General features: G+C 36.9%; 51 protein-coding genes (1 of these 51 running past the window's edge). 24 read left to right on the forward strand and 27 right to left on the reverse strand.

The annotated features are described in order from the left end of the window. Positions 1-373 precede the first annotated feature (373 nt). Entirely contained in the window at positions 374-1348 is a 975-nt protein-coding gene (locus I3217_RS07540) for a YpdA family putative bacillithiol disulfide reductase (RefSeq protein ID WP_435049303.1), read from the forward strand. Here the strand turns inward: I3217_RS07540 and I3217_RS07545 are convergent. The 3 genes from I3217_RS07545 to I3217_RS07555 all read right to left on the reverse strand — a co-directional run bounded on the left by I3217_RS07545 (position 1345) and on the right by I3217_RS07555 (position 5742). Then, a complete protein-coding gene (locus I3217_RS07545) occupies positions 1345-2133 on the reverse strand; it encodes a carbonic anhydrase (RefSeq protein WP_435049148.1) in 789 nt (262 codons plus the stop codon). The two genes, I3217_RS07540 and I3217_RS07545, sit on opposite strands and share 4 nt — an antisense overlap. A 191-nt stretch (positions 2134-2324) precedes the next feature. Next, positions 2325-3491: a linear amide C-N hydrolase gene (locus I3217_RS07550; protein WP_435049149.1), complete on the reverse strand. Its 1167-nt coding sequence runs from the start codon at positions 3489-3491 to the stop codon at positions 2325-2327. A 283-nt stretch (positions 3492-3774) separates the two neighbouring features. Continuing rightward, positions 3775-5742, reverse strand: coding sequence for a putative porin (locus tag I3217_RS07555; protein ID WP_435049150.1), 1968 nt, complete (start codon positions 5740-5742; stop codon positions 3775-3777). A gap of 70 nt (positions 5743-5812) precedes the next feature. Between I3217_RS07555 and I3217_RS07560 the strand changes: the two genes are divergently transcribed. From I3217_RS07560 to I3217_RS07570, 3 genes are all read left to right on the forward strand, one after another. After that, positions 5813-6412: a ribonuclease HII gene (locus I3217_RS07560; RefSeq protein ID WP_435049151.1), complete on the forward strand. Its 600-nt coding sequence runs from the start codon at positions 5813-5815 to the stop codon at positions 6410-6412. Positions 6413-6440: 28 nt separating this feature from the next. After that, positions 6441-8873, forward strand: coding sequence for a ribonuclease HII (locus I3217_RS07565; RefSeq protein WP_435049152.1), 2433 nt, complete (start codon positions 6441-6443; stop codon positions 8871-8873). Positions 8874-8947: 74 nt separating this feature from the next. Then, entirely contained in the window at positions 8948-10000 is a 1053-nt protein-coding gene (locus tag I3217_RS07570) for a nucleoid-associated protein (RefSeq protein ID WP_435049153.1), read from the forward strand. Between the two features lies 1 nt (position 10001). Here the strand turns inward: I3217_RS07570 and lipB are convergent, their stop codons facing one another. From lipB to I3217_RS07585, 3 genes are all read right to left on the reverse strand, one after another. Next, positions 10002-10715: a lipoyl(octanoyl) transferase LipB gene (lipB, locus tag I3217_RS07575; RefSeq protein WP_435049154.1), complete on the reverse strand. Its 714-nt coding sequence runs from the start codon at positions 10713-10715 to the stop codon at positions 10002-10004. A 2-nt stretch (positions 10716-10717) separates the two neighbouring features. Continuing rightward, positions 10718-11419, reverse strand: coding sequence for a hypothetical protein (locus I3217_RS07580; protein WP_435049155.1), 702 nt, complete (start codon positions 11417-11419; stop codon positions 10718-10720). 167 nt (positions 11420-11586) lie between these two features. Further along, a complete protein-coding gene (locus I3217_RS07585) occupies positions 11587-11745 on the reverse strand; it encodes a YqaE/Pmp3 family membrane protein (RefSeq protein ID WP_435049156.1) in 159 nt (52 codons plus the stop codon). A gap of 163 nt (positions 11746-11908) precedes the next feature. On the opposite strand from I3217_RS07585, the gene lysS reads away from it, so the two are divergent. From lysS to I3217_RS07600, 3 genes are all read left to right on the forward strand, one after another. Then, positions 11909-13606 (forward strand): lysine--tRNA ligase, encoded by a 1698-nt coding sequence (gene lysS / locus I3217_RS07590; RefSeq protein WP_435049157.1) that lies wholly within the window; start codon positions 11909-11911, stop codon positions 13604-13606. Between the two features lie 4 nt (positions 13607-13610). Beyond that, positions 13611-14528, forward strand: coding sequence for an endonuclease/exonuclease/phosphatase family protein (locus I3217_RS07595; protein WP_435049158.1), 918 nt, complete (start codon positions 13611-13613; stop codon positions 14526-14528). A gap of 153 nt (positions 14529-14681) precedes the next feature. Next, positions 14682-15173 (forward strand): hypothetical protein, encoded by a 492-nt coding sequence (locus tag I3217_RS07600; RefSeq protein ID WP_435049159.1) that lies wholly within the window; start codon positions 14682-14684, stop codon positions 15171-15173. A gap of 59 nt (positions 15174-15232) precedes the next feature. On the opposite strand, the gene I3217_RS07605 is transcribed toward I3217_RS07600, so the two are convergent. Continuing rightward, the gene (locus I3217_RS07605) at positions 15233-15907 is read right to left on the reverse strand and encodes a response regulator (protein ID WP_435049160.1); all 675 of its coding nucleotides are present in this window, start codon (positions 15905-15907) and stop codon (positions 15233-15235) included. A gap of 552 nt (positions 15908-16459) precedes the next feature. Here I3217_RS07605 and I3217_RS07610 point away from each other — a divergent pair. Continuing rightward, positions 16460-17038, forward strand: coding sequence for a hypothetical protein (locus I3217_RS07610; RefSeq protein WP_435049161.1), 579 nt, complete (start codon positions 16460-16462; stop codon positions 17036-17038). A gap of 72 nt (positions 17039-17110) precedes the next feature. Continuing rightward, complete coding sequence (locus I3217_RS07615; RefSeq protein WP_435049162.1) at positions 17111-17644, forward strand: hypothetical protein; 534 nt, start codon at positions 17111-17113, stop codon at positions 17642-17644. Between the two features lie 85 nt (positions 17645-17729). Here the strand turns inward: I3217_RS07615 and hemL are convergent, their stop codons facing one another. The 4 genes from hemL to I3217_RS07635 form a co-directional block, all read right to left on the reverse strand. After that, positions 17730-19019 carry a glutamate-1-semialdehyde 2,1-aminomutase gene (gene hemL, locus I3217_RS07620; RefSeq protein ID WP_435049163.1) on the reverse strand — a complete coding sequence of 430 codons (1290 nt, stop codon included), beginning with the start codon at positions 19017-19019 and terminating at the stop codon, positions 17730-17732. Positions 19020-19031: 12 nt separating this feature from the next. Then, positions 19032-19844: a glucosaminidase domain-containing protein gene (locus tag I3217_RS07625; RefSeq protein WP_435049164.1), complete on the reverse strand. Its 813-nt coding sequence runs from the start codon at positions 19842-19844 to the stop codon at positions 19032-19034. A 4-nt stretch (positions 19845-19848) separates the two neighbouring features. After that, entirely contained in the window at positions 19849-20766 is a 918-nt protein-coding gene (locus I3217_RS07630) for a 1-aminocyclopropane-1-carboxylate deaminase/D-cysteine desulfhydrase (protein ID WP_435049165.1), read from the reverse strand. Between the two features lie 106 nt (positions 20767-20872). Beyond that, a complete protein-coding gene (locus tag I3217_RS07635) occupies positions 20873-21196 on the reverse strand; it encodes a hypothetical protein (protein ID WP_435049166.1) in 324 nt (107 codons plus the stop codon). A gap of 49 nt (positions 21197-21245) precedes the next feature. Between I3217_RS07635 and I3217_RS07640 the strand changes: the two genes are divergently transcribed. The 5 genes from I3217_RS07640 to I3217_RS07660 all read left to right on the forward strand — a co-directional run bounded on the left by I3217_RS07640 (position 21246) and on the right by I3217_RS07660 (position 25737). Beyond that, positions 21246-21410, forward strand: a complete 165-nt coding sequence (locus tag I3217_RS07640; protein ID WP_435049167.1) for a DUF5522 domain-containing protein — start codon at positions 21246-21248, stop codon at positions 21408-21410. Between the two features lie 162 nt (positions 21411-21572). Next, on the forward strand, positions 21573-23558 hold the full coding sequence (locus I3217_RS07645) for a urocanate hydratase (RefSeq protein ID WP_435049168.1): 1986 nt from the start codon (positions 21573-21575) through the stop codon (positions 23556-23558). A 35-nt stretch (positions 23559-23593) separates the two neighbouring features. Beyond that, the gene (locus tag I3217_RS07650; protein WP_435049169.1) at positions 23594-24139 is read left to right on the forward strand and encodes a DUF4136 domain-containing protein; all 546 of its coding nucleotides are present in this window, start codon (positions 23594-23596) and stop codon (positions 24137-24139) included. Between the two features lie 38 nt (positions 24140-24177). Then, complete coding sequence (locus I3217_RS07655) at positions 24178-25014, forward strand: J domain-containing protein (RefSeq protein WP_435049170.1); 837 nt, start codon at positions 24178-24180, stop codon at positions 25012-25014. Between the two features lie 69 nt (positions 25015-25083). Then, entirely contained in the window at positions 25084-25737 is a 654-nt protein-coding gene (locus I3217_RS07660) for a hypothetical protein (RefSeq protein ID WP_435049171.1), read from the forward strand. Between the two features lie 118 nt (positions 25738-25855). Here the strand turns inward: I3217_RS07660 and I3217_RS07665 are convergent, their stop codons facing one another. The 3 genes from I3217_RS07665 to I3217_RS07675 all read right to left on the reverse strand — a co-directional run bounded on the left by I3217_RS07665 (position 25856) and on the right by I3217_RS07675 (position 33073). Further along, positions 25856-27670, reverse strand: coding sequence for a cytochrome-c peroxidase (locus tag I3217_RS07665; protein WP_435049172.1), 1815 nt, complete (start codon positions 27668-27670; stop codon positions 25856-25858). Between the two features lie 16 nt (positions 27671-27686). Next, positions 27687-29234 carry a phosphatase gene (locus tag I3217_RS07670; RefSeq protein ID WP_435049173.1) on the reverse strand — a complete coding sequence of 516 codons (1548 nt, stop codon included), beginning with the start codon at positions 29232-29234 and terminating at the stop codon, positions 27687-27689. A gap of 413 nt (positions 29235-29647) precedes the next feature. Next, positions 29648-33073: a methylmalonyl-CoA mutase family protein gene (locus I3217_RS07675; protein ID WP_435049174.1), complete on the reverse strand. Its 3426-nt coding sequence runs from the start codon at positions 33071-33073 to the stop codon at positions 29648-29650. Between the two features lie 147 nt (positions 33074-33220). Between I3217_RS07675 and purU the strand changes: the two genes are divergently transcribed. Next, positions 33221-34075, forward strand: coding sequence for a formyltetrahydrofolate deformylase (gene purU, locus I3217_RS07680; RefSeq protein WP_435049175.1), 855 nt, complete (start codon positions 33221-33223; stop codon positions 34073-34075). On the opposite strand, the gene I3217_RS07685 is transcribed toward purU, so the two are convergent. Continuing rightward, complete coding sequence (locus I3217_RS07685) at positions 34076-34666, reverse strand: hypothetical protein (RefSeq protein ID WP_435049176.1); 591 nt, start codon at positions 34664-34666, stop codon at positions 34076-34078. It lies immediately after the preceding gene. Between the two features lie 419 nt (positions 34667-35085). Here I3217_RS07685 and I3217_RS07690 point away from each other — a divergent pair, with 419 nt between their 5' ends. The 3 genes from I3217_RS07690 (at position 35086) to I3217_RS07700 (ending at position 36439) form a co-directional block, all read left to right on the forward strand. Next, on the forward strand, positions 35086-35802 hold the full coding sequence (locus I3217_RS07690) for a DUF4197 domain-containing protein (protein WP_435049177.1): 717 nt from the start codon (positions 35086-35088) through the stop codon (positions 35800-35802). 136 nt (positions 35803-35938) lie between these two features. Then, positions 35939-36139, forward strand: a complete 201-nt coding sequence (locus I3217_RS07695) for a Lacal_2735 family protein (protein WP_435049178.1) — start codon at positions 35939-35941, stop codon at positions 36137-36139. 84 nt (positions 36140-36223) lie between these two features. Beyond that, on the forward strand, positions 36224-36439 hold the full coding sequence (locus I3217_RS07700) for a Lacal_2735 family protein (protein WP_435049179.1): 216 nt from the start codon (positions 36224-36226) through the stop codon (positions 36437-36439). Here the strand turns inward: I3217_RS07700 and I3217_RS07705 are convergent. From I3217_RS07705 to I3217_RS07745, 9 genes are all read right to left on the reverse strand, one after another. Continuing rightward, the gene (locus I3217_RS07705) at positions 36405-37205 is read right to left on the reverse strand and encodes an ABC transporter substrate-binding protein (protein WP_435049180.1); all 801 of its coding nucleotides are present in this window, start codon (positions 37203-37205) and stop codon (positions 36405-36407) included. The two genes, I3217_RS07700 and I3217_RS07705, sit on opposite strands and share 35 nt — an antisense overlap. Positions 37206-37214: 9 nt before the next feature. Beyond that, positions 37215-38033, reverse strand: a complete 819-nt coding sequence (gene pyrF, locus I3217_RS07710) for an orotidine-5'-phosphate decarboxylase (protein WP_435049181.1) — start codon at positions 38031-38033, stop codon at positions 37215-37217. Between the two features lie 68 nt (positions 38034-38101). Beyond that, a complete protein-coding gene (gene prfA, locus I3217_RS07715) occupies positions 38102-39178 on the reverse strand; it encodes a peptide chain release factor 1 (protein ID WP_435049182.1) in 1077 nt (358 codons plus the stop codon). A 99-nt stretch (positions 39179-39277) separates the two neighbouring features. Next, a complete protein-coding gene (locus I3217_RS07720) occupies positions 39278-39979 on the reverse strand; it encodes a hypothetical protein (protein ID WP_435049183.1) in 702 nt (233 codons plus the stop codon). A 126-nt stretch (positions 39980-40105) separates the two neighbouring features. Beyond that, entirely contained in the window at positions 40106-42658 is a 2553-nt protein-coding gene (locus I3217_RS07725; protein WP_435049184.1) for an adenosylcobalamin-dependent ribonucleoside-diphosphate reductase, read from the reverse strand. A 192-nt stretch (positions 42659-42850) separates the two neighbouring features. Next, entirely contained in the window at positions 42851-43819 is a 969-nt protein-coding gene (locus I3217_RS07730) for a DUF3078 domain-containing protein (protein ID WP_435049185.1), read from the reverse strand. 5 nt (positions 43820-43824) lie between these two features. Then, a complete protein-coding gene (locus tag I3217_RS07735) occupies positions 43825-45006 on the reverse strand; it encodes an AIR synthase related protein (RefSeq protein WP_435049186.1) in 1182 nt (393 codons plus the stop codon). 184 nt (positions 45007-45190) lie between these two features. After that, positions 45191-45331 carry a hypothetical protein gene (locus tag I3217_RS07740; protein ID WP_435049187.1) on the reverse strand — a complete coding sequence of 47 codons (141 nt, stop codon included), beginning with the start codon at positions 45329-45331 and terminating at the stop codon, positions 45191-45193. 302 nt (positions 45332-45633) lie between these two features. Continuing rightward, positions 45634-47820: a glutamine synthetase III gene (locus I3217_RS07745; RefSeq protein WP_435049188.1), complete on the reverse strand. Its 2187-nt coding sequence runs from the start codon at positions 47818-47820 to the stop codon at positions 45634-45636. Positions 47821-48027: 207 nt separating this feature from the next. On the opposite strand from I3217_RS07745, the gene I3217_RS07750 reads away from it, so the two are divergent. Further along, entirely contained in the window at positions 48028-49044 is a 1017-nt protein-coding gene (locus I3217_RS07750; RefSeq protein WP_435049189.1) for a glutamine synthetase beta-grasp domain-containing protein, read from the forward strand. Between the two features lie 117 nt (positions 49045-49161). Here the strand turns inward: I3217_RS07750 and I3217_RS07755 are convergent, their stop codons facing one another. Continuing rightward, complete coding sequence (locus I3217_RS07755; protein ID WP_435049190.1) at positions 49162-50106, reverse strand: calcium/sodium antiporter; 945 nt, start codon at positions 50104-50106, stop codon at positions 49162-49164. A gap of 170 nt (positions 50107-50276) precedes the next feature. Between I3217_RS07755 and I3217_RS07760 the strand changes: the two genes are divergently transcribed. Continuing rightward, positions 50277-50636 carry a BlaI/MecI/CopY family transcriptional regulator gene (locus tag I3217_RS07760; protein WP_435049191.1) on the forward strand — a complete coding sequence of 120 codons (360 nt, stop codon included), beginning with the start codon at positions 50277-50279 and terminating at the stop codon, positions 50634-50636. A gap of 1 nt (position 50637) precedes the next feature. After that, positions 50638-52242 (forward strand): M56 family metallopeptidase, encoded by a 1605-nt coding sequence (locus I3217_RS07765; RefSeq protein ID WP_435049192.1) that lies wholly within the window; start codon positions 50638-50640, stop codon positions 52240-52242. A gap of 79 nt (positions 52243-52321) precedes the next feature. Here the strand turns inward: I3217_RS07765 and I3217_RS07770 are convergent, their stop codons facing one another. Further along, positions 52322-52837, reverse strand: a complete 516-nt coding sequence (locus I3217_RS07770) for an adenine phosphoribosyltransferase (protein WP_435049193.1) — start codon at positions 52835-52837, stop codon at positions 52322-52324. A 103-nt stretch (positions 52838-52940) separates the two neighbouring features. On the opposite strand from I3217_RS07770, the gene I3217_RS07775 reads away from it, so the two are divergent. Continuing rightward, positions 52941-53621 carry a YiiX/YebB-like N1pC/P60 family cysteine hydrolase gene (locus I3217_RS07775; RefSeq protein ID WP_435049194.1) on the forward strand — a complete coding sequence of 227 codons (681 nt, stop codon included), beginning with the start codon at positions 52941-52943 and terminating at the stop codon, positions 53619-53621. A gap of 50 nt (positions 53622-53671) precedes the next feature. After that, entirely contained in the window at positions 53672-54514 is an 843-nt protein-coding gene (locus tag I3217_RS07780; RefSeq protein WP_435049195.1) for a VOC family protein, read from the forward strand. Between the two features lie 41 nt (positions 54515-54555). Here the strand turns inward: I3217_RS07780 and I3217_RS07785 are convergent, their stop codons facing one another. Next, positions 54556-56979, reverse strand: a complete 2424-nt coding sequence (locus tag I3217_RS07785) for a glycoside hydrolase family 2 TIM barrel-domain containing protein (RefSeq protein ID WP_435049196.1) — start codon at positions 56977-56979, stop codon at positions 54556-54558. A 164-nt stretch (positions 56980-57143) separates the two neighbouring features. Here I3217_RS07785 and I3217_RS07790 point away from each other — a divergent pair, with 164 nt between their 5' ends. Next, on the forward strand, positions 57144-57671 hold the 5' portion of the coding sequence (locus tag I3217_RS07790; protein WP_435049197.1) for an SDR family oxidoreductase. Its footprint extends 234 nt past the window's final position; only the first 528 of its 762 coding nucleotides appear in the window; it begins with the start codon at positions 57144-57146; its stop codon lies beyond the right edge, outside the window.

Consider the following 57671-nt stretch of genomic DNA (forward strand, 5'->3'; position numbering starts at 1 on the left):
ATGAACGTCCGCTTACTCTTTCTCTACATCCCTCCTGCCGTAAGCGGGTGCAAATATACCACCCTTTTTCCTTAACTAACAAACTTTTTAACGCCTTTTTTATAAAATATTTTTAGCACAGCTTATAATCAAGTCTTTAGAATAAAAAAATCCACTGCTCATTCCTCAATCTAAAAGCACAGTTATTATACAAACACTTCTTATGTGATTAAAATCAATTAAAACAGTCGTACAATATAGGTACACCTTACTTAAGTTAAAATGACATTTATCATTTTAAGGAAGTATTCTATGGCAATATTATCTGCTATTAGTATTTTTAAGGTCAGAAAAAAGATTGCAGCTTTAAACTTTCTAAACACATATTACTTTGATAGAAGAAAAAGACATTATTATAATAGGTGCCGGTCCTATAGGCATTGCCTGTGCTCTGGCCTGTAAAGCAAAAAATTACAACTATACTATAATAGAAAAAGGTGCACTAACCAATTCCTTGTTTAACTATCCTTTAAACATGACCTTTTTTTCCACTTCAGAAAAACTGGAAATTAACAACATTCCTTTTATAAGTAATAATCCAAAACCAAACCGCAATGAGGCTTTAGAATATTACAGACGGGTAACTACCTCGAATGCTTTACATATAAAACTGTACGAAACCGTTAACACTATTAATAAACATGGTTCTCATTTTACTGTTACTACATCTAAACAACACTACCGTTCTAAAAACGTAATTATTGCCACTGGCTTTTACGACATCCCTAAACTGCTTAATGTTCCGGGCGAAGATCTTCCTAAAGTGACCCATTATTATAAAGAAGCTCACTCTTATAGTTTGCAACATACAATAATAGTAGGCGCCAGCAACTCGGCAGTTGATGCCGCTTTGGAGATTTACAGAAAAGGCGGGCATGTTACTATGGTAGTTCGAGGAAACGATATTGGTAGTCGTGTAAAATATTGGGTAAGGCCCGACATTGTTAACAGAATAGATGAAGGCTCCATTACTGCTTACTTTAATTCTGAAATTACAGCAATACAGGAAGACCGCGTTAGCATTAAAACCCCCAGCGGTATAAAATCTTTAAAAAATGATTATGTTGTTGCCTTAACAGGTTACCAGCCCAATTTTGATTTACTGGAACATGCCGGAGTTTCCTTTTCTAAAGACTCCAACCATATCCCGGACTACAATCCGGACACCATGGAAACGAATATTAAGGGCCTATACCTGGCGGGAGTAATTTGTGGCGGTATGGAAACTCATAAATGGTTTATTGAAAACTCAAGAATCCATGCCGATAAAATCATTAAACACATCAATATACTAAATCAATCTAATTAGTAATTATATTTAACAACACGACCATTTAAAGCCTGTTCGTTTCGGTAGTTGTTTATTGGCATATTATTTTTCAACTTTAATACCTCATCAACAGATAGGACTATTGGCTCTTTAAATACAACCCAGTTTACATTTTCGGTACAAGGCGGCGTTGTTAAAGACCCGCCATAAGAAAAATAATTATCCTTGTCTAAAAACAAGCCGGACAAATCTATACTTTTATGAATCTCTTTTGACGCACCTGTTTTTAGTGGCAGAAAACTTTCCAGCATTTCAAACAACTGGCTCTCCTCGCCTTCCTGACCCAAAATCGCTAAAACAGTAATTTGTCCGGACTCATTAGTATGAACAAGGTGCACTTCGATTGGATAGGTAATTCCGTTTATTTTATGCTCTGAAGGTTCGTGAAAGTGAATTTGCTTTAACGCATACAGCTCCTTGTTATAACGAATATAATCGCCTAGCTCAAAATCAAACTGAATGGAATGTCCGTTATTTTCAACTTTGCCAATTTCGGTAAGGGGTGAATATTCTATATTAAGCTTATTTTCTTCATGTACCGAAACAGCATCTTTTGTAATAATATTAATAGGAGACTGCTTTTTACCATCGCAATTCGAACGTTTTTCTATTTCCTTCCAATGCTCAGGAGATGTTTCGCCAGAATAACTCCAGTGCAACACATCGCTCTCTACTAAACCAGCATGAACTGTATCAGTATTATTTTCGCAGGACCATGCAAATAAACCTGTAACTACTAAGAATCCGTAAAGCTTAAGTTTCATAATTAATATACTTTTAACTGAAACAAAATTAAATCCCGAACCTTTTAAAAAACATAACATTTGTCACTTTTCAAGGATTTATTTACGATATCGTTTTAGTTAAAACCAAACAAAAAACTACTGCTATACTTAGTCCGTAAATTTAGGTTTAAACTCAAAAAAAACTGCAAGCTAAATATCTAAATACAAAATTAGCCTTTACTATTTTCTATTTCTCCCAATTTAGCTTGCACTTCCTTATTTCCTTTATTCAAAATTAAAGACTGATTATAATATTCTTCTGCTAATTTTAATTGTCCATTTTCATAATACACATCTCCTATATAAGAATATCCTAAATAATTTTCCGGGAATAACTCAGTACTCAAATCTAAAATTGCAACTACACCATTATAGTCTTTAAATGATTCTTCCCAAACATTAGCCTGAAGTTTTATTAAATCAATAATGGCTGGCTCATAACCCTTAAGTGCTTTCCCATCAAATCCTTCTGTGTTCTTTTTTATGGTTTCTTTTAAAGAAACTTTCAGTAATTCCGGATCTTTAAAAATCTCATAATATCTATATCCTGGACTATTTTTACTAAACAAATCTGGAATAAACATAGTGTGCTTTCCTTTTTTCAATTCCTCCTCTAAATTTATTTCTATATAATCCTTAAAATTCTGATAATGATATAACCGAATAATACCAGATTCCAAATCATACACTGTAGTATAAACCGTAATATCTTGCTTAAAATGATTCATTACTTCTCCACAATAATCAAAATCTGCTCTTGCTTCTGTTTCATTTATATAAGCCAAACCATTTTGATAAAATGAAATCGGCACTTCCATTCTGTTAGAGCATTCGGATGGATAAAAATTTGAAAAGGATTGCTCTGAATCGTCTCCTAAAATTAACTCATCTCCTTCTACAATTAAATACTCGCCAGATTTATCTATAAACACAACCATTGCGTCACTTAAAAAACTTAAGTCTATTTCCAATAAACAATCACGAACCTCTTTAACTGTAGAGCAATTATGCATTATTGGAGCTATAAATTCGTCAATAGAGACTTTCTTCTTTCCTTCTGTATTTTTCACCTCTTTATGCGGTGTAGTAAATCCGTCAAACATTAAGCCTGCTTCATTTATACTACCTTGAATAAAGTTATTATCAAATCCTACATTCATCACCCCATATCTATGTTTCCCTTTTGGTTCAAACCAAATTTGACAATTAGCACTAAACCAGTCTTCATTATTACCTACAATCGTTTTTCCATTTATAGTTATCTTGTACATACTGCAGGCATAACCAAAATTCACACAAAAAATTACGGAAAGAATTAAAATTAATAATCGTTTCATAATAACTATTTTTAAATTACACAATGATTTTCCAAGAGTTTATATACCAAACACAGCCATAAAAACCCTAGAATCCTAAGGTACCAAATACCCCATTTAAAAGAAATACGCATACCTACTTATATTGATTAATGGAAAACCTAATTTCTATTTTAGTAATTAGCAAACTTGAAAAACTACAACTATAAATACAATCAGGGTTCAGCTCAATAGCCAAAGCACTTGAATTGGAAATCACTATGAATTATTTAAATACTTCATAGTGGATATATAGACAACTATCTTACAAAAAGAAATTCCACTCCACTCCAAAACGAATGGCAAAATCGCGGTAAGGATAATTTGGTGCCGAATAAAACTTATAGCCAGTAAATGAAGAATTTAAATGTTCGCACATAAAATATATTCTGGCAGTCTGTATTTTAGCATCAATAAAGAAATCCAACCTCGGAAAGTTTCCGATTTTGGTATCATTCTGAACGTAAAACTCACCCAATAAAGGATCGTAGGCATTCATATTATATTCACTAAAATAATTAAAAGTAAATCCTGTTTGCAGATATAACGCTTTCTTGAAAAACTCGTTACTATAATATAATGTATTACGGGTTATAAATTCAGGCACATTAAATACCGCGTTTTCATCCTGTACGTTTTGATACATTATTGTATTAGCCAATGCAAAATGCCCGAATTTTATTTCCTTATCCAGTTTTACTCTTAAATAGGTAATTGTTGCTGAATTTTGAAAAGGTTTAACGCCTCCATTTCCGTCTTTCTTAAAATAAGCATAATCGCTAATTGTGCTATAATCCACATCTATGTTTGCAATTTTGTTAGATGCTATTTTAAAACTTAGTTGTTGCGTTTTCTCGCTGCTAAAATTAGTTTGCCAATTGTAATTTAAATAATCACTCTGGAACAGCAAAAAGTTATAATTAGGCTGTTTCGCATTATGATTAATGGAAGCACTCACACGTAAATCATCATTAAAAGCATACGCAGCTGTTCCGGTTATATAGTTACCGCTAAAATCACCACTAACATTTAACCCTGCATCTCCGGTAATATCAAAATCGCCAATTCTGTTATAATACTTTCCACCTACAGCAATTATATTTCCTTTCAATCTGTTTACTATACGCTGGCCCCCTAAAATTACAATCTGGTCGTACCCGTAATTATAATTATCCCAACTGGTGTTAAATTGCAGATGACCTAAAATTCGATTCGCATAATTTAACTGCACCTGATTATGAAAATTCTCAATCGTGGCACGATCGCTCAGGTTTGAAGTTTTAAATGAAGATCCAAAATAAGTGTTTCTGGACGACTGATTAAACTGAAAGTATTTATCTTCAAACGTCATGAGATGTGTTAGATTCAAGTTATGACTGGAAGTTGAATCTTTTGGTTTTACAATATAATACCTGTGATCTAAATGAAATCGTTTCCCTTTTAAGGTATTATCGGCATCCTGAAAATTTAGATCGAACACACCACGATCCAGAAATTCAGGGTCCCCCGATTCAAAATACGCCACCTCGTCATCGGTTAATCCACCATTCTCTTCATTATTAATATTCTGGGCAACAAAATGCGCCTTAGCCACATACCTGCCATTCTTAGTTTTATAGTTCGTACTAAACGTAAAATGACCTGAACTGGCTATAAAATTCTGATAATTTCCCAAAGATCGCAACCCCTGATAGCCTATTGAAAAATTAAATTCTTCCGAAGTATTTACTGTAAACAATCCGTTAGCCACCTGCCCCTGCTCGAAACCGGTTTTATAAAAAAGCTCTGTAAACGGTGTTGGTACGTGGTAATAATATACATCTTCAATTTCTTTATAATTAAGCATTTTTGCACGCGCGCCAAGATCTGGCATTAAACGCTCACTTTTAAAATTATAACTAAGTGTATTGTAAGACTGGCCCATATTAGAAGACGATATATAATTAAAATTATCTTTTCTTCGATAATTAAATTTATAGTCTTTTCTAATATTTAAAGTCGTGTCTACAAAGGTTGTATCGTTTGCGTGAGATATAATTAAATACTGATCTATTTTCCCCACCTTTTGTGTTCCGGCTTTAGTGCTGGTACTATCTAAAGACCTGTTTCGCAAATCGGTCTGACTACCTGAGTCTGAACTGTTTCTTACATCTTTTGATGGTTTTTGAAAAGTTTGAGAACTTGCTATAAAAGAAAAACACAACAAAAAGAAAGATAGAATGATTCGCTTCATAATTATTTTTTAGACCTTGCAAAGGTAAATACAAATTATGATACCATTATTATATCAAAAAATAAAATAAATGCTGGGCTTAAACTATTCAGAATTTGAACTTGAATGCGGAACAGACGAGGCAGGACGTGGGTGTTTAGCTGGTCCTGTAACAGCTGCTGCAGTAATTCTTCCTCCCGATTTTAAGAATACAGTTTTAAACGATTCCAAACAGCTTTCAGAAAAAAAACGAGATCTGTTAAAACCCATAATCGAACTGGAAAGTGTGAGCTTTGGAGTAACGCATATCTTTCCGGATGTTATCGACGAAATTAATATTTTAAACGCCTCTATCCAGGCTATGCAGGAAGCCATTGCCAAACTTGCACCACAACCCGAATTTATAAGTGTAGATGGCAACAGATTTAAACCATATGGCTCTATACCTTATGAAACCATTGTAAAAGGTGATGGAAAATACCTGAATATTGCGGCAGCATCCATTCTTGCAAAAACCTATCGCGATGCTTATATGAATGCCATTCATGAAGAATTTCCCATGTACAACTGGAAGAAAAACAAAGGTTACCCCACCAGAGAACATCGCGAAGCCATAATAAAATACGGTGCTACGAAATATCACCGCCAATCGTTTAGATTACTTCCCGATCAATTAAAATTAGATTTATAACTTTTTATATTTGTAAAAAAATTCCCTTATGAGAGCGTTTGGCTTAACCGTTATTTTTTGTTTACTTTTAATAGGATGCAACACCTCAAATACATCTAAATACAGTCTTATTCAGTTTGTTCCGGAGCACACTATTAGCCTGGTAAAAACTTCAAATTTTCAGGACTTAAAAAGCAGCCTGCAAAATAACAATCTGATTCAGGAATTTACTGGAACACAGGTTTACAATAACATTAGCGGCTTATTTAAAACCTTAAATCAGTTTAAGCCCGAACATGAAACTGTATTTTGTTTTTCTAAAGATGCCAAAGACAGTTTACAGGTAACACTAATTACAAAATACACGAAAGACCTGTTTATAAAAGACTCTTTAAATCCTGTTAAATCAAGTCAGATTAACTATAAAAGCAATACCATTACAAAATCTGAAATCAACAATCAGGCCCTCTACAGCATTATTATCGACAGCATTTTTATAGGATCTACCTCTAAAACCATAATAGAAAACAGCTTATCTCCTAAACTTCCAAATCCGGAATTTGAAAAAATATACAGTACAACGGGAACCGACAAAACCTTTTCCGTAATTCTGGATAGCGAGTACAGTAAGCGCTTAAATATTTTTATGCCTACCGACTCCATCCCGCTAAACAAGTTCACGAAATATCTTGCTTTAGATACCGATATTACTCAAGATGAAATTACTCTAAACGGAATTACAAAAGCTTCAGACTCTACAGAGCAACTAATTAACATATTTAAAAATACAATTCCTCAGGAAAACAAATTAGCCACAATAACACCAACCGATTGTGATGCTTTTATGAGCTTTACCTTTAACGACTTTAGTAATTTACAGGCCAATCTGGTAGCATATCACAATCAGGATTCGCCAGAAACTACTTTATTTGACAACACTTCTGAAATAGGAGTTATTTATCAAGATGCCAAACGCGCCGTAGCTTTTTACAGTTTAGACGATATGGCTACCAACGAGGCTTTAATCGATTCGCAGGAAATTATAGAAGAATACCGACAGATAGAGATTAAAACATTTGAACACCCGGAATGGTTTCCTGCATTTTTTAAACCGTTAATCCACACCACAAATGCCAGCTATTATTGTAACCTGGATTCCTTTTACGTGTTTGCAGAAGACCTGGATCTGCTAAAAAACATTATTGCGTCCTACCAGAATAAATCAACTTTTGCAGAACGCGACAGTTACGCTAATCTAAGTAAATCTTTAAGTAATGCATCCAGCCTGTTGCTTGTAGGCCAAGCACCGGCTTTAAAAACCGTATTAGTTTCTAATTTTAAAGACGATCTTAAAGTAGCTACCAACGATTACAAAATGTCTGCCGTTCAATATGTATTCGATCAGGACTTTGCTCATGTAAACATGGTCATAAAAAAGAACAAAGGACAGCAAATAGAAAACTCCGTTTCAGAAGAATTAAACATTAAGCTGGACGCCAATATTCTAAACAACCCACAGTTTGTAGTAAACCATATTACACGACAAAAGGAAATTGTGGTTCAGGATATTAATAACAACCTCTACCTGATATCCAATAAAGGAAAAGTGTTGTGGAAGAAACAAATTGAAGGACCGGTTCTTGGAGAAATCTCTCAAATAGACATGTATAAAAACGGACGATTACAATTGGCCTTTACTACACCTAGCCGTGTATATGTTTTAGACCGTAATGGTAAAGACGTCCCGCCTTTCCCTTTAAAATTCAATGATAAAATTACGCAGCCTTTAGCCGTTTTTGATTACGACAATAATAAAAAATACAGATTACTGGTGGTGCAGGACAAAAATGTATTAATGTACGACGCCCGAGGAAACCGGGTAAAAGGATTCAAGTTCACCAAGGCCAACAATACCATAGTGCACCAACCACAACATTTTAGAGAAAAAGGGAAAGATTATCTGGTGTTTAAAACTACCGACAAACTTTATATTTTAAGCAGAACCGGACAGGAACGCATAAAACCAAAAACCAATTATAAATATTCTAACGAAGGCGTTTATTTTTACAATGATAAGTTTACAACTACAGCCGAAAATGGTGCTTTGGTATTAATAGATCTTAAAGGCAATGTGGCTTCGCAGAACATTAATCTGGAAACACAACACCATATCGATGCAACTTCAAGAACGCTGGTAGCACAATCGGGTAACCGTTTAGCTATAAGAAATAAAACACTGGAATTAGATTTTGGAAGCTACACTCCTGCTAAGCTTTTCTATATAAACAATAAGATATATGTAACCACGACCGATTTACAAGCTCAAAAAGTTTATGTATACGACAGTCAGGGCGAAACCATATCTAATTTCCCGGTTTACGGTTCCAGCGCATTAGATCTGGCCAATCTGGATAAGGATCCGCAAATTGAAGGTGTTACCAAAGGCAACGACAATGCCATAATTATCTATCAGGTAAATTAAGTTTAAACCTATTTTAACGCTAAAACACGTAGTAATTTAGTACTATTGCACCCCTAAAATTTTAATTATTCGTTATGATAAAACGTACCAATGCCGCAATTTCAAAATTTATAATTCATAAAGTTGGAAATAAATTTAACGACACTAAAAATGCGTTTTCAGAACAGGAAGTGCAGTTCGACGAAGCCAGTTACGACCTTATGTTACCATTTTTATTACGACCATTCGGTACGGTAGTACAAAGTCACCGCTTTAACCATCATGCGAATATAAAGCTAAATGAAATTAACAGCTATACCGAATCGATTTTTGAAGATGAGAACAGTTTTATAGATGTTTCTAAAAACATAGTAAAGCACTTATACGAGCAATCTAATTCGGCACAAATAAAAACCGGAGATGTATTAGTAGCTATATTTGAAGGTATAGAATTTAACGAAATTACTACAAATGCAATAGGCATATTTAAAATTGAAAGTAAATCGAACTTCTTCCAGACTTACCTGGACAACAATAATAGTTACGATGTTGCCGTACAACAAGGTATAAATACAAAGAAAGTAGACAAAGGCTGTCTTATATTAAATCAGACCGATGCCGAAGGCCCTATCGTTTTAACGGTAGACAATAATAATTACGATGCGCAATACTGGATTAATCACTTTTTAAACATAAAATACGCGAACGATTACAATTCACATACCCAAAATTACCTGGAACTATGTAAAGAATTCTCTACCGAGATTTTAAAAACAAGCTACGGAAACCAGGAACAAAGTGTGTTTTTAGCAAAAACCGTCGATTTCTTTAAAGAGCGTGAATTTGTAAATGTAGAAGAGTTTAAAGAGGAAGTATTTGAAGACGACAAACACAAAACCTTATTCGAAGATTATAAAAAATCGTTCGAGAGCGAACAGGACATTCTTATTTTAAACCAGTTTGATATTGCCGAACCGGTAGTTAAAAAGCAGAAGCAAAAAATAAAATCGGAAATAAAACTAGACACTCAAATCCAGATAAAACTGGATATCGATGCGCCGGATGCTGCCAGCGAATATCTGGAACGCGGCTTCGATGAAGAGAAAAAAATGTATTACTACAAAGTATATTTCAACACAGAAGGCTAATCTAAACAACCTTCTGTGTCAATTGGGCTTCAAAAAGCGTTTTAAAGTGTTTTAGTAGTTTTTCTTTAACTTCATCCATATCCACTTCCTTTACTCCTAACTCTACATTAAGAGATGTTACTGCCTTTCCGCGTATACCACAGGGTATAATATTATCAAAATAGCCCAGATTGGCATTTACATTTAAAGCAAAGCCATGCATGGTAACCCAGCGACTGGCACGAACCCCCATAGCACATATTTTACGAGCAAACGGGGTTCCTACATCTAACCATACTCCGGTTTCGCCTTCGCTACGCTCGGCTTTTAAACCGTATTCTTCCAAAGTAAGAATGATCATTTCTTCGAGAAACCTCAGGTATTTATGTATATCGGTAAAAAAGTTATCGAGATCTAAAATGGGATATCCTACAATCTGCCCAGGGCCGTGATACGTGATGTCTCCACCTCTATTAATCTTATAAAACGTGGCACCTTTTCCTGCAAGTTCCGCTTCGCTTAACAGTAGATTATCCATATCGCCACTTTTACCCAAAGTGTACACATGAGGGTGTTCTACCAACAGCAGATAATTGGGTGTAATTTCCTCAGTTTCTTCCCGTCTGTTTTTAATTTTGATATCTAAAATAGATTTAAATAAAGCTTCCTGATAATCCCAGGTTTCTTTATAATCTTTTATCCCCAGTTCTTTTACTTCTATTACTTTATTTTCCATTCTTAATCTTCTAAAATCACTTCTACATTCAAGCTTTCCGGATTTATCATATATTCTTTAAAGCTCACTTCTACCGAAAAACTTTTATGATCTTCACTAAATTTTGCCGCATCTAAAGACACAGATTTTATGCGCTTTGGGAAATGATAATTCAATTCGTAAGTCGAGGCAGCAAGCATCATTTCGGCATCTGCAATACTATCTTTTAATGTATTTAACTGTTCACGGTCTAAAACGGTTACCTTACGTTTAAATACATTTTTATTATAGGAATATTCCACTTTCGTGGCCTCGGATGACCCAAGTACTTCAAATGGATTAGATTTTTTTCCGTCATCAGCGTCTTTTAAATCATTGGCATTATTCATAAGTTTAAACATATCCTGCAAGCCTTCCACATTATCAAAATCGGAGTACATATCGACCACCATTTTTTTTGTTTTAGGATCAACAACCATATGCATTTTAAAATTTTCTAGCGCCTTTAATCGTTCCTGTTCGGCTTTAGGCAGCGTAGCAATACTGTCTTTTTTCTCTTCCAGAAACGTTTTAAAAACCACAGTCGAATCAACCACCTTCTCCTCTTCTCCCATCATATCGTCACCTCCCATTTCCATAAGTTGTGAGCCATCTAACAAAAAAGACATTTTACCACTACCGTTTTCATTAATATGAATGGTCTCGGTAAATTGACAACTGTACATTACTAACAACGATAAACTCAGAATTAAAAAGTAGATTTTTTTCACGATTTTAAGTATTATTTAATCGCTGCAAAGATACTTAATAAAATACCAACAGTAATTGGTACTTTACTCAAAAAACCAAACGCTAAAAAATCAGACTGATAAAAAAGACCAAAGAAAACAGACTAGCGCTTCGGGTTATTTACAATAACCAAAGCCGCAATTACTCCAGGCACCCAGCCACATAACCACAGCAAGAATACAATTATAACCGAACCACAACCTTTATCTAATACCGCTAATGGCGGACAAATAATAGACAAGATAACTCTCCAAATACTCATTGATAATTGATTTATTTTAATTGATGAACATCCTATTGGACGCCCAAAACTAAGAATTGTTACAGCAATTAAAATCTATTTAGTTTTTAAATAACAATATATTGATATAGTTACTAATAGTAATTATCTTTGTGCGTTCAAAATTAAACAGAATAACAGCAGTATGTCGCAATTATCAGAGCAAGAAATCGTAAGAAGAGAAAAGCTTAGCAAACTTCGCGAATTAGGGATTAATCCATATCCAGCAGATCTTTATCCTTTAACCCATAATAGTAAACAGATTAAATCTGATTTTGAAGAAGGTAAATCCGTGATAATTGCCGGACGATTAATGTCCAGAAGAATTCAGGGAAATGCCAGTTTTGCTGAAGTTCAGGATGGCGAAGGACGTGTTCAGGTGTATTTCAATCGCGATGAAATTTGTACGGGAGACGACAAAACAAAATACAATACCGTTTACAAAAAATTACTGGATATAGGTGATTTTGTTGGTATTGAAGGTGAATTATTCACAACAAAAGTGGGCGAAAAAACAGTAATGGTTAAAGATTTTACGATTTTAAGTAAGTCGTTACGGCCATTACCTCAGCCACGTGTTGATGCCGAAGGTAAAGTGCACGACGCCTTTACAGATCCGGAACAACGTTACAGACAACGTTATGCCGATTTGGTTGTAAACCCACATGTAAAAGACGTTTTTGTAAAACGTACAAAACTCTTTAATGCCATGCGTGGTTTCTTTAATGAAGCCGGATATTTCGAAGTAGAAACTCCGGTTTTACAACCTATCCCTGGAGGGGCTGCAGCGCGTCCGTTCGTTACACATCATAACAGTTTGGATATTCCTTTATACATGAGAATTGCTAACGAATTATATCTTAAACGATTAATTGTTGGTGGTTTCGACGGGGTTTACGAATTCTCTAAGAATTTCCGTAACGAAGGTATGGACAGAACCCACAACCCGGAATTTACAGCGATGGAAATCTATGTGTCCTACAAAGATTATAACTGGATGATGGATTTCTGTGAGCGTTTATTAGAGCATTGTGCTACAGCCGTAAACGGTACAACAAAAGCTACTTTTGGCGAGCATGAAATTGACTTTAAAGCGCCATATGCCCGTGTCACTATGGCCGATTCGATTAAACATTTTACCGGATTCGACATTACTGGAAAAACTGAAGACGAAATTCGCGAGGCTGCTAAAGGCATGGGTATTGAGGTAGACGATACTATGGGTAAAGGAAAACTTATAGATGAAATCTTTGGTGAAAAATGTGAGGGCAACTATATCCAGCCAACATTTATCACTGATTACCCTAAAGAAATGAGTCCGCTTTGTAAAGAACACAGAGATAACCCTGACTTAACAGAACGTTTCGAACTTATGGTGTGTGGTAAGGAAATTGCCAATGCCTATTCCGAATTAAACGACCCGATAGACCAGCGCGAACGTTTCGAGCACCAGTTAAAATTAGCTCAAAAAGGAGACGATGAAGCCACACAATTTATCGATTACGACTTTTTACGTGCTCTGGAATACGGTATGCCGCCTACGTCAGGAATGGGAATTGGTATGGATAGACTAATTATGTTCTTAACTAATAATCAATCTATTCAGGAAGTATTATTCTTCCCTCAAATGAGACCTGAGAAAAAGCAGGTGGAAATGTCTGACGATGAAAAAGTAGTTTTCAATCTATTAAAATCAAATTCGCCAGTTGATTTAAATGCACTAAAAACGCAATCGCAACTCAGCAACAAAAAATGGGATAAAACCATTAAAGGCTTAACCAAATTAGGAGTAGCCAAAGTGGATAAAACAGACGAGGGGCTGTTGGTAAGTTTAAGTGAATAAATTTATGATTAAGCTCATCCTAAAATATAAAGCATACCTTTTAATATGGTATGCTTTTTTATTGGTAGTACATTTTATTATCAGGGATCAGTTTAAACCCTTCATTTTTATTTTTAATGCCTGCCCATTAATTTTTATTATCGCTTATGGTTTATTTACCAGCCTCCTCTTTTACAAAAAGAAAACCTTCTGCCTGCTGTTACTATGTTTTAACAGCTTAATAACCATGTATTGGTTTAACAACTACCACTACGATAACGAGAACCCTGAGATAAATAAGAGCTTAAATACGCACGCCATTCTATACTGGAATATTGCAAGGCCACCACATTTACCTCTCGATCGTCTTTATAAGAACATGGAGCGCTACAATCCGGAGATAGTTGTATTGGTAGAAGCACGCAACATTCCGAAGGAAGATTTCGATGCGTTTAAAATACATTTCCCAGAATACACCATAAAACAACTGAATGGAGAAATGGTACTTGCCGTAAAGGGCACCATAAACGACACAGAGTACAGGTATATTTCGGAAGCCAGCAAATATAATTTTGTTACCACAACCATACACAACCACCGTATAACGATACTTATCCCCGACTTGCTTGCAAATGCTTCCAAATCCAAACGATCGGATTTAAAAAAAGTCCTGCATATTGCAGAAGATCAAAACATCGATTTTATAATTGGTGATTTCAATACCCCTTACGAAAGTGCTTTTCTCGATCCTTTTCATACGCATTATGAAAGCTTCCACGCGTACAATAATGGGTTTACTGCTACCTGGCCAACCGTATTTCCTGTTCTGGAAATCGACCAGATCTGGCTAAATAAACGATGGCAACCTGTAAAACTGAATAAAAAGTTCCATTTCAATTCAGACCATGCATTATTAGTTGGTGAATTTCAAATAAAACCATAATAAGCAAACTATCTTTCCTCAAAACTGTAAATCCAGAGTTTCGAGTAATAATATACTTACCGTAATAGTTAACAGCCTGTTAAAGTAAAACTCAGTATTAAACCTAATGCCATAAAAAGGGTCTTATAGATATAACTTTAAAATACAAAGACCATGAAAAAAATATTAATTCTAGCTTTAGTATTTATGTCTTTAAATGCTTTTGCGCAGCAAAGAGGTCAGGGGTTTAACCAAAATGGCCGAAATGAGATGGCTATGGGAATGAAAATGAATAATTTCACCCCAGAACAACAAGCCACCTTACAAACAAAACGCATGACGTTGCATTTGGACCTTACCGACAGCCAGCAGAAAGAGGTATATAACTTAAACCTAAACCTGGCCAAAACTCGTGATGCGAATAGAAAGGCAATGCTGGCAAATAAAGAAAGTGGCAAAACATTTACCGATGATGAACGCTACAACCTTATGGTTAAACGTTTAGATAACCAGATTACCTATAATGCCAAAATGAAATCGATCTTAAAATCGGAGCAGTACGAACTTTGGAATGCGAATCATCGACAAGGCATGAGACAAAACTATTTTGATTGTCCTCAAAATCCAAGGCCATATAACCAAAAAAAGCAAAGACGTAATCAATAGTAACACAAGCATAAAGGCAACCCATTGGGTTGCCTTTATTTGTAAGGGTAAGCACTTTCTTATATCAATAAGTTAATTAAATTATTTTTTACCGCATAAGTAACAAGCCCCGCTACATTTTTAGACTCGGTTTTCAGTAATAGGTTATTACGGTGCCCTTCTACAGTTCTTGGACTTATACATAATTTATCGGCTATTTCGGAAGTTGTTAGCTGATCACAAATAAGCAATAAAACTTCTTTTTCCCGACTGGTTAAATACGATTCGTCGAATTCGCATTTTACAGATTTACCATTATTATGCGATAAATCTTCATGAAGATATTTCAACACCTCACTGGTATAATAAAATCCGGTTTCATGCACTTCTTTAATGGATTTAACCACTTCTAAGGGAGTAGCGCTTTTGGGCAAATAGCAGGAGGCGCCAATCTGAATCATATTTAAGATACAGGATTTCGAATTATAACTGGTTAAAGCAACTATTTTTAAATCGGGAAATTCTTTATGGATTAATTTCGATGCCTCTACCCCATTAAGTTCGGGCATATTTAAATCGGTTACTACCATATCGGGGAGGCTTTCTTTATGACTTCTTAAATATTCTACTAACTCTAAACCGTTACCTGCCTCAAAGTCGACTTCAATTGTGTCGTCTTTCTCTAAAAGGAATCGAATGCCTTTCCTAAATAAGCGTTCATCATCCGCCAAAACCAAATGTATTTTACCTCCCATAAACCTAGACTTTAATGTTTTAATATTACATAAAAGACTTGATGTTTCTCATTTCTGTTACACGATTAACAAAAAGTTAAATATATTTTAACTTATACTGTTAATTTATTGAATTTCAATAATAAACTTCAACTCTACTTAAAGCTGTAATTATTATCTTTAGGGAGATTAAAAATGCGCACTAATAGGGGGAATCTAACTTGAAATTTTTGAGGACCTGGTATTACTTAAAACATTCAGGTATTAATACTTATTAAAAATTAGGAAAGTTCTACTCTAAAAAATATCACTTTCTCTTTATACCTTTAAGATAGTTGTCAAATTGCCAACAATTAACCAAATATATTGGTTGAGGAGTTAGTCTGTTAAAACAAATATCCTTACTAAAGATACAAAATTTTTAAAGACAATTTTTGATTCAGGAAAATATAAGTAGACGTACTTAGGTAAAAATGCTTTTCTTGAAATTCTGGTACTAACACTCTAAAATAAACTGGTTTTTGGTTCTAAATTTGACATATCAATTCATTATTAATCAAATATTTAGAAATCATGAAAAAATTAATTCCAATGGCTTTATGTCTACTTTTCGCAGGTAGCATTTATGCGCAAACAAGAGATTCTATCAGATCAAACGAAGAGGAAACTGCTATTGCTTATCAAAAACAAGCGCAGTTAGATTTAATTGCAAGCAGATCGGCCACCGTTAAGACTACGGGAGCTAATGCCAGTTATTTAAACAGTACCTATCTGGTAAACAGTCCAACCTATGTAAAAATTCTGCAACAAAAAGCGGCCTTGCTGGATTTGGCTGAACTGGACGATTATGACAGCAGAGACGATTCCGATTACGATGTAGTTTTCGATTCTGACAAAGCAACAATGTCTGTAGCATACGATGATATGGGGACTATTAAATACTCCAGAGAGCAGTTTAAAAACGTTGCCATGCCAACACCTGTTATCGTAAGTGTAATGAAAGCGTATCCTGGATACCGATTCGACGGCAACACCTGTACTATAGAATATGCTCAGGACAAAGGGATTACCAATACTATTTACAAAATAAAAATTTCTAACGAGAACGACAGAAAAACTGTAAAAGTAGATGATGAAGGTAACCTTATTTAAATTGACACTTTAATAATTCTCCTTTTTTATTGTATAGCAATTAGAGTATTAACGTATAACACATCATCAATCATGAAACGTAAAATATTAATAACTGTATTCTTTTCCCTGTTACTCACAGGAGCCTGGGCGCAATGGACGCCCCAGAAGACAGGTATTGACATGACTAATGAAAACTATACAACTAATTCAGGAGGATCATTAAACATTGTCAAAGAAAAGAACAAACCCGAAACACCCAATTTTGTAGTTGTTGAGTCTGATGTTCAGGTTCCCGTATCATACGAGTCTAAATTGTATTCTTCATACAGCAGAAACAGTTTAATTCTGGACGATGACTATATGGATGAAAATTTAATCACTTTCAGTACAGACTTATACAACACCAATTCGGTTGGAGGGAAATCGGAAATCCCGTTACAGAATTTTACAATTTTTACAATTATAAATACTAACGATTTACAGGTCTCCGATATCAATGAAGATAGCGTAAAATTAGGAAAAGGCTCTGAAAAGTTTTTACCAAAAAACTTCGATCCCTACAAGGGCATGTTTTCGGATAAAATTAATGCAGAAACCATGTTAAATCCTATTACCGCATATTAGTAATACTTTGTAAGGGTATTAGTAAAAAGGCTTGCCAATGTTCTATTTGGCAAGCCTTTGTTATTTTAAGAAAAAAGTATCTAAACTATTTAAAAGTTTTAACGACTATATTTACTGCATTAATCGTCTTATCCAGGTCTTCGTAACTTAAGGCATCCGAAATAAACCAGGTTTCGAAAGCACTAGGTGCTATATAAATGCCCTGATCCAGTAAACCGTGAAAGAATTGTTTAAAGAAAGTATTATTTCCTAACGCCGCCGAATCAAAATCGACCACAGGAGCATCAGAAAAATGTACCGAAATCATAGACCCTGTTCGGTTAATGGTATGCACGATTTTATTATCGTTTAACACCTTAGACAGGCCTTTGTGTAAATATGCTGTTTTTTCTTCCAGACGTTTAAAAATCCCGGCATCATCATTTAATTCTGTTAACATAGCCAGACCTGCAGCCATAGCCAAAGGATTTCCACTTAGAGTTCCTGCCTGATATACCGGTCCTAAAGGCGCCAGATAATTCATAATTTCGGCTCGTGCAGCAAAAGCTCCTACCGGAAGTCCACCACCAATAACTTTACCAAAACATACAATATCTGCTTTTACATTAAATAATTCCTGAGCACCACCTTTTGCCAGACGAAATCCTGTCATAACCTCATCAAAAATGAGTAAAATATTATGAGCATCACAAAGTAATCTCAATGCCTCCAGAAAACCTTCTTTTGGAGGAACGCAGCCCATATTTCCGGCAACCGGTTCTAAAATAATACAGGCTATTTCACCTGCATTTGCTTCTACGATATCCTTTACATTGGCAATGTCATTATATTTTGCCAGCAAAGTATCCTTGGCCGTACCCTGTGTTACACCCGGGCTGTTTGGACTACCAAAAGTAACGGCTCCACTACCGGCCTGAATTAAAAAACTATCACTGTGCCCATGGTAACAACCGGCAAACTTAATAATCTTATCTTTTTTTGTATACCCTCTGGCCAGTCGCACTGCACTCATACAGGCTTCAGTTCCCGAATTTACAAATCTGATTTTATCTATGTTTGGCACCATAGACACCGCCAGTCTGGCTATTTCGGTTTCTATAGCTGTAGGTGTACCAAAAGAAGTTCCTAGTTTTGTTTTTTCTATAACGGCATCAACTACCGGTTTATGAGCGTGCCCAAGGATCATAGGTCCCCAGGAATTTATATAATCTATGTAAGAATTTCCATCTTCATCTATTAAATAAGCCCCTTTAGCTTCCTTTACAAAAACAGGAGTTCCTCCTACCGCTTTAAATGCTCTAACCGGAGAATTTACCCCTCCGGGAATTACGTGTTCTGCTTCGGAAAATAATGCACTACTACGCGTATAATTCATATAAATTTAAATTTATAATGGTGTAACATACAACTCCTGTCCTACAGAAATCGTATTATCTGTTAAACCATTAATTTGTTGAAGTTCTTTTACGGAAAGGTTATAACGTCTGGAAATAGAATACAGCGTATCGCCTTTTCTAACAAAGTGAATATCACGATTTTTAGCTACAGTCTGAAAAGACTTCCCTGTAACTTCCGAATCGTATTTATATAACTGATATCGCTCGATTAAAGCAATTAATTTTTCAGGATACTTACGATCTGTGGCATACCCCGCAGCACGTAAACCTTTCGCCCAGCCCTTATAATCGTGTACATCCAGATGAAATAAATTAGCATAACGCGAACGTTCGGTTAAAAATAAAGAATGATCTCTAAACGAATATTTTGCATCTACATACTTTCGAAAACACTCCTGATTTTTATCGTCGTCGTGATAAATTCTGGCTCCGGTCCAGTCATGACATTTAATTCCGAAATGATTATTAGCCTCTACAGCCAGACGCCCGCGTCCGGAACCCGATTCCAGGATACCCTGAGCCAACGTTATACTGGCCGGAATATTATAAAAACGCATTTCTTCAATAGCAATTCCACTATAAACGGCTACATAATCTTCTATGCTATTAATACGTTTTGGCACTACTGTTTCCTGTGTTTCTGCCGGTGTATCTTTATGTTCTACAACAGCTTTAGAAGGCTGATGCTTTCGCTGAACATGTTCTGTTTTTGATTTATGGGTATATCGTTTTGATTTATGCTTGCTGGATCCGCAACTAAACAGGACTCCCGCTAATAAAATTACTACAATAAGGTGTTTCATTCACTTAGTTAATTAATGGCAAATTCTTTTTTTGTAATTGGGCATTCATACCAGCAATACCTTGTAATCCTCCGGTATGAATCATTAATATGTTTGACCCTTCGGGAAAATATCCCGAATGTATTAAATCCATAACGCCAAACATTACCTTTCCCGTATACACAGGATCTAAAGGAATGCCATACTGTGCTTTAAAATGGTTTATAAACTGAATTAAGTCTGTATTAACCTTGGCATAGCCTCCAAAATGGTAATCTGTAATGAGTTCCCAATTTGTTTTGCTGGCAAATTTACTAATATTGTTTTGTAAAAAATCACCTTTTAACGCCGGAAATCCTAAAACGGTCTGATGCTCTGCACTACTATTGATAAGTCCCGAAATAGTTCCTCCGGTTCCCACAGCACAACATATATAGTTAAACGCAGCATCCTGAGGGGTTAAAATATGCTCGCAGCCCATTACTGCAAGACTGTTAGTACCGCCTTCCGGTACTAAATAAAAATCACCAAAAGCATCCTGTAAATCGCATAAAAATTCGTCCGTTTCCTTTAATCGGTAATCCTCTCGGGTAACAAATTTAAACTGCATACCGCAGGAGGCGGCAAATTTAAGCGTGGGATTTAAATTAGTTTCCAAAGCTAGTTCTTCACCCCGGATAATCCCGATGGTCTTTAAACCTGAAGCTTTACCGGCATAAGCCACAGCCGCAATGTGATTAGAAAATGCACCGCCAAAGGTGAGCAACGTACTGTAATTTTTAGTTTTAGCTTTTAGCACATTATAATACAGCTTTCTGTATTTATTCCCGCTAACAAATTCATGCAGTAAATCTTCACGTTTAACCGATAAGCTAATGTTTCGATTGGAATCTAAAACGATAGGTTGATTAACTATTTGTGGATGATCTTCAGAAAATAGCATAAATGCCGGTTAAAATAAACTTGAGATACAAAAGTAACAGAAATAAAAGGAGCTACCACATTTTTTCAGATACAAATCATCTGAAATTTCAGAAGGGATTATAACTTTAAACATACTTTAAAAACGAAAACCGGGATCTTTCTTTAAGATAACTCAATTGATTTTCGCAGGCGTATGCTTCTCGCTCAAACGAAATATTGCGATATGCCAAATCCCAGTTTCTGTACTGTATAAAACGGAAGGCAAACTCAATACCATACCAGATATAAAACAGCACTATAAAAAGTTCTAATTGCTGTTTCAAATGAATACGTTCATGATGAATCAGCACAGCATTCCCACTTAAATCTTTATGTTTTAACACGATAAACGGATACAAAGTAATCCCCTGATAGCCTTTTGGCAACACATATTTCGAAATTAAAATCATATAATATGCTTCTCAAAAATCAATCCAAATTACACTATATTTGCGAAAGATGAAAAAAATTATACCTGTAGAAGAAGGCGATTATTATTTAACGCCGGAAGGGTATCGCTGTTTTACAGCGCAATACCACCTTAAAAGAGGATACTGCTGTAAAAGCGGATGCAGACATTGCCCTTATGGTTACGACAAAAAAACCGATACTTTTAAAAAATAAACGTGGACAATCTTTTAATGACATATCGAATTAAAGTAGCGAATACCCACCACCGCGTGGATATTCGTTATCCGTAGTGCTTTTTAATTTTTATCCAATTAAAACCTGATGGACTCTAAGCCGTCATCATATTAAAAAGCATTTACATTTAATTTAAAAATCATGACATTTAAAGAACAAATTCTGGAAGGTATTCCTAACATTTTACCTCAACCACAAGCCTTCGACACCTCTATAAACCATGCGCCAAAGCGTAAAAACATATTAACCGCCGAAGAAAAGAGACTGGCTTTACGTAATGCCCTTAGGTATTTCGATGCGTCTCAGCACGCAGAACTTATTGAAGAATTTAAAGCAGAATTAGAAACCTACGGCCGTATTTACATGTATCGCCTTAGGCCTGCTTATAAAATGTATGCCCGCCCTTTAGCTGACTATCCTGCCAAAAGCAAACAGGCAGCCGCTATCATGCTCATGATTCAGAATAATCTGGATTACGCTGTAGCTCAGCATCCGCATGAGTTAATAACCTATGGTGGAAACGGCGCTGTTTTTTCTAACTGGGCGCAATACCGCTTAACCATGAAATATCTCGCCGAGATGAACGACGAGCAGACTCTGGTTATGTATTCGGGCCACCCGATGGGATTATTCCCTTCTCATAAAGATGCACCTCGTGTTGTGGTTACCAATGGTATGATGATTCCTAATTATTCCAAACCGGACGACTGGGAGAAATTTAATGCCTTAGGCGTAACGCAATACGGACAAATGACTGCCGGAAGTTATATGTATATCGGTCCGCAGGGTATCGTTCACGGTACAACTATTACGGTATTAAATGGTTTCAGAAAAATTAAAAAATCACCTAAAGGCCATATTTTCGTCACCTCTGGTTTAGGAGGGATGTCTGGCGCACAACCAAAGGCCGGTAATATTTCAGGCTGTATTACGGTTTGTGCCGAAGTAAACGAAAAAGCAGTACACACGCGCCATTCTCAAGGTTGGGTAGACGAAGTAATTTCCGATGTAAACACTTTGGTTACTCGGATAAAAGAAGCACAGGCCAATCAGGAAACGGTTTCAATCGCCTACCATGGGAACGTAGTTGATGTATGGGAAACTTTCGACAAAGAACAAATTCAAATCGATTTGGGAAGCGACCAGACTTCCTTACACAATCCGTGGGCCGGCGGATATTACCCGGTTGGCGTTGGGTTTGATGAAGCCAACACTATGATGGCTGAAAACCCCGAATTATTTAAAGAAAAAGTTCAGGAAACCCTGCGCCGTCATGCAGAAGCCATAAACAAACACACGGCAAAAGGCACATATTTCTTCGATTATGGTAATGCCTTTTTACTGGAAGCTTCGCGTGCAGGAGCCGATATTATGGCAGATAACGGGATTGATTTCAAATACCCGAGTTATGTTCAGGACATTATGGGACCAATGTGTTTTGACTATGGTTTCGGACCATTCCGCTGGGTATGTACTTCGGGAAAACCTGAAGATTTAGCAAAAACCGACGCTATAGCTTGTAAGGTTTTAGAGACAATTAAGACCAATTCTCCAAAAAAAATTCAGCAGCAAATGGCTGATAACATTCAATGGATTAAAGGCGCGCAGGAAAACAAACTGGTTGTCGGATCTCAGGCACGTATTTTATATGCCGATGCTGAAGGACGTATGAAAATTGCAGAAGCCTTTAATGAAGCCATTAAAAACGGAGACATTGGCGAAGTGGTTCTGGGACGTGATCATCACGATGTATCAGGTACCGATTCGCCATACCGGGAAACCTCCAACATCTATGACGGCTCGCGTTTTACGGCCGACATGGCCATACACAATGTAATTGGAGACAGTTTTAGAGGCGCAACCTGGGTGAGTATTCACAACGGTGGCGGCGTTGGCTGGGGCGAAGTTATTAACGGCGGATTTGGTATGGTTCTTGATGGTACTAAAGATGCTTCCAGACGTTTAAAATCTATGCTGTTCTGGGATGTAAACAACGGTATTGCCAGACGCAGCTGGGCCAGAAACGAAGAAGCTGTATTTGCTATTAAACGTGCTATGGAAGCAGAACCAAACCTTAAAGTTACGCTTCCAAACCAGGTTGACGACAACTTAATTAACGCTATTTAGTATATTTATACAAAGAACCACTAAACCTTTTACCTATGAAAAAATCACTTTACATGTTACCTGTTTTACTCCTGCTTTTTGTAGTGAGTTCCTGTAGTTCTGTAAAAGTAGCATCTGACTACGACAAGGAAGCTTCGTTTAACGATTACAAAACCTTTGCCTTTTACAAAACCGGTATCGATAAGGCTGAAATAAGCGATTTAGACAAACGTCGCATTTTAAGAGCCATCGAATCAGAATTAATAGCGAAGGGCATGGTAAAATCGGAGAATCCTGATTTACTAGTCAGTATTTTTACTAAATCCAGAGAACAGATAAATGTTTATAATAACAATTACGGCTGGGGGCCTTATGGTTATGGCTGGGGCTGGAGTCCATGGTACTATGGTAATTACGGCACATCTGTATCGCGTTCTACCGAAGGCACCTTATTTGTAGACCTTATAGACGCTAATAAAAAAGAACTTATCTGGCAGGGTGTTGGTACAGGTTATTTAACACAGGACATGAACAAGAAGGACGAACGTATTTCTGAGTTCGTAAATAAAATTCTGGCTAATTATCCGCCGGAAATGAAATAAAAATTGCTATAAGAAAGAGAAAAGAAAAGGGAGCCCAAATGGGTTCCCTTTTTAATTTACATTTATCTCTAAGGCCTGTTTTTATAGGCTTTCCATTTACAGGGGATTTGTTTTTATCGGGTGCTTATATGTATTTTTGCACTATGAACGAAAATCAATTTCCGGCACATCTTCCTGAAGATGAGCTTCAGGTAAATTTAAGGATATCTATTGAAGCTGTAAAACAGGATATCGATTCCATTTCAAATTCCATTCAGGCTTTCGAGGATGTGTTAAGACAACACCTGTCAGAATATATTATAGAAGCTCAGGAACTCACAGTACTATACAAAGCACAAAAGCGAGCTAAAAAAGACAAGAGATTAGCTCAAAAACGCCGAGGCAAAAATTACAAAGCTCCTACAGGATTACAAACCACTAAAGACGAAACACCCGAAGCAACACCTGAAGACCAGAGTAACATTCAGTTAAAAAAACAGCTGTATCGCGAAGCGATGCTACAGGTGCATCCGGACAAATTTAGTTTATCCCCAAACGAACAGGATTCCGCCACCGAGTTAACCGCACAGCTTATTCACATTTACAAAAACGATACACTGGAGGCTTTAAAAACGTTCCACGCCCAATTATTTTCAGAAACTTTAGGTTTACCACTTGCTGCAACTGAAACTGCTGCTTCATTAAGTAAAACTGAGGCTTTACAACTTACATTACAACAATTACGTAAAGAACTGGAGGCTTTAAAAAAAGCTCAACTGTATCACATCCTGTCAAACTACGAGAACCCACTTCATTTTGCAGATGAACTCATAGTATACTACAAAGACAAAATAGAAAAACTAAAAAAACGTACCAGAACAAAAAACATGAGGTAAAACAGTGCTATACAACATAATAATAGTAAATTAGGTCTTCAAGGCTATAATCAAAACACCGCTATTATTATGAAAAAATTCTACCTTTCTCTAGTTGCACTTCTAGTTTTCACGAGTTTGAGTCAGGCTCAGAATATTCGACTCAACCTTTACGGCGCATATTCATTTGCAGATCGATTTGACTCCTACTACGATTATAACGATTACTACGATGGAAAAATTAAAGACGGATTTCAATGGGGTGCTGGTGTTGAATACATGAGCAGACCTAATACCGGCATCGAATTAATTTACATACGACAAGACACCGATGCACCGACCTATTATTTAGCAGATGGTTATTTTGCTAATGAACGGTTTACCATTTTCGAGTTAGGCATTAATTATATCATGCTGGGCGCAAATCAATATTTTAAAACTTCGGGGGCTCCTATAGAAGGCTTTATTGGTGTAAGTGGAGGAACCATGATAGCCAATATAGACAACCCGGACAACGGAAACAGCGAGGGCACTACAAAATTTGCCTGGGGCGCCAAACTGGGAGGCACCTACTGGTTAAGTCCTAACTTAGGCATAAAAGCTCAGGCACAATTATTGTCTGCTGTACAGGCCATGGGTGGCGGATTTTATTTCAGCGGCTATGGCCCTTCTGCCGGATTAAGCAGCTATTCTACGATTTACCAGTTTAGCTTAGGCGGTGGATTAGTTTTTAAAATATACTAAAAGCATCCCTAAAACATTAAAAATACAGACATTAAAACGCATCCTTAAATCTATATTTGTTTGGTTTTTAATGTCTGTATTTCGATGCTTCACTAATCCGTTATTTTAAATAAAATACTTATAAGTCATTTTTCTTAAATTCAGCATCAGTCAGGGTTTTCATGAAAGCGACTATGCTTTCCTGTTCTTCTTTTGTTAGCTGCAAATGATCAAAAGGTAAGGTTTGATAGTCTTCGACTATACCAATACCCTGGCCTCCACCTCGGTTATAAAAATCGACTACATCTTCCAAAGTTTCATAAACTCCATTATGCATATACGGTGCTGTTTTTTCAATATTTCTTACCGTTGGCGTTTTAAAAAAATACTTCTTTTGATGCGTTTTAAACACATTATACCTCCCCAGATCTTTACTTATTACAGCATGTATCGTATCGTTTTGTTCGGGAACACCCAGTAACTCCATTTCGGTATCGTTATAATTTGGCGGCACTGTACCATTAAATAATGGCGGAAAATGACAGGTGGCACAAACAGCTTTTCCCATAAATAAATTGAACCCTTCTTTTTCCTCCTGAGTTAGAGTATGTTCCAGTCCATTGATATTATTATCGAACTTAGAGTCAAATCCATTTAAGGTGCGAATGTAAGACGCTATAGCATGCCTCACATTATAATCCACTCGTTTATTATGATACAATTCTGCCATTAACAGTTTATATTCCGGATGTTTCAAAACACGACCGGCAATAGAATCCATTGACAAGTTAAACTCGTCGTGATTTTCTGCGACACCAACCACCTGTCCTTCCAGGCTTCCGGATCTGCCATCCATAAAAAACGATTGCTGATAAGATGCATACGTCAGCGTTGGAGAATTTCTGGTCTGCCCAGGAGCGATTTTAACCCCATCTGTAAAGGCCTTCTCTTTTATATGGCAGGTTGCACAGGCCATGGTATTATCTTTAGATAATAATTTATCATTAAATAATAATTTCCCGAATGCAGCCTTCGCTTTAAGATTTAGGGTATCGCTTTTATAATCTGTAAAATAAAAACCATTAATGGTATTAGTGCCAAAAAGCGATGTTGCTACATTAGACACCGCCATTTCGAATGGAAATGCAACGGTCCAGTCCTCCTGAATGTCCAGCAATAATTTTAATTGTTTGTCGGTATGATTCCGGATAAAATTATAACGATCGAAGCTATCAAAATCATGTTGTAATGCGGCTATAGCAGCTTCAAAAGCTGTTTGCAAATTATGAAATACAGCTTCCGAGGAAAAGTTTTCTTTATACAAATCTACCAGATACATTAACGTTTTATAAGCGTACTGACTCTCTGATAAAGATTGCCCAAGTACAGGAGAATCAAATCCGGTAATTCCCGTCGTTGCTATTCTAATAATCTGATTTCTTATTAACCAGATAATATGATAATCTTTAAAATTAATAAGCGTATTCCCTTTTATTAATTTAAGTCGGCTGCTGGTCATTGCCACAGTCTGATCTATAAGACTTGCATCTAGATGATCCTCATGAAGTAATTCTTCTATCGCCTGAAACCCAAAAGGCGACCTGATTTTAATATCGGTAGCATCTTCTTCATCCACCTGAAGAATATTAGGTGCATTAAGCGATTTGTAATTGCTTTGGTCTGCAAAAGCAAGAATAGGCTCCACCGTTTTAAAATGGTAGCGGGCTTTTTTATAGGCTTCTATTTTATCAGAAACACTGTTTAAAGTTGAAATAGAATCGAGAGCGCTAATACTATGCGCTAATTCCGAAGTAAAAAATGCATGGATGTGTTCGTTAGCTGATAAAGTATGATTTACAGTTTCCGGCTGCTCTTTACATCCCATGAGCGTTAAAAGCAAAAGACATATACGTAACGTATATGCCTTAGCTTTCATAAATACTATGTTATTCATGTAATAGGTCTTAATCTTAGCGCTCCAAGCCTGTAATTTTAAATAAAACAGAACCTTCGTTAGTTGCAGTTGAACCTTCTAAAACCGAGTTTGCTTTAGGATCTGTAAAGTAAGTGCCTTCCGGAGCTTCCCAACCGTGGTTTTGAGTCATAACAAGGAACGTATTCTCGCCGTTTTTAACTACATCGGTAACATCGATCATTCCAGTAATTTCCCAGGCAGAAGCAGTTGTACCATATCCTAAAGACTCTGCATTTACCTGATCACACTCTAAAACGGTTTTAAGCTCTCCTGTTGAAAGATTATACTGATACATCTTAGCGAATCCGCTAATTGCAGAATTAAGTGAAGCATATCCGTTTGGATCTTCCTGGATATACGCATAGTTTTCAGTCACTAAAATGTTATCAGGAGAGTGGAATCCATCGGCTTTACCACCAACGATATCTCCATCTAAAACACAGGTGATTTTTGCTGGCCCCGTAGGATCATTTTCGTTTAATTCTACTTTATAAACACGTCCTAAAAGACTTCCTTTTCCAACTAAATCTGATTTATAACGTCCAGTAACACAAAAATAGATTTCTCTCTGGTTAGCAGCAGAACCACGTCTCCAGTCGATATCTTCCAGTCTTGAGAAGCCCATAACACCTTTTGCTTTAGCTTCGGCATCTAATAAATCGATTTGAGTTTCTTCCAACTCCACAAATTCGGCATCGTATGCTGTCCCTTCAACCATCTGAGCTTCAAAATCGATACCGGCACTTGTTACTTTTAAACCGTATAATTTCCCGTCATCGAAGTTACCACGGCTACCTACATACATTCCTAATTGTCCTGAAGGCACTGAATTATCAGAATGGTCATCGCCAATAAACACAACGGTTTTTCCCGGATATGCATCTTTACCAATTGGCACGGCATTTTCTGTAGACCACTGTCCTAATTTTGGTAACATGATAGCAGAATCTGCATTTTCGGCAGACTTATATGGGTTAGTAGCAAATACTCCTTTAGAAGAACCTCCCCACTCACCTCCTGAAAGGTATAACGGACCAAAACCATGCTCCTCCGGAGTAATTAAAGTCCCTGAACACTGTGCTGTAAATGCCGTTGCAAAAGCGTTTACGATATATTCACCATGCATGGGTTGTAAGTCCGAATTCATTTTAATTCGAGCTATAGAATAATCTCCTTCAATATTATTTATTAAAGTAAAACTACCGTCATTTTCGGCTAATAAGCCAGCTCCGTCAGCTAAAGAACCATATACAAAATCCGGGGTGCTTTCCAGTTTATCTTCAGAAGATAAAATTGGTGTTACATCGATAGACGAAAATGCACTCGTGGTTTTTAACAGATTTGGCGTTTTAGAAGCTGTTAACGGAATTAATTCAGCAACGGTAAGATCTTCACCGTCTTCGCCGTCTTCGCCATCGACACCATCTTTTCCGTCAACGCCGTTAATACCGTCTTTTCCATCTTCCACATCGCAACTTACTACTAATGTACTGGATGCTGTAAGGACAAATGATACTAGAAATATTCTAATAATTTTGTTCATGATTTTTAAGTTTTTAATTGATTAATTGTTGTCTGCAAATCTATCATCAAGGCCTTACAAGCCTGTTACCTTAGTAAGGTAGTTTGGTTAATTTATTGCCAAGCTAAGGTTACCTGTATTATCTTAACATTACCCGGCAAAGCGAATTACAGCGACAATGTTAACCCGGAATTAAGGCCAGAGTTTGAGTACTAAAAACTTAAGTATCGGGAAGACTTTTATAGCCGTGCTGAACCATATAAAAAAACCTACGGTGAACGCGATAAAAACATGCGGAGGTTTTACCTAAAACATGCGGTGCATTTTAGTAAAAGATGCGGTCGTTTTTTTTCATGGCTATTTATCAATCTAAACACATAAAAAAATCCCGATGCTCAGGCATCGGGATTTATAGAATATTAAAGCTTTTCCGCTTACATATTTCGTCGGTATTGTCCGCCAACCTCAAACAAAGCTTCAGTTATTTGTCCTAAGGAACACACCTTACAGACTTCCATTAAAATCTCAAAAATGTTGGCATTGTTTATGGCCTGATGTTGTAAATCTTTTAACAGTTGTGTGGTATCATGACCTTTATGAAGATTTTCCAGGGTTTTAATCTGGAATTGTTTTTCGTCCTCGGTAGCGCGAATCACTTCTTTCGGCACTACAGTTGGAGACCCTTTAGAACTTAAAAACGTATTTACTCCTATAATCGGGAAATCACCATTGTGTTTCAGCGTTTCGTAATACAAACTTTCTTCCTGTATTTTACTACGCTGGTACATGGTTTCCATAGCCCCAAGCACACCACCACGTTCTGTTATACGATCGAATTCCATTAATACAGCCTCTTCTACAAGATCTGTTAGTTCTTCAATAATGAATGATCCCTGAATTGGATTTTCATTTTTAGCAAGACCTAACTCCTTATTAATAATAAGCTGAATAGCCATGGCGCGACGCACCGACTCCTCGGTTGGTGTTGTAATCGCTTCGTCGTAGGCGTTAGTATGCAATGAGTTACAGTTATCGTAAATAGCATACAGTGCCTGCAGCGTTGTACGTATATCGTTAAAATCTATTTCCTGGGCATGTAAACTACGCCCGGACGTCTGAATGTGATATTTTAACATCTGCGCTCTGGCATTTGCACCATATTTATGCTTTAAGGCCTTAGCCCAGATTTTACGTGCTACACGGCCGATTACAGCATATTCCGGATCGATACCATTCGAGAAAAAGAAGGATAAGTTAGGTCCGAACTTATTAATATCCATACCGCGACTTAAGTAATACTCTACATACGTAAATCCGTTGGATAAGGTTAAAGCCAATTGCGTAATCGGGTTGGCTCCTGCTTCGGCTATATGGTAACCAGAAATCGAAACCGAATAGAAGTTACGCACATTATTTTCTATAAAATATTCCTGAACATCGCCCATTAAACGCAAAGCAAACTCCGTTGAAAAGATACACGTGTTCTGCGCCTGATCTTCCTTAAGAATATCGGCCTGCACCGTTCCTCTAACCTGTGCTATAGTTTTGGTTTTTATATCCTGATACACCTCTGATGGCAGCACCTGATCTCCTGTTACACCAAGTAGCATTAATCCTAACCCATCATTACCTTCCGGTAAATCACCATTGTATTGAGGACGGTCTACTCCCTTTTCTTTGTAAATAGCCTCTATTTTCGCTTCAACTTCAGCTTCTAATCCGTTAGCTTTAATGTACAACTCACATTGCTGATCGATAGCGGCATTCATAAAAAAGCCAAGTAACATAGGAGCCGGTCCGTTAATTGTCATACTCACCGAAGTCATGACATCAGCCAGATTGAAGCCTGAATACAATTTTTTGGCATCGTCCAGGCAACAGATACTAACACCTGCATTTCCAATTTTTCCGTAAATATCCGGACGAACATCAGGATCATTACCATAAAGAGTTACACTATCAAACGCGGTGGATAAACGTTTAGCCGGTAAGCCCGCACTAACGTAATGGAATCTGCGGTTGGTGCGTTCCGGTCCGCCTTCTCCGGCAAACATTCTGGCAGGATCTTCTCCCGTGCGTTTAAACGGATATAATCCTGAAGTGTACGGAAATTCTCCCGGCACATTTTCCTGTAAACACCAGCGTAAAATATCGCCCCAGGCCTGATATTTAGGTAACGCTACCTTTGGAATCTGCAAATGCGACAGGGACTCGCTATGCGTTGCTATTTTAATTTCTTTATCGCGCACTTTAAAACTATACACCGGATTTTTATAGGTATTTACTTTGTCTTCCCAGCCAATAAGAACTTCCCAGTTATACGGATCTAAATTCAGTTTTACTTTTTCGAACTGAGCCACCAATAGCTTTACAAACGGTACATCCTCTTCCTTAACTTGTTTTACAAGCTCATCCTGATTTAAACCTGTCTTAGAAATTTCAACTTTTGACTCAGTTAACGTTTCTATGGTTTTATAAATACCGTATAGTTTTTGAGCCACAATAACCTGCTCGTCTGCTTTTTTATCGTAAGCTCTGTTATTTTCGGCAATCTCTGACAAGTATCGTGTTCTGGCCGGAGGAATAACAAATACCTTCTCGCTCATCTCTTCGGTAATTTCGAAGGTAGATTCCAGATTCGCTTCTGTTTTCTTAACTAAAGTATCAAGCACCGCCTTATACAAGGTATTCATTCCCGGGTCGTTAAACTGAGAGGCAATAGTACCAAATACCGGCATAGTATCGGGATTCTCATTCCACAGACTATGGTTACGCTGATATTGCTTTTTCACATCGCGTAAGGCATCTAAAGCCCCGCGCTTATCAAATTTATTTATCGCTACCAGATCGGCGAAATCAAGCATATCGATTTTCTCCAGCTGCGTAGCTGCACCAAATTCCGGTGTCATTACATATAACGACACATCGCTGTGTTCTATAATTTCGGTATCGCTTTGCCCGATACCTGAAGTTTCTAATATTATTAAATCGTAGTGAGCCGCTTTTAATACTTCAACCGCTTCGTTAACGTATTTAGATAGCGCAAGATTTGACTGTCGTGTTGCCAGACTACGCATATAAACTCTAGGGTTATTAATGGCATTCATACGAATACGATCGCCTAAAAGCGCCCCTCCGGTTTTACGCTTGGAAGGATCTACAGAGATAATTCCGACTGTTTTATCTGGAAAATCCAACAGAAAACGTCTTACTAATTCATCGACTAAAGATGACTTTCCGGCACCTCCTGTTCCCGTAATCCCCAGTACTGGCGTTTTAGAATCTTCGTTCTTTTTATGCACCAGTGCTAAAGTTTCTTTGGCGACTTCGGGGAAATTCTCGGCCGAAGAAATTAAACGTGCTATATCTTTTGGGTTCTTTTGTTCTAATTGGTCTGCTTTAACACATAAGGTATCACCTATTGCAAAATCGGATTGTTTAACCAAATCGTTAATCATCCCCTGGAGTCCCAATTCTCTACCATCGTCTGGCGAATAGATTCTGGTAATACCATAATCCATAAGTTCTTTAATTTCAGAAGGCAGAATAACACCGCCACCGCCACCAAAAATCTTGATGTGTCCGGCACCTTTTTCGTTCAACAAGTCGTACATATATTTAAAATACTCATTGTGTCCGCCTTGATATGAAGTTAAACAAATGGCATTGGCATCTTCCTGAATAGCTGTATTCACAACTTCTTCCACACTTCGGTCATGACCTAAGTGAATTACTTCCACCCCGGTGGACTGAATAATTCGACGCATGATATTGATTGACGCATCGTGACCATCAAAAAGAGAAGCTGCAGTTACTATTCGTACCTTATAAGTAGGTTTATAGGGAGTTATTTGTTCCATTATTAAAAAAAATCAATTTTAAAGCGCTGCAATTTACGGATAATTCAAAAAAATCCACTATCTAACTTAATTTATCTAAAAGACAACTGATTAGCAGTCACGTCCGATTTTCTGTTTATTTTTAATCGCTTTATGAAATAACTGATTATGAACAAAATCACACTTATGATGCACTGCAAAGACCAGCCAGGAATTATTGCAGCCGTATCTAATTTTATTGCAGATAACCAGGGTAATATTGTTTACATAGATCAGCATGTGGATCGGGAACAAAACATTTTCTTCATGCGACTGGAAAGCGAATTTGAAAACGCCGATTTTAATCTGGAGCAATTAAAGACCGCTTTTAAAACAACACTTGTACAGGAATTTAAGATGAAATGGCGTATTTATACCGCTGAAGTAAAACCGCGAATGGCCATTTTTGTTTCTAAATACGACCATTGCCTTTACGACATTTTAGGCCGTTATAATGCCGGCGAACTACATACTGAAATCCCGTTTATTTTAAGTAATCATCTGGACTTAAAACCTATAGCAGACAGTTACAATATTCCGTTTTATCATGTTCCTGTAACCAAAGACACGAAAGCTGAAGCCGAAGCCAGACAACTGGAATTACTAAAAGAACACCAGATTGATTTTATAGTGCTGGCACGCTATATGCAGATTATATCCAGCAAATTAATTGAAGAATATCCTAATAAAATTATTAACATCCACCATTCGTTTTTACCAGCATTTGTGGGCGCCAAACCATACCATTCAGCCTACAAACGCGGCGTTAAAATTATAGGAGCTACCAGCCATTACGTCACTGAGGATCTTGATGCCGGCCCGATTATAGAACAGGATGTCGCTCGTGTTTCACACACCCATGCCATTACCGATTTAATCGCTAAAGGCCGAGATCTGGAGAAAATCGTTTTGGCTACAGCCATTAAACTACACATTAACAGAAAAGTTATGGTGTATAACAATAAGACTTTAATTTTCTATTGATTAATTATGGTGTTCAGCACTTAATGCTTTAAGAATAAAGTTTTTCTCTAAAGGATTATAATTATGATCTAAATATAAATCGCGCAGCGTCTGTATAAGTAATTCGCCTTTCTGGTTTACCAAACCTCGTTTTTGCAGACGCACTTGCTGCAGATTTTTATACCATACAGAAAACAGTAACGCATTTATTTTTATGTTATTCATATAATCCCGCGTAAGCTGAATCACGAAACTTTTAATATAACTGGTTAGCAACAGCGGCATTTTAACCCAGTGCAAATAAGCATGATATAGATACTGCTTAATCTCCAGCGAAGATTCTAAAGAAATAATTTTAAAATTATGCTCAGAACTGCCATGAATGGCATGAAACAAACCAAAGGCCTTACAAATAAAATCACGCATATCTACACTCGACAGATAATAGATATCCAGCCCCATATTTGTGTTTATAATAGTGACCTCCTGTTTTATCGTATTTCTTATAAAAGTCGTTAAGTTTTCTATCTCTTTATAAGACAAAAGCAATTGCCTTTTACTCCCTTTGGAATAAATAAAAACCGCCCTGAATTTCACTTGATCTGAGTCCAAAATCCTACATTTAAAATTACACTTGCTCCTACAGGTTTTTCATTATGTCTTTATATTTAACATTAAAACACTGACAATTAATCAATTTAAAGCTAATATTATAAAAAACCATTAAAAATATAGATTAAATTTTATCAATTTAAAAATTTTTAACAATTAAGCACTTCATTATAAATTAATTGAACATTAAAGTTTAGGTAACACAAAAACCACTATTCCTACGGATATTTGTACCGTAAATGATGAGTCATTCTCATAAACATTCTATTTGAAGTAATTAGTTAGTTAGGAATTAGTGAAGACAGTCTAGTGGTTTGGACTGTCTTTTTTTATTTATTCCTTGAAACCTCAAAATAAAAAGCCATCAGTTTACGATTTTCTTTGTAAGATATTACACTACTTTTGCCGAAAAAGTAACAATGAAAAAAACGATTATTTCCCTTTCTCTTTTAATAAGCCTTAGCAGTTGTGCAGATTTACAACACGTGGTTAACCAGATCCCAACAAACACTACAAATGGTATTTCCCTGACCAATGCAGATATTGCTGCCGGTTTGCGTGAAGCTTTAAATCTGGGCATAGAAAAACAAGTTTCTAATCTGACACAAACGGATGGCTTTTACAAGAACGAGTTGGTTAAAATTGTATTACCGGAAGAATTGCAGCAAGTAGACAAGGCACTGCGAAAAATAGGATTGGGTAATTTAGCTGATGAAGGCATTAAAGCCCTAAACAGAGCTGCCGAAGATGCCGTTAAGGAAGCAACTCCCATTTTTGTAGACGCCGTAAAAGGTATTACGTTTAATGATGCCAAAGCTATACTTTTAGGAAACAACACTGCAGCCACCGACTATTTAACAGCTAAAACAGAAACACAATTATACACAAAATTCAACCCCGTAATACAGCAGTCGTTTAGTAAAGTTGGAGCAGACAAAATCTGGAATACCTTAATTACTAAATACAATAATATCCCGTTTACTACTAAGGTAAACCCGGATCTTACAGATTATGTAACCGATGAGGCTCTTGAAGGCGTTTATACTATGATTGCCGTTGAAGAACAAACCATCCGTGAATCGGTATCCGAACGCTCTACCGAACTTTTGAAACGCGTATTTGCTTTACAGGATTAGTGTAAGTAAATAAATACATACTAAACAAAAAAGCGATTCGACATTCCGAATCGCTTTTTTTTTGAAAAATTTATGAATTTAGGCTTTTAAGTTTCATTTTTTTTAGTGTATATTTAAAACACTAAGTTTCAATAAGATGGACCGAGAAAACAGAATAAAAAGAAATCAGCAAAGACTCAATAAACGCTACAAGCAGCTTATTGAACAAGCTTACAATTTCCGGCAAACGGATTCTGCCATGAGCGATATTTCAGAATATCAAGCGATAAAATTACTCAACAAAATTAACCGCTTAAAATATTTAAACAGGAACGAAGTCAACCTTCCTATAACATAAATATTATCATTTTTTTAACTATTCCCACTCTCTTTTTGGCACGATTATTACATATATCTTGTTATAACTATAAAATACAAGAATATGAATTCCCAATTTGACAATAAAAGAAGAGTAAATAAATTTTTAAGACTAGAAGAATTACAACGTTTATACAGAAGCTTTATAGAAGAAGCATACAATATCATGCACACAGACTGCAGCGATAGTGATTATTTATATTTTGAAGCGTATAAATTAAAAAGACAAATGGTGCCTGTAAAGGCTAATAATGAAACTGATTTTCACGCAAACTTTTAAAATAGGCGAACGCTTTTAACAGACGCGAGCCATACCAGGAAAACATTTCGCCATCTACCAAAATAATTTTTGAGGCGGGGCAATGTAATTCCATTTCAGTTTTATGAACAGTTTTAAAAGGAAAAGGCTCACTCGATAATAATATATAATCGGGTGATACTTTATTTACAGACGCCAGATCTACTTCGGGATATCGTTCCAGATTCCCGTATACATTTTCCAGTTTATTAAGCTGTAACACATAATTAATAAACGTCTGGTTTGCTGCGACCATCCAGGGCGACTTCCAGATAAAATACGCTACCCGTTTTACAGGCTTATCGCAAATAAAACGTTCAAAGTCCTGTTTTTGATAAACCAAATCGTCAATAATTTGTTTAGCCCGCTCCAAAACACTGAAAAGGGCTCCATACATTGTTATAAGCTCAAGACTATCTTCGAAAGTATAAACATCAGAGATATGAATTGGAGCAATCCCATCTAACTCCTCTATACCAGCTTTAGAATTTTCCTCTTTATTACATAGTATAATATCAGGCTTTAATGCCAGAACAGCCTCTACATTCACTTGCTTTGTACCACCAACTACTTTAGCTGAAGTTCGGATACCTTCGGGATGAATACAAAACTTAGTAACACCTACAAGTTTATCCTCCAGTCCCAGATCACATAGCAATTCCGTCTGGCTCGGTACCAAAGACACAATACGCTCAGGAACTCTATTTAATAGAATACTGCGTTTTAACTGATCTGTAAAGCTCTGCACAACTTTTAGTTATTGCGCATCCAATATAGCTTCCATCTCCTGTTGTAACACTTTAGCATTCTTTGCTGCAGCTTCTGCAAAATCCTGTCCGTTAGACGCATAAATAATACCTCGTGACGAATTGATTAAAAGGCCTACATTAGCTGTCATTCCGTATTTACAGACGTCCTGTAAACTTCCACCTTGCGCTCCTACCCCCGGAACCAGCAAAAAGCTTTCTGGAATAATCTGTCTGATTTCGGACAAATATTCTGCCTTTGTTGCTCCAACCACATACATCAGATTTTCGGCATTGTTCCAGTGTTTTGAAGTTTCCAGAACATGTTTATAAACTTCCTTACCGTCAATTAATTTGGTCTGAAAATCGAAAGCCCCCTGGTTCGATGTTAAAGCCAGGATAATGGTGTGCTTATCTTTAAAGGCTAAAAATGGTTCTACCGAATCTTTACCCATATATGGTGCTACCGTAACACTGTCAAAAGCCAGATCTTCAAAAAATGCTTTTGCATACATGCTACTGGTATTACCAATATCACCACGTTTGGCATCTGCAATAGTAAAAATCTCCGGATGGTTTTCGTTTAAATAGTTTATTGTTTTCTCTAAAGCTTTCCAACCTTTCAATCCGTAGGCTTCAAAAAAAGCAATATTCGGTTTATAGGCCACACATAAATGGTGTGTTGCATCTATAATTGCTTTGTTAAATTCGAATATAGGGTCTTCGGTTTCTAATAAATGCTTCGGAATTTTATTTAAATCGACATCCAAACCAATGGCTAAAAAGGATTTCTTTAATCGGATTTGTTCTATAAGTTGGGCAGTAGTCACTGTATTCTTAAATTTAATTTATATGAAAATATTACAATAAAAAAGCCTCTTTACGAGGCTGATTTGTTTTAAATGACATCGTCACTAGCTTTTAACTTTTCTGTGTTTTCGGCTAATTGCAATTCATCTATTATTTTTTGAATATCACCATTAACAATGTTTGATAAATCGTAAAGCGTAAGACCAATTCGGTGATCTGTTACACGCCCCTGCGGATAGTTGTAGGTTCTAATCTTAGCAGATCGGTCTCCCGAAGTTACCATAGACCCACGTTTAGCAGCATCTTCTTCCTGCTTTTTCGCTAATTCTAAATCGTATAAACGCGAACGTAATACTCGGAAGGCTTTCTCTTTATTTTTATGCTGCGATTTCTGATCCTGACACTGCGCCACTAAACCTGTTGGAATGTGCGTTAAACGCACCGCTGAATACGTCGTGTTTACAGACTGCCCTCCGGGACCTGAAGAACAGAAATAGTCTATACGTACATCTTTTGGATTAATCTCAATATCAAACTCTTCGGCTTCCGGAAATACCATTACCGTAGCGGCACTGGTATGCACACGCCCCTGAGTTTCTGTTTGTGGTACACGCTGTACACGGTGTACTCCGGCTTCAAACTTTAAAGTCCCGTAAACTTCTTCTCCCGAAACTTCAAACTGAATTTCTTTAAAACCGCCGTTTGTACCTTCACTAAAGTCAACTGTACTTACATTCCAGCCTTTACTTTCGCAATATTTGGTATACATTCTAAATAAGTCACCTGCAAAAATACTGGCTTCATCTCCACCAGTTCCCGCACGTAATTCCACAACCGCATTTTTAGAATCTTCAGGATCTTTTGGGATAAGCATAAACTTAATCTCATCTTCCAGTTTCGGAATTTTTGCTTTAGCTTCTTCATATTGCATTCTGGCCATTTCCACCATTTCGGCATCACTTCCATCGGCAATAATTTCCTGAGCTTCGGTTATATTATCGTTAAGTTCTATATACTCCTGACGCTTATCTACAAGAGCTTTAAGATCTTTATATTCTTTATTTAATTGTACATAACGCTTCTGATCGGATATAATATCGGGTTGGATAATTAAATCGCTAACCTCATCGAAACGTTGCTTTACTATTTGTAACTTATCTAACATCTACATTAAAATTGTGGTGCAAAAATACGATAATTTATGAATACGCCACATCAATATTACAGACATAATTTCAGGACCTCTGCAATGTAAAGTGGTCTGTTACTGTTCTTCCTCTAAAAGTAATTCCTTCTCGAAAGGCAATACAGCAAATGCAGTTAAAAGCCCTAAGCCGATAACATAAAAAAATCGGGTTGGATAGTAAAATAAAGGCATTCCTAAATAGTAAGAAATAGCGGCAAATAAATTGGAAACCACCAAAGCGAAAACAAACAACATGCAGTAGGTAGACTGGGTTGAATTATAACGGAAATTATAATTTCCTACAAGAACCAGTAAGCCTAACAAAACAAGGGAATACAGATAATACACATAACGATGTAAATCGTTATTCAAAGTTATAGCCATTAATCCTATAAGCTCGTAAAACATATAAGCGCTTATCGAAACTAATACAACAAAAATGGCAACTATTCTTTTCTTTACACTACTGAGTTTGAATTTAGGAAACAAGTAAAATCCGATTAACAGATATCCTATAGTAGCGGCAACCGAAGTTAAATTATTATAAATCAATTCGTCGTAACGGATTACAAACATATCTGATACAAAAAAGCTTAACAAGGCATAAAACAACAGACGTTTTTTAATTCCACCATAAAAGGAAAATACCAGCAGAAAAATAAAGGATGTTACGCTTCTTGAAACTCTGAATTGTTCGAGCGAATATTGATATACCGTAAATAAATTTACAGCAATCAAAAGTGTTGTAATAAGTAGTAAACTCTTTTTTTTGGTTAACATTTGGGTTGGGGCAACGTTAAACTGTTATAAATTTAACAAATCTTAATTGTATCGACACCAATACCTTACACTTTTTACATAAAAAAAAGGGGGCTATTATAGACGCCCCCTTTCTTCCATTTTATTTTATCCACATTTAGAAGACCCACAATCCTGACATGTTAAACAACCTTCCTGATAAATTAATTTATCTGAATTACAGTTTGAACATGTTCCCTTGGCTTTAGTTCCATCTTCTACATATCGTTTTAATGCGCGTCCTACACCATTTTTCCAGGTATTGATAGATTCGCTGTCTAATTGTAAACTGTTAATTAAATCTACAATTTTATCTATAGGCATACCATGACGTAAAGTACTTGATATTAATTTAGCATAGTTCCAGAATTCCGGATCGAATTTATGAGACAGTCCTTCGATAGTCGTTTTATATCCTCTTTTATTCTCGTACTGGAAATCGTAACGCGTACTACCGTCTTCGTTTTTATTCTTAATGATAAATCCGTTGGTAACCCATCTTGGAATTAAAATACCATCCTCGTCATCCGACAGTCCGGTAAAAATCTCGTAAGGCTTACCATCGATTAAACCAATAAAGGCAATCCATTTTTCTTTGTTATTCTGGAAACGCACTACATCGGCATCTAAAGTTTCAGGACGTTTCGTCGGGAAAGTGGTCAACATTTCATGTTGCTCTTCTTCCTTTTTCTCGTCGTTAGAGATTAAAACTCCGGAACGCGAACCGTCGCGATACACAGTCACTCCCTTACAACCTACTTCCCAGGCTTTTAAATACAATTCTCCAACTAAGTCTTCGTTTACATCGGCCGGTAAGTTAATAGTAACACTAATAGAGTGATCTACCCATTTTTGTACAGCACCCTGCATAGTTACTTTACTTAACCAGTCTACATCGTTCGACGTCGCTTTGTAATACGGCGATTGTTTAATTAAATCGTCTATTTCTGCCTGCGAGTAATTTTTGGTTATATCCAGACCATTAACTTCCATCCATTGTTTAAAACGGTGGTGGAATACCACATACTCTTCCCAAGAATCTCCAACCTCATCTACAAAATCAACACGAACATTCTTATCGTTAGGGTTTACTTTACGTCTGCGTTTATATACCGGCATAAACACTGGTTCTATACCAGAACTGGTTTGCGTCATTAAACTGGTGGTTCCTGTAGGCGCAATAGTTAACAAAGCAATGTTACGTCGTCCGTATTCCAGCATGTCGTAATACAACTTGCTATCAGCTTCTTTTAAACGGTTAATAAACGGGTTGTTTTTTTCGCGCTCTGCATCGAACACACCAAAAGCTCCACGGTCTTTAGCTGTATACACAGAAGCGCGATACGCTTCGATAGCTAATTTTTTATGAACCTCAACAGAAAAAGCATTTCCCTCTTCACTTCCGTACTGAATACCTAAAGCTGCAAGCATATCTCCTTCTGCCGTAATACCAATACCTGTACGTCTACCTTCCTGTGCTTTACGTTGAATGTTTAACCATAAATTACGTTCTGTAGCTTTTACTTCATCTAATTCCGGATCAGCATCTATTTTAGCAAGAATACCATCAATTTTCTCTAATTCAAGATCGATAATATCATCCATTATACGCTGTGCAACTGCAACATGTTTTGCAAACAACTCAAAATTAAAGCTCGCTTTATCTGTAAATGGTTCTTCGACATAAGAAAACAAGTTCATAGCCAATAAACGACAAGAATCGTACGGACATAAAGGAATTTCTCCACAAGGGTTCGTAGATACCGTTTTATAACCTAGGTCGGCGTAACAATCTGGCACAGACTCATTAATTATCGTGTCCCAGAATAAAATACCTGGTTCTGCTGATTTCCAGGCATTGTGTACTATCTTTTTCCAAACACCATTAGCATCTATAGTTCTTGTAAACTTAGGCTCTTTGCTGAAAATAGGGTATTTCTGAACGTATTCTGACCCTGATTTTACCGCCTTCATAAACTCATCATCGATACGTACAGATACGTTAGCTCCTGTAACCTTACCCTGCTCTAATTTAGCATCGATAAAATCTAAAGAATCCGGATGATTGATAGAAACCGATAACATTAATGCACCACGACGACCATCCTGCGCAACTTCACGTGTAGAATTAGAATAACGCTCCATGAAAGGCACTATCCCCGTTGAAGTTAAAGCCGAATTTTTTACAGGCGACCCCTTAGGTCTTATATGCGATAAATCATGTCCAACACCTCCACGACGTTTCATCAGCTGCACCTGCTCCTGATCGATCTTCATTATACCCCCATAAGAATCAGACTCACCATTATTACCAATAACAAAACAATTAGAAAGTGACGCAATCTGGAATGGGTTACCTATACCGGCCATAGGACTTCCCTGAGGCACGATATATTTAAAGTCTTTAATTAAGTCGAAAATCTCCTGCTCCGATAACGGATTTGGATATCTTGCTTCAATTCTTGCTATTTCTTTTGCAATTCTTACATGCATATCGTCTGGCGATTGCTCGTAAATATTCCCGTCGGAATCTTTCAAAGCGTATTTATTTAACCAAACTCTTGCGGCTAAATCATCTCCTTTAAAATAATTTAAAGAGGCTTCAAAAGCTTCGTCTTGCGTGTAAGTTTTTCGAGGGATTTCTAAGGCGTCTACTTTCATGGAGTTGCTGTTTTTTTGTTGTTACTAGATTAGTTTGAAGACAACAAATATACATAAGAAGCAACAAGAAACAAGCTATGCAAAATCAAAAAGTTTTCAACAAAAACAGTTAATTTATTGATTTTTAGATATTTAAAAATTTATCAACACAAAAAAGTTGACAAATTATTTAAGTTTATTTAATATTGATTTTTAGAAATCTACTACCACTCCAATACCTAACAGTTGGCGCCACTGCACTTTAGCTCCACGTTGCTCGTATTCGTCTTCCTCTTCATTTATCACGACCTGATTTTTAACATCATTATCGTATTTAAGGTGAGATCCTAATGATGCCTTTACAAAGTTATTCACTTTAAAATCGAAATAGATTTCCCAATCCACATCTATATTTCCAAAGCTGTTTAAATAATCGGTATATAAACTGGCTGTACTTTTTACTTTAATATTTTTAAGCACTTCCATTTCGTAAGAATTGGTTATCAGTATCCCTAATTCTTCCCGCACATTATCACCTTTTTTAATTAAATTACCATCTGCGTCGTAAACAGCCGGTGTAACCCCAAATGCTCCGGCATTAGCCAGTGTTTCATCCAGAACAAAAGTAGCTTTATACGTTAATGGAGAAAAATAGAACGACAATTCCTTAATATTTTTTCCATATTCCATTCCACCCCCGAAGAACATATATCCCGGAGCCAAGAATTTAGAAATAGGTTTAGAAGTATCCGGATAGCTATATCCATTTGCAAATTGTGTTTTAAAATTGAAACGCGCCGAATAGTACCATTTTGACGATTCCGATTTTTTATAGCCCAGTGTTGAATTCACTTCAAACAAATCATCGGTTTTCTTTAGCGGCTGACTTTCCTGCTGGTTTATACCATATCTTGTATTTAAGGTATTGTTCCAGATAAAATCTTTATAGGTATAAGACAACGAAGATGCGAGATTTAGAATGGCTGAAATGGAATTACTACCCCCTGAACTCCAGTTTACGAAAGACACTTCATTTAAGTCTAAACCTGCTTTATTCTTTTGTTCCCAAACCGGTACTATTTCCTTTTCAGGCTTTGCTTTCTTTTGAATATATAAAGAATCGGGTTGTGCAAAAACACCATGCACGACTAGACAAAAAAGAATACTCAGGTAAAACTTCATGCTAATTACTCGTAATTAAACTCCCCGAACTCACTTTTAATGGTCAGGCTTTTGGTTTCGGCAGCTTCTACCCTTCCTACGATTTTGGCATCAACATTAAATGATTTGGATATAGCAATAATATCTTCGGCCACTTCGGGCTTTACATACAGCTCCATACGATGTCCGCAATTAAACACCTGATACATTTCTCTCCACTCGGTTTTAGACTGCTCTTGAATAAGTTTGAATAACGGCGGAATCGGGAATAAATTATCTTTAATGATATGAAATTGATCTACGAAATGTAAAATTTTGGTTTGAGCTCCACCTGAACAATGGACCATACCATGCACATCGGCCTTATTGTATTTTGATAAAATCGCTTTAATAATCGGCGCATAAGTACGCGTTGGAGACAAAACCAGTTTCCCTGCATCTATAGGCGAATCTTCTACGGCATCGGTAAGTTTCATTCCCCCTGAATACACAAGATCCTTTGGTACAGCGGCATCAAAACTTTCAGGGAATTTTTCCGCTAAATAATTATGAAACACATCATGTCGCGCTGAAGTTAAACCATTACTTCCCATACCGCCATTATAAGACTTCTCGTAAGTAGCCTGACCAAAAGATTCCAGTCCAACAATTACATCTCCAGCCTGAATATTGGCATTATCTATAACATCCTCACGTTTCATTCTGGCAGTAACTGTAGAGTCTACAATAATAGTTCGCACCAGATCTCCCACATCTGCTGTTTCGCCTCCCGTAGAATGAATGGTAACCCCAAATTGCTTTAACTCTTCAATTAATTCTTCAGTACCATTAATAATAGCCGAAAGCACTTCTCCTGGAATAAGATTTTTATTTCTCCCGATAGTTGACGACAACATTATATTATCGGTAGCTCCAACACACAATAAATCATCTATATTCATTATTAAGGCATCCTGAGCAATACCTTTCCAAACAGACAAATCTCCGGTTTCTTTCCAATACATATAAGCCAGAGCACTTTTTGTTCCCGCGCCATCGGCATGCATTATTAAACAGTAAGCGTCATCCTGAGACAAATAATCCGGTACTATTTTACAAAATGCTTTAGGGAACAAGCCTTTATCTATATTTTTAATAGCATTATGAACATCTGACTTTGAGGCTGAAACACCTCTTTGTGCGTAGCGCTTACTAACTTCTTGACTCATCTGAATGTAATATAATTTTGATTTGCAAAAGTAAGCAATGTAATTCAGTTTTCTGAGATATTTTGGACTAAAATCACAAACAAATACACCTCCAAGATTCTATTACTTAAAATAAAATCCTGAAGATATATTAATAGTGTTCCCCACCCTTACACAAGGGCGTTCGTCTTTAATTTAATACTTTCTAGGGAGAATTTTGAACAAGCACCGTTGGCTCATTAACAGACCCGTTTTCTGCAGTTCCTTCGGACGAATCAGATTTCGCCTGAGAAAACAGAAAGGTAGCAATTAAGAGCAACAGCACACTTACAATGAGCCGTTTCATAATTAAATTGTATAGATTAATAGCGTTATAAATATATCAAAAAAAATGTTAACTACGTAAGCATCAAACTCATAAAAATCACAAACACTAACAGTTTTCGACAAGTCACCTTTTATGCAGATTAAGTGTATTTTTCCTTTTCTAACCACCCTGTTTTATGTAAGATTTTTCATCAAAAAAAATCTTACAGGCTACCGCGTAAATTTGCAATACTAATTCTTATGTCAACGTTTCCTAAATAAAAAAGCAAGAGCCGGGAATTTCCCGGCTCTTGCTTTTACTATATTATTATAGACGCTGTTTTATTTAGTAAACAGCAACTCGCGATACTTAGTTAAAGGCCACAACTCATCATCTACCAAAAGTTCCAGCTTATCGCAGTGATACCTTATATCATCAAAAAACGGCTTTACCTTATTACAGTAACCCAATGCTTTTTTCTCTAAATCAGATTCACGATTAACCGCTTTTCTGGTTTCAATCATTTTTGTCACATTAGAATTTATCCCTTCAATACGCTGTGAGATTTCCTCGATTATAGCCAACTGTTCTTTACCTACAGTTTTAAAATTTGCTCCAAACACCTCTTTTAATCCTTTTACATTCTCAATAAGAATGTTCTGATATTTTACAGCCGTAGGAACCACATGATTTCTGGCAATATCACCTAAAACCCGGGCTTCAATCTGAATGCGGTGCACGTAATCTTCCATTTCGATCTCGTAACGCGCTACAGCTTCTTTGGTATTCATAACGCCTAAATCTTCAAACAATTTTAAATTAGATTTAGACACACGCACCTTTAAAGCCTCCGGAGTAGTTTTATTATTGCTTAAACCACGCTTTTTTGCTTCCTTCTCCCAATCTTCACTATATCCGTTACCTTCAAAAAGGATACTTTTAGACTTCTTAATATAGTCGCGCAACACATTAAAAATGGCATCATCTTTTTTCATGTCTTTTTTATCTATAAGCGCATCAACCTCATCTTTAAAATCTATAAGTTGTTTGGCTAATATGGTATTTAGAACCGTCATAGGGTTAGCACAATTAGCTTTAGATCCTACGGCTCTGAATTCGAATTTATTCCCCGTGAATGCAAATGGAGAAGTTCTGTTTCTATCGGTATTATCCAAAAGGATTTCAGGAATTTTACCAACAACATTAAGCTTAAGTTCTGTTTTTTCTTCAGGAGACAATTTACCACTGGTTACATTTTGAAGTTCCTCTAAAACAGAGCTTAACTGCTGCCCAATAAACACCGAAATTATGGCTGGTGGCGCTTCGTTAGCCCCGAGCCTGTGATCGTTACTTGCCGATGCTATCGCTGCTCTTAATAACTCCTCATGCTCCTTAACAGCTTTAATAGTATTTATAAAAAAGGTAAGAAACTGCAGATTGCTCATTGGTGTTTTACCCGGCCCTAAAAGATTCACTCCAGTATCGGTACTCAAGCTCCAGTTATTATGTTTCCCTGAACCATTTACTCCTGCAAAAGGCTTTTCATGAAACAGCACCTTAAAATTATGCCGTTCAGCTATTTTTTCCATCAGGTCCATTAATAAGGAGTTGTGGTCTACAGCTAAATTAGCCTCCTCAAAAATAGGCGCCAGTTCAAATTGATTTGGAGCCACCTCATTATGACGTGTTTTTACCGGAATCCCCAATAACATACATTCATGCTCCAGATCTCTCATAAAAGACATTGCGCGATTAGGAATCGTTCCGAAATAATGATCGTCAAGCTGCTGTCCCTTTGCCGGAGAATGACCTAACATAGTACGCCCGGTTAAAACAATGTCCGGACGCGAAGCCACCAAGGCTTTATCGATTAAAAAATACTCTTGTTCCCACCCCAGGGAAGCATTAACTTTTTTTACATTTTTATCGAAATATTTACACACGGCCACCGCTGCTGTATCTACTGCCTGTAAAGCCCTTAATAAAGGCGTTTTATAATCTAATGCCTCTCCTGTGTAAGACACAAACACGGTAGGAATACATAATGTAGTACCATATATAAATGCTGGCGAAGTCGGGTCCCACGCCGTATACCCACGCGCCTCGAACGTATTACGGATTCCCCCGTTCGGAAAACTGGAAGCATCCGGTTCCTGTTGCACCAAAGCGCCACCTTCAAATTTCTCTATAGCCATACCATCGCCTAAAGTCTCAAAAAAAGCATCATGCTTTTCTGCTGTCGCTCCTGTTAAAGGCTGAAACCAGTGTGTATAATGCGTCGCCCCTTTAGAAATAGCCCATTCTTTCATGGCATTTGAAATATGATCGGCCACCAAACGATCGATTTTCGATCCTTTATTAATAGCGTCCATCACTTCATTATACGCAGACTTTGTTAGGTATTGCCTCATGTTATTTTCGTTAAAAACATGAGCCCCAAATATAGAAGACCGCCTCTCTTTTTCTTCAATAAACACAGGAACTCTGTTCAATGTTTGCTTCAGGGCATGAAATCTTAGTATAGCCATATTTAAATTTATTTTTCTTAAATTTATTTGCAAATATATAAATCGAATCCCGTAGTTCTTACACAAAAAACAAATACCCCTAAAAAATCGGGGGGTCGACTAATAATTTCACAAAAATAAGGAATCACCCCTACTATTATTTATGGTTACTCAAAAATTACTTTATATTTGCTTCCGACATTAATAACTATTATTTAACACAATATTATGAGTAAATCAAAACTTGAGTACATTTGGCTAGATGGATACTACCCTACTCAAAACATGAGAAGTAAAACCAAAGTTGAAGATGATTTTAGTGGAAAATTAGAGGACTGTCCAGTTTGGTCTTTCGACGGAAGTTCGACTAAGCAAGCTGAAGGTGGATCTTCTGACTGTTTATTAAAGCCTGTAGCAATCTATCCAGATCCTGCTAGAAAAGATGGTTATTTAGTAATGACAGAAGTTTTAAATCCTGATGGTACTCCTCACGTTTCTAACGGTAGAGCAACTATTGATGACGAAGATGATGACTTCTGGTTTGGTTTTGAGCAAGAGTATTTCATCATGGATACTAAAACACAATTACCTTTAGGATTCCCTGTTGGTGGTTACCCAAAACCTCAAGGTATGTACTACTGTTCTGTTGGTGGTTTAAACACTCACGGTAGATCATTAGTTGAAGAGCATGCTGACTTATGTATTGCTGCTGGATTAAACTTTGAAGGTATTAACCAGGAAGTTGCTTGTGGACAATGGGAATTCCAATTATTTGCTAAAGGTGCAAAACAAGCCGGTGACGAAATCTGGGTTGCCAGATATTTACTAGACCGCTTAACTGAAAAATACGGATATTATATTGAGTACCATCCAAAACCATTAGGAAAAGATATGGATTGGAATGGATCTGGTATGCACGCTAACTTCTCTAACTCTGTATTACGTACTTGTGGAGATAAAGCGACTTACGAAAAAATCTGTGAAGCTTTCCGTCCGGTAGTTAAAGAACACATTGCTGTATACGGTGAGTTTAACGATCAACGTTTAACTGGATTACACGAAACTGCTTCTATCAACGATTTCTCTTACGGTGTATCTGACCGTGGAGCTTCAATCCGTATTCCAATTGCAACTGTAGAAAGAGGATACAAAGGATGGTTAGAAGACAGACGTCCTGCTTCTAACGGAGACCCTTATAAAATTGCTGCCAGAATTATCAAAACTGTTAAGTCTGCAAAAATTTAATTATCTTATTATTCCAGATATCACAAAAAAGCCTGAAATTAATTTCAGGCTTTTTTATGGCTTTTATTTATACAGAAAGAAATTCTGAACCGACCGACTAAAACGTTTAGACCCTATTTATATAAAAGTGGTATAAACAAATACGAGATAGGCGATAAAAATAACAGCCCCTTTTACGCGGTTTAATTCAAATCGTTTTGGAATAAATACTAAGGGAATCAGAATCGCTGCAAAGCCAATCATCCAGAATGCATCTGTAGTTAAAATCTCCTTGCTTTTTACTGCTATGGGCTGAATCATTGCTGTTAAGCCTAAAACCGAAGATATATTAAAGATATTAGAGCCAATTAAATTCCCAAGAGAAATGGCCTTTTCCTGTTTCAGCGCTGCGATTACAGAAGCAGCAAGTTCCGGAATACTAGTACCTATCGCTACCATGGTCACGGAAATTACACGCTCACTAACCCCTAGAGACACCGCCATTTCTTTCGCTCCGAAAACCAGCCACTCACTTCCAAAATAAAGCGCTGCCGCCCCGATAAGCAACCAGAAAGACACTCTAAAATTTGTAGTCCCTTGCAAATTATCATCCACATCATCAACCGAAGACAAATCTTCTTTGGCTGCACCTTTAATTAAAAGAAACAAAAAGATAATCAGCGACACAAACAATACCAGACCTTCAGCAAAAGACAACTCATTTCCGCTTTTCAAAAAGAAATAGAGCACCACTGACAGTAACATCATAACCGGCCAGTTTAATTTATAAAAGCCTTTATCTACCACCAAAGGAGAAATCATAGCCGTAACGCCTAACACCAGACCTATATTTGCAATATTGGAACCGATGACATTTCCCAAAGCAATATCGGAAGAACCTTCAAGAGCGGCCTGTAAGCTTACCAGAAGTTCCGGAGCCGAAGTCGCAAACGAAACCACAGTCATTCCAATTACCAGTTTGGAAATATTCAATTTAAAGGACAATGCCACAGAGGACCGAACCAAAAACTCACCCCCAACTACTAATAACATTAATCCCAACATCACCCAAAGTAAACTCATAGCTATTTAATTTTATGCGAATATACTTAAGAAAAAACAATTCTATATACCGATTCCTGCTTCTGTACCTAATTTAAAAAACTAAAATTTTAGTTAAATAACTACAAATATAGTTTGTCAACTAAAAAATTAGTTATATTTGAATCATGACAAATAAATCTTAAGCGGTTATGCAAAAACTCACCAATAAAGAAGAAGAAATCATGCACATTTTATGGAAGCTTGAAAAAGCTTTCGTTAAAGATGTTCTTCAGGAAATTAAGGAAGACAAACCTCATTACAATACCTTATCCACCATCATTAGAAATTTAGAAGAGAAAGGTTATGTGGGGTATACCGCTTTTGGAAAAACCCACCAATACTACCCTATTGTTACAAAAGAAGCCTACAGAAAAGGATTTATGAATACAGCTATCGAGCATTTTTTCAACAATTCTTACAAAAATGTAGTGTCCTTTTTTGCGAAAGAAGAAAAAATTAGCGTGGAAGAATTAAAGGATATTATAAACATTATAGAACAAAACAAATAATATGGACTATCTATTAAAAGGCAGCGGCCTTATTGCACTCTTTTATCTGTTTTATATGTTATGGCTTCAAAAAGAGACCTTTTTTAATGCCAACCGCTGGTTTTTGCTTTCTGGTTTAGCCTTATCCATTGGTATGCCTTTAGTCGTAATTCCAATCTATATCGAAGCCGCTTCTCCAATTTTAAATTTATCGGCTTTTAAAGTAATAGCACAACCTGACAGCAGCTATACATTTTCTGTTATGGAGGTGCTTTTTATAATATACTGTTTAGGTGTTTTGTTTTTTAGCCTTCGTTTTATATTAGAACTAAATGCCTTAAAAAATTTCATCAAGAATCAGGAACTAAATCGACATGGCAGATTTCAAATCGCTAAAACCAAAGAAAACCTAGCGCCGTTTTCTTTCTTTAACTGGATCTTTTATCACCCGAACACCTTTACAAAAGATGAGCTCATTCACATCATAAATCACGAAAAAGTACACGCCCGACAATTGCACTCGATCGATATTTTAGTTGCGAAAATTGCAACTATTGTCTTCTGGTTTAATCCATTTATCTGGTTTTATAAAAAAGCATTAATCCAAAATCTGGAATTTATAGCAGACGGTAATGCGTCGGAGGAAAGTAAATGCACTAAAACCTACCAAAACTTACTTTTAAAAACAAGTCTGCCAGCTCATCAACTGGCATTAACCAATAACTTTTACAATTCATTAATCAAAAAACGAATCATTATGTTACACAAATCAAACTCCAGTACCATTAACCAGTTTAAGTACCTTTTTATCGTTCCGCTACTAGCTGCCTTTTTAATGAGTTTTAATACCAAAACGGTATACAAAACTCCGGCAAACACGCCACACTTTACCTCTGAAAAAATCGGTGAGTTTACAGCGGTTATTACTAAAGACGATACCGATGCGCAACTGGACGCCATTATCAGTTCCTTCCAAAGTCAAAACGTAACTTTAAAGATTAAACACGTAAAAAGAAACTCTAACAACGAAATCACAAAAATTTCCATCGAAGCCAAGTCAGAAACCAGCACTGTTAAATTCAATTCCGATTCAGATAATCCTATTGATCCTATTAAAATTTCTTTTAACAGTAGCACTCAAAATCTTCAGATATTTTCTGCAAAGCAAAACTCAGATATTGTATTCACATCCTCTAAAAATGCCAACATAGTTAATACTGATAGCGACAATGCTTTTGTGATACATACCAGCGATGGTAGTAATAGTTTTGTTATTAAAAAAACGGGAGAAGACGACAAAGACCACAATGTTATGTTTATAAGCGAAGACGGTAAAACCACTCACGTTACCAGTACAACAGACGAGGTTAAATGGGAATACAAAACAGAAGACACTCTATCCAATACCATTAATACTACAGTAGAAAAACACATCTTTCGTGTAAAAAGCGATGACGACAAAACACCGATTTTTATTGTAGATGGCAAACGAATTTCCAAGGCCGAAATGGAAGCCATTGATCCAGATAATATAGAATTTATTAATGTCTATAAAGGAGATAAGGCAACCGAAAAATACGGTGAAGATGCTAAAGATGGTGTAGTGGATATTACACTAAAAAAATAACCCCAAGAAACCAACCAGAAACAAAACAGCCAACAAATGAAAGTTTCCTTTGTTGGCTGTTTTGTTATTTCAATTCGGCTTAATATTTAAGTACCGAGCCTATGCTGTAAGGTTTCAGTTTTTCTCCTCCTTTTAAAAATTCCAGTTCCATAATAAAATTGCATTGCACAATTTCTCCACCAAGACGCTCCACAAGTCGGCAAACGGCTTCGGCAGTTCCTCCGGTTGCCAGTACATCGTCGTGAATTAAAATGCGGTCACCTTTGGTAATGGCATCTTCATGTATTTCCAGTATATCGGTTCCATACTCAAGCGCATAGGTTTCCGACAATGTTTTATACGGTAATTTCCCGGGCTTTCTTACTGGAATAAATCCTGCATTTAATTTCTGAGCCAGTAAGGTTCCAAAGAAAAACCCTCGGGCTTCCATCCCCACCACTTTATCTATTTTAGCGCCGCCTAACTGATAAAGTAAAGCATCCAGGCACATGGTTGTAGCTTTGGCATCGTTTAACAACGGTGTTAAATCTTTAAATACGATTCCTGGTTTTGGAAAATCAAGAATATCTCTAATATACGTTTCTATTGCATCCATATATCAAATATAAAAAAAGGCTTTCAAAATTCAGCAGCAGATTTTTAGCAATGTCCTGATTCTGATAATATATTCCATATTTTTGTGACGCTGAATTTTAATTATGAAAACTTTAAACCTGATATTCCTTTCCATAATCGTCTCTATCGGACTTCAAAGCCGTGCACAACAAACTGATTTTACCCTGAAAGAAGGCGATTTATTATTTCAGGATAGCGATTGCGGTCCCTTTTGCGATGCTATAGAAGCCGTAACCCAAAGTATTAACAATTATAATTTATCGCATGTTGGTTTGGTTATGCAGGATCCTAATGGCGACTTAAAAGTTATGGAAGCAATTTCTGAAGGTGTTGTATTAACTCCTCTAGACTCGTTTTTAAACCGCAGTTTCGACAACAAACACCAACCTAAGGTTATCGTGGGCCGATTAAAACCAAAGTATAAAAACCTTATTCCCGGTGCCATTGCATTTATCCATTCTAAAATGAATGCCGAATACGACGACGTTTTTAATATCGATAACGATAAATATTACTGTTCAGAACTGATTCATCTGGCTTTTAAATCGGCTAACAATAACACGGCTATTTTCGAAGTACAGCCCATGACTTATAAAGAGCCAGGCACCAACACTACGTTTAAAATCTGGCAAAAATATTTTGATGATTTAAAAGCCGACATCCCCGAAGGCAAACCTGGATTGAATCCCGGAGGCATGTCAAAATCATCATTTATAGCTATAGTACATCAATACGGAGCACCCAGCAAACGCCTTTCCGATTAGCTGCCATGAGAGGAAGTAATTGAATAATTTAAAACTAAAAAACAGTCATTATGAAATCAGAAATAGTTCCTTGTTTATGGTTTAACAACACTGCAAAAGCAGCTGTAACATATTATACTTCGATTTTTAACAACTCGGAAATTACTTCTGAAAACGATACAATTATTCAGTTTAAAATTAATGGAAAACGGTTTATGACCTTAAATGGCGGGCCTCATTATACCATAAACGAATCCATTTCGTTCTTTGTGTACTGTGGCTCCGAAGCCGAAATAGAGCGTCTGTTCACAGCCTTAAGTCAGGACGGGACGATTTTAATGCCACTTCAGGAATACCCATGGAGTAAAAAATATGCCTGGGTTAAAGATAAATTCGGGGTGTCCTGGCAGTTGGATGTAGACCCGATTAATTCCAGCCAAACCATAGTTCCGGCCTTATTATTTGCTAATTCCAAATTTAAACAGGTTAAACCGGCGGCCTCGTTTTACCAAAACATATTCCCGAATTCCATGACTTTAATGGAAGTCACTTACGACGAAGTCATTGAAAACATACCCAAAAACACCGTACTTTTTACCCAGTTTAAACTCAATGGTAATATTTTTAATGTTATGAGCAGCCATGAACCACATGCTTTCGATTTTAACGGCGGGATTTCTTTTGTGATGACCTGCGACACTCAGGAAGAGATAGATTTCTACTGGAACCAACTACTTACAGGTGGAGGTCAGGAATTACAATGCGGATGGCTTAAAGATAAATTCGGAATTCACTGGCAAATAGTACCGTCTGTTTTGGCGTCCTTAATGTCTGATCCAGAACGCTCCGGTCGAGTAACTGCAGCCTTTTTAAAAATGAAAAAGTTTGATATCGAAACCTTATTCCAGGCTTAAATACCAAACTTATTCCTTATAAACTTAAAATATAACGGCCTTTATTTTTCCGACTGTAATTTTAAAACGGCCGATTTTAATCCTTTTCCTTTTACTTCCAGAGCGATTTCTCCAACTGTTTTAGTAGACTGTACCAGCACCACAAGTTTTCCGCTAAACAACTTCATTGTCGGTAAATGAAATTGTTCCAGTGAAGTTGCATCCCCGTTACAGGCAGCTCTGTAAACGCCTTTTCCCTTTACTTTAAATTGCAGCTGATTTGTGGCCGTCGGGCACGGAATTCCATTTTTATCCACTACAGAAACCTCAACATATGCCAGATCCTTACCATCGGCTTTTATAATTTTTCTATCAGGATTCAACACCAGCTGATACGGTTTCCCGGCAGTATGAATTTCCTTTGTTTCAGCTTCAGTTCCATTGTCATTAAAAGCAACAACTTTAATTGTTCCCGGCTCGTATTTTACATCCATCCACATTAATCGGTATCGGTTTTGCGGGGTACTGTTATTCTTTTTTTGAATCCCCATACTTTTCCCGTTTACAAACAATTCCGCACTATTATAACTCGTGTAAACAAATACAGGGGTTACTTCACCTTCACGTCCCTCCCAGTTCCAGTGCGGCAAAACATGTAAGGTATTTTCTTTAGTATTCCAGCGACTGCGATATAAATAATAACGATCTTTAGGTAAGCCGGCAAGATCAGAAATTCCGAAATACGAACTTCTGGACGGCCACATATTATCGTAAGGTGTCGGCTCTCCTAAATAATCAAATCCGGTCCATACAAACTCACCGATTACCCAGGGCTTATCATCCTGCAATACAAAATCTTCATCGGGCACATTAGACCAGCTACAGGCTTCCAGATCGTAAGACGAGCTCTGAAAATCGGGATATTGCTTTTCTTTTTCCTGAACCACCGGGAATTTATATATCCCTCTGGAGCTTACCGTAGAAGCTGTTTCTGAACCAAGAATAAAACCCTGTGGAAATTTCTCGTACGCTTCTTCGTATAAATGCACGCGGTAGTTTAAGCCCGGAACATCAAGTAAAGCTCCAAATCCCGACTCCATAACCGCTTTCACCTGATCCATACCAACAGTTACCGGCCGTGTTGGGTCTTCACGATGAAAAATATCCTGTAACCATTTGGCGCGTTTTACACCTTCTGCTCCCCATTGGTCCGGCACTTCATTACCCGAACTCCACATGACAATACAAGGATGGTTTCGCGTGGCATGCACTAAATTTACAATATCCTTTTCGGCATAATCATCAAAAAAACGATGGTATCCGTTCTCTACTTTTGGCTTTTTCCATTCGTCAAAACTTTCTGCTAAAAACAGGAAGCCCATTTCGTCGCATAATTCAAGTTGCTCCAGCGACGGCATATTATGCGAACTTCTAATGGCATTAGCTCCCATATCCTTTAAAATTGTGAGTTGCCGGCGTAAAGCTGATGTATTAATAGCTGTCCCAATTGGTCCTAAATCGTGATGCAAACACACCCCTTTAAATTTTGTGACTTCGCCATTCAAACGGAAACCATGTGCTGCATCGTAATCTATGGTACGAATACCAAAGCGCGTAGTAAGCTCGTCTTTTAAAACATCGTTAACAAACACCTGAGATAATGCGGTGTACAAATACGGATGTTCCGGACTCCATAAATTCGGAACTTCTACTTTAATATTCTGATCGAATTCCTTACCGTATTGCGTTTCCGATACCGATTGTCCCACTTCTTTTTTATCAGCATCGTAAATAGTCGTTTTTAGTACAATCTGCTCTCCGGACACCTTAGTTTTTATATTCACCCGAGCGACTTCTTTAGTGACGTAAGGCGTAGTGACGTAAGTCCCCCATTGATCGATGCTTTCCTGATTTTTAACAATTAGAGACACATTTCGATAAATCCCGGCTCCGGGATACCAGCGCGAGGAAAATTCCGGATTAGACGCCTGAACCGCTAAAGTATTCTCGCCCTGCTTTAAATCATCAGAAATATCGAAATAGAAATAACTGTAGCCGTACTTCCACTCCCCTATTTTCTTGCCGTTTAAATACACCTGCGGCTCACTCATAACGCCTTCGAACAGTAAAATTACCTTTTTACCCGCTTCAAATTGTGGTACTGTAAATGTATTTCTGTACCAGGCCGTCCCTATAAACGGCAAAGCTCCGGTACGCCCCGTTTTTTCGGTGGCTACCTTTTCATTATTCTGTGTAATGGCCACCGTTTGCTTATCGATTTCCTTATCAAACGGACCGTAAATGGCCCAGTCGTGAGGTACAGTTACCTCTTCCCATTGGGCATCGTTAAATGCAATCTGGTACGCCTCATTATTTATTCCTTTTTTAAACTTCCAGCCGTCTTCAAGTGTTATTACCGAACGGGTTTGCGATAGTCCAATAAGAGATACAAAAACCAGGAACATCAAAGTAAAAAACTGCTTCATGAATACTTGTTTTATGAATTGTAAAGATACGCATTACACCACGAAACACCTTAATAAAGATGCCACGGCTTTTCTGTACTAATTTAAGTTTTAACTGTTCCTATCTTTTGGTAACTTAGTAACACCCAACATATAAAACACAATACAATTAATTTAAATAAATTATGAGCACCAAAAAAATTGCACTTATAACTGGTGGTAGCCGCGGATTAGGCCGGGACATGGCGCTTAAAATAGCTAAAAAAGACATTCATGTGCTTTTAACCTACCACACGAATAAAACAGCTGCCGAAACTGTGGTTGCTGAAATCCAACAACAGAGTGGTTCCGCAAAAGCATTTCAATTAGACACGAGTAGGATTGAACAATTTGATTCTTTTTTTAATACTGTTTCGGAATATTTGCGCTCTGAATTCAACTCAAAATCTTTTCACTACCTGATTAATAATGCCGGAACCGGACTTTATCAGCCTTTTGAAAAAACTACCGAAGCCCAGTTCGACGACATGTTTAACATCCATTTAAAAGGGGTATATTTTTTAACACAAAAAGCGGTGCCTTATCTCGCAGACGGCGGCAGTATAATTAATATTTCTTCCGGCTTAGCACGATTTACTTTTCCAAACTCTTCGGCTTATGCTGTTATGAAAGGTGCTATCGATGTATTTACACGCTATCTGGCAAAGGAGCTG

Origin of the sequence: Formosa sp. S-31, from assembly GCF_051172795.1 — a bacterium.
In the GTDB taxonomy this organism is placed as follows: domain Bacteria; phylum Bacteroidota; class Bacteroidia; order Flavobacteriales; family Flavobacteriaceae; genus Formosa.

Coding starts and splice junctions, on each gene's coding strand:
- I3217_RS07545 (WP_435049148.1), bottom strand. CDS start 2,133: ATGAAACTTAAGCTTTACGGATTCTTAGTAGTTACAGGTTTATTTGCA.
- I3217_RS07550 (WP_435049149.1), bottom strand. CDS start 3,491: ATGAAACGATTATTAATTTTAATTCTTTCCGTAATTTTTTGTGTGAAT.
- I3217_RS07555 (WP_435049150.1), bottom strand. CDS start 5,742: ATGAAGCGAATCATTCTATCTTTCTTTTTGTTGTGTTTTTCTTTTATA.
- I3217_RS07560 (WP_435049151.1), top strand. CDS start 5,813: ATGCTGGGCTTAAACTATTCAGAATTTGAACTTGAATGCGGAACAGAC.
- I3217_RS07565 (WP_435049152.1), top strand. CDS start 6,441: ATGAGAGCGTTTGGCTTAACCGTTATTTTTTGTTTACTTTTAATAGGA.
- I3217_RS07570 (WP_435049153.1), top strand. CDS start 8,948: ATGATAAAACGTACCAATGCCGCAATTTCAAAATTTATAATTCATAAA.
- lipB (WP_435049154.1), bottom strand. CDS start 10,715: ATGGAAAATAAAGTAATAGAAGTAAAAGAACTGGGGATAAAAGATTAT.
- I3217_RS07580 (WP_435049155.1), bottom strand. CDS start 11,419: ATGTACAGTTGTCAATTTACCGAGACCATTCATATTAATGAAAACGGT.
- I3217_RS07585 (WP_435049156.1), bottom strand. CDS start 11,745: ATGAGTATTTGGAGAGTTATCTTGTCTATTATTTGTCCGCCATTAGCG.
- lysS (WP_435049157.1), top strand. CDS start 11,909: ATGTCGCAATTATCAGAGCAAGAAATCGTAAGAAGAGAAAAGCTTAGC.
- I3217_RS07595 (WP_435049158.1), top strand. CDS start 13,611: ATGATTAAGCTCATCCTAAAATATAAAGCATACCTTTTAATATGGTAT.
- I3217_RS07600 (WP_435049159.1), top strand. CDS start 14,682: ATGAAAAAAATATTAATTCTAGCTTTAGTATTTATGTCTTTAAATGCT.
- I3217_RS07605 (WP_435049160.1), bottom strand. CDS start 15,907: ATGGGAGGTAAAATACATTTGGTTTTGGCGGATGATGAACGCTTATTT.
- I3217_RS07610 (WP_435049161.1), top strand. CDS start 16,460: ATGAAAAAATTAATTCCAATGGCTTTATGTCTACTTTTCGCAGGTAGC.
- I3217_RS07615 (WP_435049162.1), top strand. CDS start 17,111: ATGAAACGTAAAATATTAATAACTGTATTCTTTTCCCTGTTACTCACA.
- hemL (WP_435049163.1), bottom strand. CDS start 19,019: ATGAATTATACGCGTAGTAGTGCATTATTTTCCGAAGCAGAACACGTA.
- I3217_RS07625 (WP_435049164.1), bottom strand. CDS start 19,844: ATGAAACACCTTATTGTAGTAATTTTATTAGCGGGAGTCCTGTTTAGT.
- I3217_RS07630 (WP_435049165.1), bottom strand. CDS start 20,766: ATGCTATTTTCTGAAGATCATCCACAAATAGTTAATCAACCTATCGTT.
- I3217_RS07635 (WP_435049166.1), bottom strand. CDS start 21,196: ATGATTTTAATTTCGAAATATGTGTTGCCAAAAGGCTATCAGGGGATT.
- I3217_RS07640 (WP_435049167.1), top strand. CDS start 21,246: ATGAAAAAAATTATACCTGTAGAAGAAGGCGATTATTATTTAACGCCG.
- I3217_RS07645 (WP_435049168.1), top strand. CDS start 21,573: ATGACATTTAAAGAACAAATTCTGGAAGGTATTCCTAACATTTTACCT.
- I3217_RS07650 (WP_435049169.1), top strand. CDS start 23,594: ATGAAAAAATCACTTTACATGTTACCTGTTTTACTCCTGCTTTTTGTA.
- I3217_RS07655 (WP_435049170.1), top strand. CDS start 24,178: ATGGGTTCCCTTTTTAATTTACATTTATCTCTAAGGCCTGTTTTTATA.
- I3217_RS07660 (WP_435049171.1), top strand. CDS start 25,084: ATGAAAAAATTCTACCTTTCTCTAGTTGCACTTCTAGTTTTCACGAGT.
- I3217_RS07665 (WP_435049172.1), bottom strand. CDS start 27,670: ATGAATAACATAGTATTTATGAAAGCTAAGGCATATACGTTACGTATA.
- I3217_RS07670 (WP_435049173.1), bottom strand. CDS start 29,234: ATGAACAAAATTATTAGAATATTTCTAGTATCATTTGTCCTTACAGCA.
- I3217_RS07675 (WP_435049174.1), bottom strand. CDS start 33,073: ATGGAACAAATAACTCCCTATAAACCTACTTATAAGGTACGAATAGTA.
- purU (WP_435049175.1), top strand. CDS start 33,221: ATGAACAAAATCACACTTATGATGCACTGCAAAGACCAGCCAGGAATT.
- I3217_RS07690 (WP_435049177.1), top strand. CDS start 35,086: ATGAAAAAAACGATTATTTCCCTTTCTCTTTTAATAAGCCTTAGCAGT.
- I3217_RS07695 (WP_435049178.1), top strand. CDS start 35,939: ATGGACCGAGAAAACAGAATAAAAAGAAATCAGCAAAGACTCAATAAA.
- I3217_RS07700 (WP_435049179.1), top strand. CDS start 36,224: ATGAATTCCCAATTTGACAATAAAAGAAGAGTAAATAAATTTTTAAGA.
- prfA (WP_435049182.1), bottom strand. CDS start 39,178: ATGTTAGATAAGTTACAAATAGTAAAGCAACGTTTCGATGAGGTTAGC.
- I3217_RS07720 (WP_435049183.1), bottom strand. CDS start 39,979: ATGTTAACCAAAAAAAAGAGTTTACTACTTATTACAACACTTTTGATT.
- I3217_RS07725 (WP_435049184.1), bottom strand. CDS start 42,658: ATGAAAGTAGACGCCTTAGAAATCCCTCGAAAAACTTACACGCAAGAC.
- I3217_RS07730 (WP_435049185.1), bottom strand. CDS start 43,819: ATGAAGTTTTACCTGAGTATTCTTTTTTGTCTAGTCGTGCATGGTGTT.
- I3217_RS07735 (WP_435049186.1), bottom strand. CDS start 45,006: ATGAGTCAAGAAGTTAGTAAGCGCTACGCACAAAGAGGTGTTTCAGCC.
- I3217_RS07740 (WP_435049187.1), bottom strand. CDS start 45,331: ATGAAACGGCTCATTGTAAGTGTGCTGTTGCTCTTAATTGCTACCTTT.
- I3217_RS07745 (WP_435049188.1), bottom strand. CDS start 47,820: ATGGCTATACTAAGATTTCATGCCCTGAAGCAAACATTGAACAGAGTT.
- I3217_RS07750 (WP_435049189.1), top strand. CDS start 48,028: ATGAGTAAATCAAAACTTGAGTACATTTGGCTAGATGGATACTACCCT.
- I3217_RS07755 (WP_435049190.1), bottom strand. CDS start 50,106: ATGAGTTTACTTTGGGTGATGTTGGGATTAATGTTATTAGTAGTTGGG.
- I3217_RS07760 (WP_435049191.1), top strand. CDS start 50,277: ATGCAAAAACTCACCAATAAAGAAGAAGAAATCATGCACATTTTATGG.
- I3217_RS07765 (WP_435049192.1), top strand. CDS start 50,638: ATGGACTATCTATTAAAAGGCAGCGGCCTTATTGCACTCTTTTATCTG.
- I3217_RS07770 (WP_435049193.1), bottom strand. CDS start 52,837: ATGGATGCAATAGAAACGTATATTAGAGATATTCTTGATTTTCCAAAA.
- I3217_RS07775 (WP_435049194.1), top strand. CDS start 52,941: ATGAAAACTTTAAACCTGATATTCCTTTCCATAATCGTCTCTATCGGA.
- I3217_RS07780 (WP_435049195.1), top strand. CDS start 53,672: ATGAAATCAGAAATAGTTCCTTGTTTATGGTTTAACAACACTGCAAAA.
- I3217_RS07785 (WP_435049196.1), bottom strand. CDS start 56,979: ATGAAGCAGTTTTTTACTTTGATGTTCCTGGTTTTTGTATCTCTTATT.